The 57671-nt window shown below is 55.2% G+C and carries 41 protein-coding genes and 1 tRNA gene (1 of these 42 cut by a window edge); 21 read left to right on the forward strand and 21 right to left on the reverse strand.

Going from position 1 to position 57671, the window contains the following annotated elements; translation table 11 throughout:
• From LOC70_RS19730 to LOC70_RS19765, 8 genes are all read left to right on the forward strand, one after another.
• Positions 1 to 703, forward strand: the final stretch of a protein-coding gene (locus LOC70_RS19730; RefSeq protein ID WP_230255690.1) for a DUF1549 and DUF1553 domain-containing protein. 1793 nt of this gene lie to the left of the window's left edge; the window shows 703 of its 2496 coding nt (coding positions 1794-2496); its start codon lies off the left edge, out of view; the stop codon is at positions 701 to 703.
• Between the two features lie 61 nt (positions 704 to 764).
• On the forward strand, positions 765 to 2804 hold the full coding sequence (locus LOC70_RS19735; protein ID WP_230255691.1) for a c-type cytochrome domain-containing protein: 2040 nt from the start codon (positions 765 to 767) through the stop codon (positions 2802 to 2804).
• Positions 2801 to 3550 (forward strand): biotin--[acetyl-CoA-carboxylase] ligase, encoded by a 750-nt coding sequence (locus LOC70_RS19740; RefSeq protein WP_230255692.1) that lies wholly within the window; start codon positions 2801 to 2803, stop codon positions 3548 to 3550. The genes LOC70_RS19735 and LOC70_RS19740 overlap by 4 nt, the downstream gene beginning before the upstream one ends.
• A gap of 335 nt (positions 3551 to 3885) precedes the next feature.
• Positions 3886 to 4218 (forward strand): prepilin-type N-terminal cleavage/methylation domain-containing protein, encoded by a 333-nt coding sequence (locus LOC70_RS19745; RefSeq protein WP_230255693.1) that lies wholly within the window; start codon positions 3886 to 3888, stop codon positions 4216 to 4218.
• 308 nt (positions 4219 to 4526) lie between these two features.
• On the forward strand, positions 4527 to 5087 hold the full coding sequence (locus LOC70_RS19750; protein WP_230255694.1) for a pilus assembly FimT family protein: 561 nt from the start codon (positions 4527 to 4529) through the stop codon (positions 5085 to 5087).
• Positions 5088 to 5176: 89 nt separating this feature from the next.
• Positions 5177 to 5545, forward strand: coding sequence for a hypothetical protein (locus LOC70_RS19755; RefSeq protein ID WP_230255695.1), 369 nt, complete (start codon positions 5177 to 5179; stop codon positions 5543 to 5545).
• Positions 5542 to 6102, forward strand: a complete 561-nt coding sequence (locus LOC70_RS19760) for a hypothetical protein (RefSeq protein WP_230255696.1) — start codon at positions 5542 to 5544, stop codon at positions 6100 to 6102. The genes LOC70_RS19755 and LOC70_RS19760 overlap by 4 nt, the downstream gene beginning before the upstream one ends.
• 55 nt (positions 6103 to 6157) lie before the next feature.
• The gene (locus LOC70_RS19765) at positions 6158 to 6559 is read left to right on the forward strand and encodes a hypothetical protein (RefSeq protein WP_230255697.1); all 402 of its coding nucleotides are present in this window, start codon (positions 6158 to 6160) and stop codon (positions 6557 to 6559) included.
• Between the two features lie 71 nt (positions 6560 to 6630).
• Here the strand turns inward: LOC70_RS19765 and LOC70_RS19770 are convergent, their stop codons facing one another.
• On the reverse strand, positions 6631 to 7308 hold the full coding sequence (locus LOC70_RS19770; RefSeq protein WP_230255698.1) for a metallophosphoesterase family protein: 678 nt from the start codon (positions 7306 to 7308) through the stop codon (positions 6631 to 6633).
• A 203-nt stretch (positions 7309 to 7511) separates the two neighbouring features.
• On the opposite strand from LOC70_RS19770, the gene LOC70_RS19775 reads away from it, so the two are divergent.
• From LOC70_RS19775 to LOC70_RS19790, 4 genes are all read left to right on the forward strand, one after another.
• Entirely contained in the window at positions 7512 to 9617 is a 2106-nt protein-coding gene (locus tag LOC70_RS19775; protein ID WP_230255699.1) for a vWA domain-containing protein, read from the forward strand.
• Positions 9618 to 9946: 329 nt separating this feature from the next.
• Complete coding sequence (locus LOC70_RS19780; protein ID WP_230255700.1) at positions 9947 to 11014, forward strand: DUF255 domain-containing protein; 1068 nt, start codon at positions 9947 to 9949, stop codon at positions 11012 to 11014.
• 299 nt (positions 11015 to 11313) lie between these two features.
• Positions 11314 to 13443: a fused MFS/spermidine synthase gene (locus LOC70_RS19785; RefSeq protein ID WP_230255701.1), complete on the forward strand. Its 2130-nt coding sequence runs from the start codon at positions 11314 to 11316 to the stop codon at positions 13441 to 13443.
• A 135-nt stretch (positions 13444 to 13578) separates the two neighbouring features.
• Positions 13579 to 13651 (forward strand) — tRNA-Ala (locus LOC70_RS19790).
• 163 nt (positions 13652 to 13814) lie between these two features.
• Here LOC70_RS19790 and LOC70_RS19795 read toward each other — a convergent pair.
• Positions 13815 to 15293, reverse strand: coding sequence for a DUF1501 domain-containing protein (locus LOC70_RS19795; RefSeq protein WP_230255702.1), 1479 nt, complete (start codon positions 15291 to 15293; stop codon positions 13815 to 13817).
• Positions 15294 to 15359: 66 nt separating this feature from the next.
• Complete coding sequence (locus tag LOC70_RS19800; RefSeq protein ID WP_230255703.1) at positions 15360 to 18488, reverse strand: PSD1 and planctomycete cytochrome C domain-containing protein; 3129 nt, start codon at positions 18486 to 18488, stop codon at positions 15360 to 15362.
• Positions 18489 to 18745: 257 nt separating this feature from the next.
• Here LOC70_RS19800 and LOC70_RS19805 point away from each other — a divergent pair, with 257 nt between their 5' ends.
• A complete protein-coding gene (locus tag LOC70_RS19805; protein ID WP_230255704.1) occupies positions 18746 to 19276 on the forward strand; it encodes a sigma-70 family RNA polymerase sigma factor in 531 nt (176 codons plus the stop codon).
• Positions 19273 to 20805 carry a LamG-like jellyroll fold domain-containing protein gene (locus LOC70_RS19810; protein WP_230255705.1) on the forward strand — a complete coding sequence of 511 codons (1533 nt, stop codon included), beginning with the start codon at positions 19273 to 19275 and terminating at the stop codon, positions 20803 to 20805. Before LOC70_RS19805 ends, LOC70_RS19810 begins: the two co-directional genes overlap by 4 nt.
• 48 nt (positions 20806 to 20853) lie before the next feature.
• Here the strand turns inward: LOC70_RS19810 and LOC70_RS19815 are convergent, their stop codons facing one another.
• From LOC70_RS19815 to LOC70_RS19835, 5 genes are all read right to left on the reverse strand, one after another.
• Positions 20854 to 21774, reverse strand: coding sequence for a phosphate acyltransferase (locus LOC70_RS19815; protein ID WP_230255706.1), 921 nt, complete (start codon positions 21772 to 21774; stop codon positions 20854 to 20856).
• Between the two features lie 24 nt (positions 21775 to 21798).
• Positions 21799 to 22584, reverse strand: a complete 786-nt coding sequence (locus LOC70_RS19820) for an enoyl-CoA hydratase (RefSeq protein WP_230255707.1) — start codon at positions 22582 to 22584, stop codon at positions 21799 to 21801.
• 157 nt (positions 22585 to 22741) lie between these two features.
• Complete coding sequence (locus tag LOC70_RS19825; protein ID WP_315857286.1) at positions 22742 to 23410, reverse strand: phosphonatase-like hydrolase; 669 nt, start codon at positions 23408 to 23410, stop codon at positions 22742 to 22744.
• A gap of 16 nt (positions 23411 to 23426) precedes the next feature.
• On the reverse strand, positions 23427 to 24605 hold the full coding sequence (locus tag LOC70_RS19830) for a TIGR03364 family FAD-dependent oxidoreductase (protein ID WP_230255708.1): 1179 nt from the start codon (positions 24603 to 24605) through the stop codon (positions 23427 to 23429).
• Positions 24606 to 24664: 59 nt separating this feature from the next.
• Positions 24665 to 26023 carry a DUF5690 family protein gene (locus tag LOC70_RS19835; RefSeq protein WP_230255709.1) on the reverse strand — a complete coding sequence of 453 codons (1359 nt, stop codon included), beginning with the start codon at positions 26021 to 26023 and terminating at the stop codon, positions 24665 to 24667.
• Positions 26024 to 26377: 354 nt separating this feature from the next.
• Here LOC70_RS19835 and LOC70_RS19840 point away from each other — a divergent pair, with 354 nt between their 5' ends.
• Together LOC70_RS19840 and LOC70_RS19845 are read left to right on the forward strand one after the other, a co-directional pair.
• Positions 26378 to 26932 carry a helix-turn-helix domain-containing protein gene (locus tag LOC70_RS19840; protein ID WP_230255710.1) on the forward strand — a complete coding sequence of 185 codons (555 nt, stop codon included), beginning with the start codon at positions 26378 to 26380 and terminating at the stop codon, positions 26930 to 26932.
• A complete protein-coding gene (locus LOC70_RS19845; RefSeq protein WP_230255711.1) occupies positions 26905 to 28050 on the forward strand; it encodes a zinc-binding dehydrogenase in 1146 nt (381 codons plus the stop codon). Before LOC70_RS19840 ends, LOC70_RS19845 begins: the two co-directional genes overlap by 28 nt.
• 35 nt (positions 28051 to 28085) lie before the next feature.
• Here LOC70_RS19845 and LOC70_RS19850 read toward each other — a convergent pair whose 3' ends face one another.
• Entirely contained in the window at positions 28086 to 31856 is a 3771-nt protein-coding gene (locus LOC70_RS19850; protein ID WP_230255712.1) for an FHA domain-containing protein, read from the reverse strand.
• A 673-nt stretch (positions 31857 to 32529) separates the two neighbouring features.
• Here LOC70_RS19850 and LOC70_RS19855 point away from each other — a divergent pair.
• Entirely contained in the window at positions 32530 to 32952 is a 423-nt protein-coding gene (locus tag LOC70_RS19855) for a TraR/DksA family transcriptional regulator (RefSeq protein ID WP_230255713.1), read from the forward strand.
• Positions 32953 to 33168: 216 nt separating this feature from the next.
• Complete coding sequence (locus LOC70_RS19860) at positions 33169 to 33741, forward strand: adenine phosphoribosyltransferase (protein WP_230255714.1); 573 nt, start codon at positions 33169 to 33171, stop codon at positions 33739 to 33741.
• Between the two features lie 4 nt (positions 33742 to 33745).
• On the opposite strand, the gene LOC70_RS19865 is transcribed toward LOC70_RS19860, so the two are convergent.
• From LOC70_RS19865 to LOC70_RS19880, 4 genes are all read right to left on the reverse strand, one after another.
• On the reverse strand, positions 33746 to 34639 hold the full coding sequence (locus tag LOC70_RS19865) for a glycosyltransferase family 2 protein (RefSeq protein WP_230255715.1): 894 nt from the start codon (positions 34637 to 34639) through the stop codon (positions 33746 to 33748).
• 177 nt (positions 34640 to 34816) lie between these two features.
• A complete protein-coding gene (locus tag LOC70_RS19870) occupies positions 34817 to 36796 on the reverse strand; it encodes a LamG-like jellyroll fold domain-containing protein (RefSeq protein WP_230255716.1) in 1980 nt (659 codons plus the stop codon).
• 172 nt (positions 36797 to 36968) lie between these two features.
• Positions 36969 to 38528: a glycosyl hydrolase gene (locus LOC70_RS19875; protein WP_230255717.1), complete on the reverse strand. Its 1560-nt coding sequence runs from the start codon at positions 38526 to 38528 to the stop codon at positions 36969 to 36971.
• Positions 38529 to 38758: 230 nt separating this feature from the next.
• Entirely contained in the window at positions 38759 to 40156 is a 1398-nt protein-coding gene (locus LOC70_RS19880; protein WP_230255718.1) for a phospholipase D-like domain-containing protein, read from the reverse strand.
• Positions 40157 to 40360: 204 nt separating this feature from the next.
• Between LOC70_RS19880 and LOC70_RS19885 the strand changes: the two genes are divergently transcribed.
• Both LOC70_RS19885 and LOC70_RS19890 read left to right on the forward strand, forming a co-directional pair.
• Positions 40361 to 41557, forward strand: coding sequence for an LptF/LptG family permease (locus tag LOC70_RS19885; RefSeq protein ID WP_230255719.1), 1197 nt, complete (start codon positions 40361 to 40363; stop codon positions 41555 to 41557).
• 170 nt (positions 41558 to 41727) lie between these two features.
• Positions 41728 to 42591 carry a dienelactone hydrolase family protein gene (locus LOC70_RS19890; RefSeq protein ID WP_230255720.1) on the forward strand — a complete coding sequence of 288 codons (864 nt, stop codon included), beginning with the start codon at positions 41728 to 41730 and terminating at the stop codon, positions 42589 to 42591.
• Positions 42592 to 42696: 105 nt separating this feature from the next.
• Here LOC70_RS19890 and ylqF read toward each other — a convergent pair whose 3' ends face one another.
• From ylqF to LOC70_RS19915, 5 genes are all read right to left on the reverse strand, one after another.
• Entirely contained in the window at positions 42697 to 43677 is a 981-nt protein-coding gene (ylqF, locus tag LOC70_RS19895; RefSeq protein WP_255716269.1) for a ribosome biogenesis GTPase YlqF, read from the reverse strand.
• A gap of 183 nt (positions 43678 to 43860) precedes the next feature.
• Positions 43861 to 45186, reverse strand: coding sequence for an L-fucose:H+ symporter permease (fucP, locus tag LOC70_RS19900; RefSeq protein WP_230255722.1), 1326 nt, complete (start codon positions 45184 to 45186; stop codon positions 43861 to 43863).
• A gap of 103 nt (positions 45187 to 45289) precedes the next feature.
• Positions 45290 to 46354 carry an aldo/keto reductase gene (locus tag LOC70_RS19905; protein ID WP_230255723.1) on the reverse strand — a complete coding sequence of 355 codons (1065 nt, stop codon included), beginning with the start codon at positions 46352 to 46354 and terminating at the stop codon, positions 45290 to 45292.
• Positions 46354 to 47970: an alpha-L-fucosidase gene (locus LOC70_RS19910; RefSeq protein WP_230255724.1), complete on the reverse strand. Its 1617-nt coding sequence runs from the start codon at positions 47968 to 47970 to the stop codon at positions 46354 to 46356. Before LOC70_RS19910 ends, LOC70_RS19905 begins: the two co-directional genes overlap by 1 nt.
• A 328-nt stretch (positions 47971 to 48298) precedes the next feature.
• The gene (locus LOC70_RS19915; protein ID WP_230255725.1) at positions 48299 to 49156 is read right to left on the reverse strand and encodes a ThuA domain-containing protein; all 858 of its coding nucleotides are present in this window, start codon (positions 49154 to 49156) and stop codon (positions 48299 to 48301) included.
• A gap of 119 nt (positions 49157 to 49275) precedes the next feature.
• Between LOC70_RS19915 and LOC70_RS19920 the strand changes: the two genes are divergently transcribed.
• Positions 49276 to 52629, forward strand: coding sequence for a PVC-type heme-binding CxxCH protein (locus LOC70_RS19920; protein ID WP_230255726.1), 3354 nt, complete (start codon positions 49276 to 49278; stop codon positions 52627 to 52629).
• 102 nt (positions 52630 to 52731) lie between these two features.
• Here the strand turns inward: LOC70_RS19920 and pnp are convergent, their stop codons facing one another.
• The 3 genes from pnp to LOC70_RS19935 all read right to left on the reverse strand — a co-directional run bounded on the left by pnp (position 52732) and on the right by LOC70_RS19935 (position 57500).
• Positions 52732 to 54984, reverse strand: a complete 2253-nt coding sequence (gene pnp / locus LOC70_RS19925) for a polyribonucleotide nucleotidyltransferase (RefSeq protein WP_230255727.1) — start codon at positions 54982 to 54984, stop codon at positions 52732 to 52734.
• Positions 54985 to 55489: 505 nt separating this feature from the next.
• Positions 55490 to 55759: a 30S ribosomal protein S15 gene (gene rpsO, locus LOC70_RS19930; protein WP_230255728.1), complete on the reverse strand. Its 270-nt coding sequence runs from the start codon at positions 55757 to 55759 to the stop codon at positions 55490 to 55492.
• 118 nt (positions 55760 to 55877) lie between these two features.
• Positions 55878 to 57500, reverse strand: coding sequence for a hypothetical protein (locus LOC70_RS19935; RefSeq protein ID WP_315857320.1), 1623 nt, complete (start codon positions 57498 to 57500; stop codon positions 55878 to 55880).
• Positions 57501 to 57671 lie beyond the last annotated feature (171 nt).

A 57671-nucleotide genomic window follows, 5' to 3' on the forward strand; every position in this document is an offset into this window, starting at 1 on the left:
TGTTTGGGCTCACTTCATGGGATCGGGTTTGGTGGATCCGGTGGATGACATTCGTGTTAGCAATCCGCCCAGCAATCCAGAGTTGTTCGATCGTTTGGGTGAGAAGTTAGTGGAGTACAACTACGACTTCCGAAAACTGGTTCGCGACATCTGCACGAGTCGTGCTTATGGCCGCAGCACCAAGACAAACGATTCCAATGCTCATGACACACGAAACTACGCTCACGCGACGATTCGACGTGTTCCTGCGGAGAGTTTGTTGGACTGTATTTGTCAGGTCACCGAGAGTCCGGAGAAGTTCAGCGGTCTGCCGCTGGGTAGTCGTGCGGTCCAAATTTCAGATGGAGCCACGTCCAACTATTTCTTGACGACGTTTGGGCGTTCGCCTCGCGCCACCGTTTGTGAATGCGAAGCGACCACTGACCCATCGCTATCGCAGGCATTGCACCTGCTCAATGGAAGTTCGGTTCACAACAAAATTGTGCGTGGTGGGCTGATCAAACGTTGGATCAACGATGAAAAACTGGATCCGGACGCAATCTTGGATCGAATCTACCGTCGAGCATTGAGTCGCGATCCTTCCGCAGAAGAACGCGAAGCCGTGAAAGCGTTGCTCGCCGAAGAGGGGGCTCAGCCTCAAGCTGTCATGGAAGATGTGTTCTGGGCCGTGTTGAACGGTCGGGAATTCGTTTTCAACCACTGACCACCTGGTTTGCCAATTGATGTTGTCGCTTTCTACCCTGATTTCCCGCCGGTTTGATTTCATGTCACGTTCCATCTCTCGTTTGCGAATTCCATCGCTTTCGGTCAGCTTGCATTGCACGCTCGTGCTGTTGAGCGGAACCCTGGTGAGTGCTGCCGAAGATGGCAAGTCCACCGATTCGGTGAAGAAGGTGACGTACGAAGACGACGTCAAACCGATCTTCCGGCAACACTGTTTGAATTGTCATAGCCAAAGTGACAAACGCGGTGGTTTGGCAATGGATTCGTATGGCGCACTCATGGAAGGCGGCGGGAGTGGCGAGATTGTCTACGACGACGGCGATGCCGAATCCAGTCGCTTGTGGCAATTGGTGAATCATGACGATACGCCGGTGATGCCGCCTAGCCAGCCCAAGTTGCCCGACGCACAACTGAGTGTCATCCGTGCTTGGATCGAGGGTGGCATCCTGGAGAATTCAGGATCCAAGGCGAAAGCCAAGAAAAAGAATGCGCTCGCATTTGTTGCTTCGACAAGCGGACGTCCGGAGGGGCCGCCTCCTATGCCCGAGACGCTTCCGCAACGGGTCCCAGTGGTGACAAAGCGAGCCGCCGCAACCACGGCAATTGGTACCAGTCCGTGGGCTCCATTAGTTGCCATTGCAGGACAGAAGCAAATCTCTTTGTACAACACAGACACGGCCGAACTATTGGGTGTGCTGCCATTTGAGGAAGGCATACCTCAATCTTTGCGATTCAGTCGCGATGGTCAGTTTTTGATTGTGGGTGGTGGTGAACACAGCGTCAAAGGAATCGCTGCGGTCTACAGCATCAAAACGGGGGAACGCGTTGCTCAAGTTGGCGATGAGCTGGATACCGTTTTCGACGCCGATGCCAATGACAAAATGTCGAGAATCGCATTGGGGGGCCCCCAGCGAATGCTGCGGATCTTCGATGCGACCGATGGAACGCAGTTGTTCGACATCAAAAAACATACCGATTGGATTTATTCGGTTGCATACAGTCCCGACGGAGTCTTGATTGCGTCCGGTGATCGCAGCGGCGGCCTTTGTGTCTGGGAGGCCGACACCGGTCGCCTCTACTTGGACCTGACGGGGCACAAAGGAGCGATCCGTTCGATCGCTTGGCGAGATGATTCCAACGTGATGGCAAGTGCCAGCGAAGACGGCACCGTCAAGTTATGGGATATGAATTCGGGCAAAGCGATCAAGTCGATCAATGCTGGCAGTGGTGGCGTGACTGCGGTTCAGTTCGACCACAAAGGTCAATTGGTGACCGCTGCCAAAGATCGTAAGGTCCGGCTTTGGGATGCATCAGGAAAACAGATCAAAGAAACGCCGGCCGCCGCCGAGGCGGTGCTCGAAGCCGCGATCACTCACGACAGTTCCAAAATGGTTTATGGAGACTGGACGGGAGTGGTTCGCATGGCGTCGGTGGAAGACCCCAAGCAGATTCAAGAGATTGCAGCCAATCCCCCACCAGCCAAAGAACGCATCGGTGCGGTGGAACAAACCTTGGCGTCGATCAAGGTCAAACTGACACCGCTGCAACAAAAGCGAGATGCGACGCAAACTGCATTGAAGCAGGCAACCGATGCGGTCGCGGCACTGGATACCAAGATCGAAGGTTTCAAAAAGGCAAACGCAACGGACCAGCAAGCGATTGACAAACGTAAATCAGAGCGTGAGGCCGTGGGCAAGGAGCTTCCAGGATTGGTGGCTTCATCACGAGATGCACACGACGCGGTGATTGCGACGCGATTGGGGTTGGGGGATCAGCCTGACGATGCGGCGATTGCAAAAGCCGCCGAGGTGGAAACGACACTCGCTAACCAACTGCTGAAAATTGCAGAGAAACGGCAAGCGGTCATTCAAGCGAAGAAGATAGAAGCTGAACTGGCCAAGAGCATTCATGAACGTCAAACGCAGATTGATGCGATGGCGAAGCAACGTGACGACCTCACTCAAAAGGTCGCGGCGGCCAAGTTGGCTGCGGACCAGGCCCAACAGTCTTACGCTGCGGTCGCAGGCGAATTGAGCGAGGTCGAAAAGAAGCGGCAATTGCTGGCCGAAGCCATTCAGTGATCGCTTCGACGATTCGTCTGGAAACCGTTGGTTCCACCAACAGCTGGGCGTTGGATTGGTTACGCGTCGCATCGGAGTCTGAACTTCGTCAGGAAGTCCCGCGATTGATCGTGGCGGAAAAGCAAACGGCGGGACGCGGTCGGCAGGGGAAGTCCTGGTTTGCCGCAAGCGATGGCTTAGCTTGCACTTTGGTGGTTTCGGCCTCTCCTCAGCTCCTGTCGATTGCGGTTGGTGTGGCGGTTGCTGAAAGCCTTGAGATGGTCGCGGGCCCAGCTGCGGTGCAGTTGAAATGGCCCAACGATGTTTGGATTGCCGAGCGAAAAGTAGCAGGCATCCTGATTGAAAGTTTCGCGGACGCTCTGAATTCCGAACCCATGTTTGTCATCGGAATAGGTTGCAACCTACGCCAGTTTCCGACTCTACACGAGGAAGACACTCAGGCCACTCAACCGACGTCGATACTGGAGGCAACGGGACGGTTGGTATCGACCGAACAGGTGCTGGAAACCTTGGTTCCGCATTTGTTGGAAGTGATCCACGACGCGGCGAATGATCCAGGCGATGTGCTGGAGCGGTTTCAAAGTCGTCACGTTCTACAGGGGCGACCGGTGCGGTGCTTGATCCGGGGGCAGGAAACGACTGGTATTTGTGAAGGCATTGATGACGACGGTTCGCTGGTCTTGCAGACTCCGGCGGGGACGCAAGTTTGCCACAGCGGCGAAGTCCATCAACTGCGACGCGACTAAACCCAGCGGCTTCGAGTTGGTTGGGACCAGTCTCTCTTCTTCCTGGTTGCCACGCCATTCTCTCCACGCAGCTATCTCGTTGCTCGGCAACCTTTTTGCCCGATGAAGAGTCGCCGAATTCTGGCGAACCAGGCGTTGCGCCGTTGTTTTTGGGAGGCCCCGATTGCTGTTGCTCAAATTACGCAAACAGAATCTTAGTCGATTTCCGTCCACCATCGGATTTCTGACCTAGTGTTGTTTCAGAGGTGGTCGCGACTGTCGGATCATTTCTCGGGGGGGCCGTCTACGAAGACTTTTTACCCTGATTGTTTCCTGATCAACATAAAGAAAACGAAATGAAACGTGTCAAGAAGAATGGTTTCTCGCTTCTCGAAGTCATCGCCGCTGTTGTGATCTTGGCTGTTGTTGCCGCTGCAACCGTTGCAACTGTTGCACCAATGCGAGCCAAAAGCGAAGACAAGTTGGCCGAGCAAGACATTGCATCGCTGAACGCAATGGCTCAAACGTACTACCTTGAGAACGGTTCGTACCCTCGTAACATCGCCTACTTGGTTCGCGATGGTTACATCAAAGCTGACGATACCGCTTCGCGTACTCGCTACAACAAGTTGCGTCAGTATCCATACGACTCGGCAACCGGCACGTTCAGCAAGCCAGTCACGAACTGATTGGGATAGGCGAGATTCATCATTTGATCTTGCTTCTGCAATCTTTCGAAGACGTGTGACCACCAAAAAACTTGATCAATAAATCAAGTAGCAGGGGCATTCGTCCAACAAGTTCAGCGAGACATTGACTCGCCATTGCAACCTCCGGCTGGCGAACAGCGGGAGGTTTTTTTGTGGCCACAGTTTGACCTGTTAGAGAGTCTGCTGTTGGGGCATGCTCGATTTCGTTTTCGTTCCGCGGAGTAAATCTCGGATCGATTTTCAACGTGAATCTATCTTTGGTTAGGTTCGCATCAAGGCTGACAACAATGTCCATTCCATCTGATCTACCAACGACAACGAACGTAACCGCATGCTGCGGGCGACGCCGGCACGGCGTGACGTTGGTAGAAGCGTTGATGGTCATCATGGTGTTGACCGCATCCATGGTCGCCGCACCGCGGGTTGGTCAATTGTTCTCGCAACGCACCACAGTGGATCAAGATTCGGCGCTCGTGCTGCGAACACTGCGGTTGGCGCGAGAAACAGCGGTTCTAAGAAAGTGCTCCGTGACGGTTCGTTGGCGATGGCTACGAGACGATGAAGGAACCTACCGCACCGTGTTGGATTTGACGGCAACGCCCGGCGTGTACAGCGATGGTCGCGATGCTTTTGGCGCTCCGTCCAGTCCGGGGGCAAACACATGGATGTCCAAGCCCATCGAATTGCATCCCGAGGTTCGAGTGCGAGGAAATGCATCCAGCATTGTCTTCACCGCAACGGGATCGGCGAATCGTGATTTGGAACTTGTGGTTTCTCGAGACACCACGTCCGTGGACGTGAACGTGCAGTCGGCCTCAGGCAACATTTACAAGACAGCATCCCCATGAGTACCCAGCCGATGCATGCGCGATCGATTTTAGCTTGTTCGTTCAACAAACGAGTTCGCCTACGCAACCGTGGAGCAACTCTGATTGACGTGGCTGTTGGTGCGGGCCTGTTGTCGTTGGTCTTGATTCCGGCTCTGTCGTTGATGGGGCAATCCAGCAAGTTATTGCAGCGTTTGGAAATTCAAGATCAGTTGTTGTTTGAGGCGGAGAAGCTCATTGAGCAAACCAAGATTGATCTCTGCGATCCGGCCGTTTTCGCTTCGCGTCGTGGAACCTTTGAAGCACAGGTCGTCGGCAACGAAACCGATTCCTTGCGGTCGCGTTTGACCATTGAAAACTCAATCACGTCCAACCTTGTCACCATTGAAGTGACCGTTTGGGAAGACGCAAACAACAGTCGGTCGCTCAACGCCAATGAATTGAGCGAGACCCTTCGGACGCAGTGGAGCCAACCGTGACAAAGGCTGCTTCCTTAGATCGCCTGAACGTTTCACACCGTCATCGCGGTGTCAGTTTGATTGAAACCATCGCTTGTGTCGCGATCGTGGCCACGCTCGCGACCAGCATGGTCGGCATGATGCGAGGGTCCGCGAGAGTGTCAGCAATCTCGCAGGGTCACGAGGGTGCTCCGGCGGAGGCTCGTCAAGCATTGCGTTTCGTCGGACAGAAAATTCGTGATCTGACCAGCGGAGGTCAATCCGTCGTCTCCGTTCGCAATCGCGATTTTCAATTGGACGATGGTTTGAGTGTGCGTCGCGTACGATTTGAGATCCGGCGCTCATCGGACGGAGTCAATCGTTCGTTGGTGATGGTCGATCCGCTCTTCGGAGAGACCGTGTGTTTGGATGGAGCAATTCGCACTTTCAACATGAACGAATTGATCGTGGCTGGTCAGCGAGTTGGGATTGAGATGACTGTTCAGATGCAAGCCAGCGCGGATCGAGCTGCTGAGCTTCGACCCGATCAAAGGAATGCCGAGGTCACCACCGTTGTTTGTCTGTCACCGCAGTTGTAAGAGACCCATGATGTCAATTGACAAAGCAGCCCGGCATGCACACAACCGTCGGCATATGCTAGAGCAGACAAACCATTCGCGTGATGCCAGTCGAAATGGTTCTGCGGTGGTACTCAGCTTCCTCGCGATGGCAGTGGTCTCACTGGCCGCAGTCAGCATCGTGAGGTCGCACCGACGCGCGAACGTTCGGTCCGCCAGCGTTCGCGATCAAGTCGAGGGACGCTTGATCGCGGAGGGCTTGGTCCATCGCAATGTTGCATTGGCTCGCACCAATGGTTCGTTGCCCTTGGTGAGCTTGGATGCTGAGCTCAGCACCTCTGCCTTTCCGGATACTTGGATGGCACCGCCGGTGGTCGACGTCGCGAATCAAACTGTTTCGTTGCAGGTATACATGTATCCGGGTGCGACGGTTCCCGCGACGACGGTGACGACGTCAATCGCACCCGCAGCTCCTTGAATGCCGGCAAAGCTTGTGAACCCTTGAGCAAGTATCAGGTTTTGGCGGACGCGGGTTCTGGTCCGCACTGACTAGCGAAGCAGAACGCCGTCGGGCTTGGCTTGCCAAACTTGGCGAGTTCGCACATCCATCGCGGTCAGACATCCACCGCCATAGCAATGCGTGTCCAAGCAGACGAGGTGTCCCACATCTAGAATCTGGGCGTCATGGTTGGCTGTGTGTCCAACGAACGCCGTCTTGCCGCTGAAGTGCGGCTCGGGAACGCCTTGTCGAAGTGAGTGCCAACGCAGCATTTCAACCGTCTGTTCCTCCAGCGGAACGTTGGGATCGTAGGCTGCATGGGTGAAGAAATAGTCTTCGTAAACGAAGTAGTCACCGAGAGACTCGAAGAAGACACGGTGGTCTTCCGGCAAGAAGTCCAGTCCCCCGTCAAATCCATAGCTCTCCAGCGTCTCAACGCCTCCGTAACGAAGCCAGCTGTGATGGGACTCGGATCCGTGCAACACGTTCAACATCATTTCTTCGTGGTTGCCCTGCAAAGCAACCAACTGAGTTCGCCGGCCGCATTCCAACAGAGTGTCCACTGCCCCTTTGGAGTCGGGGCCTCGATCCACCACATCGCCCAGCGTGACCACGATGTCATTTGGCGTGGGATCAATCGCCGCCAGGATGGCCTGCAACGCTTGATTGCAACCGTGGATGTCTCCAATTGCAATCAGCCGTCCTTGAGTTTCGTGCGTTGATTCCATCTAGTCGGCCTGATCCTCGTTTCTTCAGGGGGCGTATTCTGTGGTGAAGACCGCGATTCGGACTTTCGACTACAATAAAGGGTTCAAATCGTCGCAAAAAACGTTTGAGACAGTAAGGGATTGGCAAATCTTCGACCAATTACGCTGGTTTGCAATCCCCGAGTCCGAGCTTTGTGAACGCATCCTTCTGAAAACTGGATTTCATGAGCGATCTGTCGTTGTTCCAGACCGTTAAACACAAGTTGTTCCGTCACTCCGGTTCACCAACCGCCGAGCACGAGGATGCTTCCGTGACGCGGCCCTATGAAACGACCGATGCTTCGGAAATTTGGGAAGACGAATCGTTCTGGGATGCCGACGAAACGGTCGCGATGGTCGGCAGCATGCTGGTGCACCTGATCGTCATCCTATCGCTGGCACTCGTGCAGCTTCAAAACCCGGTGGATGAAGAAGCGGTGGTGATGATCGCCCCGCCACCGGAATACGAAGAAACGGTCGACTTGATCGAAGAGATCGTGGTCAGCGATCAACCTCAGGTCGAGATCGGGGCGGATGCTCTCGCTGAATTCGACATGGCCGAAGCTTCCGCAGCGACCTTCGCTGAAATCGCGAATATGGTCAGCCCCGTTGACTTGGAGCCCACCGATCTGGGTGACATCATGGTCAACAAAATGTTCAGCCAACCGGTGGCACCGCAGGATCGGCTCACCGACCAAAAGGGCCGAGTTGGCAAAGGCACCGCTGGAGCATCGGGGGCCGTCGATCAAATCACTTTCGAAGTGATGCAGGCGGCGGAAGAACGTCCCACCCTGATCGTGTGGTTGTTCGACCAGAGCGGATCGTTGACTCGCCAGCGTCAGGACATCCGTGATCGTTTCGACCGGATCTACGAAGAGTTGGGAATGCTTCGCGAGCAGTTGGATTCAAAAACCGCTGGCGAAGACCCGCAGGACGGCGATCAAGCTCGCGTGTTGACGTCCATCATTGGGTTTGGCGAAAAGGTTCAGTTGTTCACGGAGGAACCCACGGCTGACCTCGAAACGATCAAGCAAACGGTGGCGGAGATTCCGGTTGATAACTCAGGAACGGAACGAGTTTTCACGGCGATTGAGTCGGCGGCAAAGCAATACAATTCGTTGCGACGAAACAATGGGCCGCGCGGTCCGAAACGCAATGTGATGTTCGTGGTGGTGACCGATGAACGCGGTGACGATGCCCATCTGTTGGAATCGTCGATCTCGTCGTGCCGGAAATGGGGCATTCCCGTTTATGTGATCGGTGTTCCTGCACCGTTTGGTCGCGAACACACTTTGGTGAAGTACGTGGACCCGGACCCCGAGTATGACCAAACGCCGCAGTGGGCTCAGGTGGACCAAGGTCCGGAAACCTTTTTGCCCGAACGTGTGCAACTCAGCTTCACCGGCAATTTCGAACAAGAACCCGTGATCGACAGTGGCTTCGGCCCCTACGGACTGACTCGGTTGTGTTACGAGACAGGTGGCATCTACTTCACCGTGCACCCGAACCGCAACGTTTCGCGAGAAGTTCGTCGTGGTGAGATCGATGCGTTCACGGCTGATCTGCGTGCCTTCTTTGATCCGTCTGCGATGGCCCGGTATCGGCCTGACTACTTGTCGCCACAAGACTACGTGAAAGCAGTCAAACGCAGTCCCTTGCGACAAGCTTTGATCTCGGCGGCTCAAATCAAGAACGTCAACGGAATCCAACGCCCACAAACGCGTTTCGTCAAACGAAGTGAAGCCGGTTTGGCTCAAGCTTTGACCACGGCCCAGCAAGACGCGGCGAAATTAGAACCTGTTTTGGTTCAACTGTCGGCAACATTGGAGCAGGGATTGAAGGATCGCGAAGAAGAGGAAAGCCTGCGTTGGTTGGCTGGATATGACTTGGCCTACGGTCGCGTGTTGGCCCAAAAAGTTCGCACGGAGACTTACAACGCGATTTTGGCGAAAGCCAAACGCGGGATGCCGTTCGAGAAAGAGAAGAACAACACGTGGGTACTTGTTCCTGCTGACGAAATCACCGTTGGAAGCAAGTGGCAGCGGGAAGCCGACACCGCTCGCGAATTTTTGCAGCGTGTCGCTAGCGAGCACGAAGGAACGCCCTGGGCCATGTTGGCAAAGAAAGAGTTGGAAGTGCCAATTGGTTGGAAGTGGACGGAGACGTTCACGGACTTGAGTCCGCCACGGCAAGGTGGAGGCAACAACGGAAACAACAACAACCGCCCTCCACGCGATGATGAAAAGCGAATGATCAAGCGTGCTCCCAAACGTCCCGTACCAAAGCTCTGAAGCCGCTTGATTGCCGGACGCACTGGTGCGATGCCAGCGTGGGCGTGAGTTTCGACCTGCCGCCCGAAGTTTGTTTCCCGCGTGAAACAGCTGGGAGGGCCTGGATTTCCCTCGTAAATACGGGTGGGTTGGTGTGGCGGCGGACGAAGAAAACTTCGTAGCTTCCGCTCAAGCGTCAAGGTCGACGCAACCGATACCACCGATGCCGGGCCACCCGAGCCTGTCTTTTGGCATTCCTTCGAGAACGACAAAAAGGATTTTGTCCGATGCGTTTGTGCACCCAACCGCCGCGAAGCAAGTCTGAAGCTTCACCAGCAGGACTTGGTCGAGTGTTGCCTTTGTTTGCAATTGCGTTTGGGCTTTGCACTCTGAATGCCAACCTCGCGCACGCTGAGATTGCTTGGCGGAAGGATCTGACCACGGCTCAGGCGGAAGCGGCTCAAAGTGGCAAAGCGTTGCTGTTGCATTTCACCAGCGACAATTGCGTCTGGTGCGATCGTTTGGAAGCCGGTGCTTTCCAAGATCCCACCGTTAATTCCGCGATCGAAAAGAGCTTCGTTCCTGTCAAGATTCACGCGGGAAAGTCACCGGAGCTGGCTCGCATGTTCAAGGTCACCAAGTTCCCAACGGACTTGATGTTGACGGCCACCGGTAAACCTCTCGGGGGTTCGGTCAGCCCTCAAAAACCACAGCAGTACATCGCAATGTTGGGGCAGGCAGCCAGCAAAATGCCAGCACCTGTGACCACGCCACCGTCCGCTCCTGCACAAACGATGCTTGCTTCTGGACGAACAGGAGCAGCGACAACCACGACTGCTCAAGCAACCACCGGGCAACCGCAGCAGAACCCGCATGTGGGGCCAACTGCCAATCTGCCCTCCGCGGAAAGTCAATTTCCTGGTGGAGCGACCGCACAATTGGCCGGTGCTCGCACCGACGGCATGACGCTCGGAATGCCTGCTCAGTCGCAACCTCCGATCCCAAACAAAACCCCTGCATTTGGGACCGATCAGCCAAAGCTCGCCATGGAAGGTTTCTGTTCCGTCACAGTGATCAACGAAGATCGTTGGGCCGAAGGCAACCCGAAGTTTGGCGTCGTTCACTTGGGCAAGTTGTACTTGTTTGAATCCGAAGACAAGATGCAAACATTCTTGGCGGATCCCTCGCCATACACGCCTGTGCTGAATGAAATCGATGTGGTCCGATTCTTCGAGGAACGTGTGATCGTTCCCGGGAAACGCCAATTTGGAATGAAGGATCCTGTTCATCAACGCATGTTCTTTTTCGCCGACGAAGCGGCGATGGATCACTTCTACAACGAGTACGAACGTTACACGGACGCCGCCATCGAAGTCATGGACCGTGCCGTGCGGGACGCCAATCCCAACTTGAACTGAAAGCAACGCAGTGAGCGAAGTAAAGCTTGTTCGCGAACCGTTCAAACACCGCCAATGCCTTCCTTTTCGCGAGGAAGGCACTTTTCTTTGGTCGGTGATTATCGCTAGATGCGTTGCCCATCCGCGGTAATCGAGATCGGTTGCAACGGATCGGACGGTTTTGCGGTTCAAGGAAACTTGGAAGGTGGAGTCGATCGGGTTCGAATTGACGCCTTACTCACCAACATGGGGTACGCTTCAACGCGGAACCACGTCACGGGGGCGAGGCCGCAATGATTGCACCTTGTTGAGAAGCACGCATGGGTTCGCCTAGCTCAGACGTCTCGGGATCCGTCTCCACCCAAACACTTGCCAACAAAAAAGCAACGTCCTGGTTTGTGTTTGCCGGTGCCACGTTGCTGGGCGCGTTCTTGGTGTTCCAAGTCCAGCCCGTGATCAGCAAGTGCGTGTTGCCATGGTTTGGTGGCACACCTGCGGTTTGGACAACCTGTTTGTTGTTCTTTCAAGTCTTGCTGTTTGGCGGCTATTTGTACGCTCATTGTCTGCGTCGATTCTTCTCGCCAACGTTGCAAGGAATCATTCATTTGTCGCTGCTGTGTGCGGCGGCGTGGTCGTTGCCGATTGCACCATCGGATGCTTGGAAGCCGATCGGTACCGAAGATCCCACGTTCACCCTGTTGTGGTTGCTGACAGCCCACGTCGCATTGCCGTATTTCGTGTTGTCCAGCACGGGACCGTTGGTGCAAGCGTGGCTGAGCTATGAAAATCAATCGGATTCCGTTTATCGACTTTATGCGTTGTCGAACGTGGGTTCGTTGGTCGCTTTGTTGAGCTATCCGTTTGTGGTCGAGCCGCTATTGTCCGTCGAACAACAGTCGATTGTTTGGTCATTGGCCTTTTATGGTTTTGTCATCATCGATGGATGGCTGGCCATCAGTCTGCTGGGGCGTCGTCGTCGAAAGCCGAATAGCAGCGACTTGGAGAGTGTGGAAGCGTCTGTTTCATCCGGACAAAGCGTGCCAATGACCGACTGGATGGTTTGGATTGGACTGCCTGCTCTTGCTTCGGTCATGTTGTTGGTCGTGACCAGCCATGTCTGCCAAGACATTGCGGTGATGCCATTTTTGTGGGTGTTGCCGCTGAGCTTGTATCTCCTCAGCTTCATCGTCAGCTTTGATTCACCCGCCTGGTATCGTCCCAAATTGATCGCCGCCGCAACGGGTTTGGCCTTTGTCGGTATTCAGGTCAAAGGCTGGTTCCCTGGTGGATGGCAAATGCCCGTAGAGGCGCTGGCTTATCTGGTTGTCTTGTTCGGTGTGTGCTTACTCTGCCATGGTGAAACGGCGGCTCGAAAGCCCAGCACCCACCGCTTGACGTTGTACTACGCGATGATCTCGGCCGGCGGAGCGATCGGCGGCATCGTTGTGGCATTGATCTGTCCGATGGTGTTCCAGGACTACCGTGAATTGCCTCTGGCGATGGCGTTGTCGATCGGCGTGGTGGCGGTCACATTCCTTGCCTCACGATCGTGGTTGACGACGCAGTGTGATTGGCGAATGTCCAAAGGGATCATGGGTTTGATCGTTGGAATTATTGGTTTGACCGCGGTGGTCACAACGTTGACCAGCCGAAAAGACACCATTGATCAACGTCGCAATTTTTTCGGTGTTCTTCGCGTTGAGAATGACGCTGACCGCATTCAGTTGGTGCACGGAAACACGATTCACGGTATTCAACTACACGGTGAATTGAGCCGGACACCGACGTCGTACTTTGGCTACAGCAGCGGTGTTGGTCGATTGATCAAAGCAATGCAATCAGAACAACCGCAAATGAGGATCGGTGTGATTGGGTTGGGCTGTGGTGTGTTGGCCGCTTATGGTCGTGAAGGCGACTCGATGGATATGTACGAAATCAATCCGGACGTCTTGGCGATCGCGGAAGAACACTTCACCTTTTTGAAAGACTGTCCAGCCGAAGTCCGACACCACATTGGCGACGGTCGTTTGTTGCTCGAACGGCAAACTGAAAAACGCTTTGACTTGCTGATCTTGGACGCGTTCAGCAGCGATGCGATTCCGGCTCACCTTTTGACGTTGGAAGCGATGCTGTTGTATCGCCAGCGATTGGCGAAGGACGGTGTGCTGGCGATTCATGTGTCGAACAATCACCTGGACCTGGTGCCGCTGACTCACCGGTTGTCGCATTCCATCGGGTTTGAAAGCCGATTGATCCAAAACGATCACCGCGATCAAGTGTATACCCGCCCGTCGCGGTGGGTGATCGCCTCGGACCGTGGGGATGGATTCTGGGAAGCCGACACATTGTCGGTTGCTCAGGTGCCCGATCAAGAGTCTCTGCGTGACGCTCCGCTGTGGACGGACCAACACCACAATCTAGCAAGCGTTTTGATTTGGCCGTCTCTCTGAGAGGTTGTGAGTCAGGGGCACGGTTGTGAGGCCAAGGTCGCTGATCGTCATCAGACGAAGACGGAAAATCTTGAAAGAGGCATGGGGCGGGCTTGACGCGAAGCGACCGAGCCCGATAATTTGCCTCTCTCACACGGGGGATTAGCTCAGTTGGGAGAGCGATTCGCTGGCAGCGAATAGGTCATCGGTTCAAGTCCGTTATCCTCCACTCACGAAAAAAGCCGTCTGCATTTCGCAGGCGGCTTTTTTCTTTGGCTGATTGACGTCGATGCTGTTTCGGGTGGCTTTTCCCGGAGTCGGTCGGCTTCATTGAAGACCGCACGGGAGTTCGCACGGCCTGGGCCCGTTCTACCTTGGAGGAGCTGAACGGCTCACGCCAGGATGTCTTGGACGACGTGCCCGTGCACATCGGTGAGCCGGAAGTAGCGGCCTTGAAAACGGTAGGTCAAACGCTCGTGATCGATGCCCAGTAGATGCAGCATCGTCGCGTGCAAGTCGTGGACGTGGACAGGGTTCTCGGTGATGTTGTAGCAAACCTCATCGGTGGCGCCGTACGACATCCCTGGTTTGATCCCAGCTCCCGCCATCCAAAGTGAGAAGCAGCGCGGATGGTGGTCTCGGCCATAGGTTTCGGCGTTCAACGTTCCCTGGCAATAAGACGTTCGGCCGAATTCGCCTCCCCAAACCACCAGCGTGTCGTCTAGCAGACCGCACTGTTTCAAGTCGTTCACGAGCGCCGTTGTCGCCTGGTCAACGTCTCGGCACTGCCCGGGCAACTGTTTCGGAAGCGTGACGTGTTGGTCCCATCCCATGTGAAAGAGTTGGATGAAACGCACGTCTCGTTGTGCCAGTCGTCGGGCAAGCAAACAGTTGTAAGCGTATGATCCTCGCTTCTGAACATCTGGGCCATAGGCGTCCAACACGTGCTGAGGTTCGTCGGAGAAGTCGATCAGATCCGGAACTGAGGTTTGCATCCGGTAAGCCAACTCATACTGCTGGATTCGAGTATGAATTTCTGGGTCACCAAATTCGTCGAGCTTCTCTTGGTTCAGTTTGGCCAGATCGTCAAGCATTCGACGCCGGGCCGTCGCATCCAGACCATCGGGATTGCTGAGATACAACACCGGGTCGCCAATGCTCATCAATTTGACGCCTGCATAGGTTGATGGCAGGAAACCACTGCCCCACAGCCGATCGTACAACGGCTGGCAGTTCGGACGACCCGTGCCTCGCGAAACCATCGAGATGAACGTTGGCAAGTCTTCGTTCATCGTGCCAAGGCCGTAGTGAAGCCATGACCCGACGCTGGGACGGCCCGGCAGTTGATGCCCACTTTGGAAGAACGTCATCGCGGGGTCGTGGTTGATCGCTTCGGTGTGCATCGAGCGAATCAAACACATGTCGTCGGCGAGTGTTGAGATCTTGGGAAGCAGTTCGCTGCCCAGTTCCAATCCCGACTCGCCATGCTTGGCGAACTTGTATCGAGATCCCGCAATCGGAAACGATTTTTGATTCGCCGTCATGCCGGTGACCCGCTGGTTCATTTCAACGTAGTCGGCCAGTTCCCTTCCCTCATGTTCTTGCAACGCAGGTTTGTAGTCAAACAATTCCTGCTGAGACGGCGCGCCGCTTTGAAACAAGTAGATCACTCGTTTGGCCTTGGGTGGAGTGTGATACTCCCGCATCGAACCGTTTGGCTTGGGGATTGCCGAATCATTGGATCCTGCAAACACAGAGTCGCCCATCATCGAAGCCAAAGCAGCCACGCCAACTCCGGACGCAGAACGACCAAAGAAGTGTCGCCGCGTCAGCATCATCTGATTTTCAAGAATGGTCTGTTTGATATTCATGGTGGTTGTTTCTTTCGTGTGCGTCTTAGTCGGGCGAGTTCCAGTCTGTGCGAGCAAATGAAACCTTCATTCGATGGTCACAAACTTGTCTGTGTTCATGATCAAATGCGCCACCATCGTGGTTGCAGCCAATTCGATCGCATTCAGCGATTCGTCACGTTTTGATTGCCCGATCGACAGAAGCTTCTCTGCCTCGTTTGCATTTTGCTGATAGTGTTGGCGAAAGTAAGAAAGGTTGTCCCGCATGACATCCAGGCTCGCTTCACTTGGTTGGCGGCTGACCGCGGCGGCATACATGGATCGAATCCGTTGCTCGTCATTTGCTTCGTGACTCTGAAGCGTCTTCTCAGCTAAGTTCCTCGCGGCTTCAATGAACGTTGGGTCGTTCATCAACACGAGTGCCTGCAATGGCGTGTTCGTCCGCCGGACTTGGACATTGCACACTTCGCGACCCGCGGCATCGAAGATGATTTGCCTTGGCGGATTCACCGCACGCTTCCAGTAGGTGTACATGCTTTTGCGATAAAGGTCGCCACCGTCGCTCGCTGCGTAGCGTGTGCCAGCGTTGGCCGCAACGGTCTCCCACAAACCATCGGGTTGGTACGGTTTGACGGGTGGACCACCGGCTTTTTCATTCAGCGTTCCTGATGCCTGGAGCGCGACATCGCGAATGGTGAAACCATCGGCTCGATATCGGGGACCGCGTGCCAGCAAGCGATTTCCCGGATCAATTGATGATAGCTCGGGACGATGCTTGGAAGATTGGCGGAAGGCGGCACTGGTCACAATCATTCGGTGCATCGCCTGGATGTCCCAGCCCGAATCCATCAGTTCCACGGCGAGGAAGTCCAACAATTCAGGATGGCTGGGCGTTTCACCCTGCAGCCCAAAGTCCTCCGACGTTTTTACCAGTCCGACACCAAAGTGGTTTTGCCAAAGGCGGTTGACGATCACGCGAGCCGTCAAAGGGTTGTCTCGCGAAACGAGCCAACGCGCCAGTTCCAAGCGATTGCTAGGTTGTCGATCATCAACCGAAACGCTGTCGCGGGACGACTGCTCAGACGCCCGCCCCAGCAAAGCCGCCGGAATACCGCGAGGAAGCGGTTCGTCTTTGTTGGGCTGGTCATACTGGCCACGGTTGAGCAGGTAAGCCGGCTTGGCTCCACCCTGCCGTTCCCGCATGACCATCACGTTGACACGCGGACCGGCTTGCAGAGTCAGTTTGTATTCCGCTGCGTTGTAACGCTGTTTTGCGGCTTTCAATTCTGGATCGATCGACTGGTAGTGTTCCCGCAGTTTCTTGATGTCTTGTTGGGATCGTTTGTCGGCCGGCTTACGTAGACGTTGAGCCAAGTCCGCGTCCAAACCCGCGAATTCGGCGACCGCGCTCTGTGACCATTGAACGCGGAGCTTTCCGATGGAATGATTCTTGAATTGGCTGTTGAAATGCAGTGACAGAGTAACCGTTGCATCCGAATCGACAGGGATCGGATCCTTCAGCGTCAAAATTGCATGGACGGGTGCTGCCTTCTTCACGCTGCCGAACACGGCCCACCCACTTCGTGGATCATCGTCAATCGCTTTGGCGACGTCGTATCCTGACTGTTCCGCGTTGGCTGAGATACTTTTTATGGCGACGGAATTTCCACCGAGGGAAACTTCTAGATTCGTCAGAACAAAGTTGCCGTTGACGCTCGGTGCTAGTTGAAGTGGTTTCGTGAAGCGTTCATCGGGCAAAGCCTCGATCTTGATTGCGGTGATTGGTTTGGATGATTCCAGGCCGTCTGGCAAAAACGACAGCTCATAGGTCACGCCATTGGCGTTTTCGGCTGAGTAGACAACTGTGTTGTCGTTTTTTAGCTCCAGAATTCCTTCGCCCGTCAGGTCAGCGTCGAGAATTTTAGCGTCATTCCAGGTGACTTGATGAGATTGCAATTCCGTGTGTTTGGCTTCGATCCAGGCATCGGCTCTCGCGTTCAGTTGTGATTGGGCCGCGTCCAGTGCTGCTTGCGCGTCCTTGACCGCAATGAGCAAATCGGGGTCGACTTCCGCCAAAGGCGAAAAGGCTTTGATCGTTGGGTCTGCATTGACTCCTTTGCCAACTCCGCGTTCACCAATGTTGTTGAAGTAGGCGAAGAATTGATAGAACTCACGCTGGCTGAGCGGATCGTATTTGTGGTCGTGGCAGCGCGCGCATCCCATGGTGAGCCCGAGCCACACCGTCGACGTCGTTTCCACTCGGTCGATAGTGTTCTCGACCGAGAACTCTTCGGGTAAAGCACCGGCTTCGTTGTTTTGCCGATGGTTGCGATTGAACGCGGTTGCCAGACGTTGGCTGTCCGTCGCGTTGGGAAGCATGTCCCCGGCGAGTTGCTCAATGGTGAACTCATCAAAAGGCATGTTGTTGTGAAACGCTTGGATGACCCAGTCTCGCCAAGGCCAATTGGTGCGTTCTTGATCGACTTGGTACCCGTCGGTGTCGGCGTACCGGGCTGCGTCAAGCCATAGCAATGCCTGTCGCTCGGCGTACCCCATGGAGCCAAGGAACTCGTTGATGATCTCGGCATAGGCTTCATCGCTGGGTTCGGCAACGAACCTATTGATCTGCTGTTCGGACGGTAGAAGTCCAGTGAGCGTCAACGAGACTCGGCGAAGCAGTGTCGCTGGATCCGCGGGATCGGAGGGTGTGATGCCTTCTTCCATCAACCGTCGCCCGATGAAGGCGTCGATGGGATTTTGGGACCAGCGTTCCTTTTGTTCTTCGGGCCAATCCGATTGCGACACGATTTCGCGAGGCACGTCCGCCTTCTTGGGACGATCGAATGCCCAGTGCCCTTCGTATTCGGCTCCCTGCTGAATCCACAATTGCAGGATCCGCTTTTCATCTTCGCTCAGCGAACGATTGCTGTCCGGTGGTGGCATCACGTCGTATTCATCGTCGCTGCGAATTCGCGTGATCAATTCGCTGGCGTCAGGATCACCCGGGACAACGCCAGCGTAACCACCCAAATCGGCGAACAGGTGCTCTTCGTCATCCAACCGAAATTCGGAATCCTGGTTTTGCGAATCGGGACCGTGGCAATGGAAGCAGCGATCCGAAAGAATGGGCAGCACCTGGCTGCTGAAATCGATCTTCTCGGCCACAGCGACCGTCGGAACGAACGCGAAAGCGAGGATAAGTGAGCTGTATTTCATCGAGACGATTGAAATGAGGCGGGAAGGCGGGGTGGCGGGCGAGCAAGAAATAGCGGGAAAATTCGGTTGACGCACCGCCGGAAATGGCGTTTCACCGATGGCCCTATAACAGTTCACTCCCGTTGCGATCGAAACCTGCCGCCATTTTCGCGTTTTTTTGCGGCAGGATTTCTGCCGGGTGGGAGTAAACCGATGAACGCACCCAATCTAAAAAGCTAATTCCACACACGAGTGGCCCCGCGAGAACTTATTGACGAATGGACGATCATCGATTCCTGCCGCTGTTTCTGAGGCACGAGCGTGAGCTCGCGGGAATCGCGCGAGCGTATTTGCCTGATTGGGATGCGGTCGACGAGGTGATTCAGGAATCGAGCCTGGTGATGTGGCGAAAGATTGACGAACTTCAATCGGACGACGATTTCGTCAAATGGGCCCAAGTCATCATTCGTTTCGAAGTCCTGAAGTACCGCCGCAACCATGCTCGACGACGTTGGTTGTTGGACGATGAGTTGGTTTCTCAACTCATGGATGAGTCGACCGATGACGAGATCTCAAATCACGGCCTCGCCGCGGAGAATCGTTCGAAGGCCGTTCGCGAATGCCTGGGAGCGTTCAGTGATGACCATCAACGACTGTTGTTGGCACCTTACACCGATGACGAAAGCGTTAAAGCGTTGGCGGATCGTGGAGGGCACAGCGTCAATGCTCTTTACAAACGTTTGGGTCGTTTGCGTTCCAAGCTTCACGATTGTGTCACCGAGAAACTCCGGCATCCGGGACTCGCATGATGAACGATACAACCATCTACGATCTGATCGAGCGGCACTTCATCGGCGAGTTGACGGAGAAGCAACAGCGGGAACTGCGAGATGCCTTGAAAGCGAACAAGAAGTATCGCGATCGCTTCCGAGAATCTGCATTGATCTCCGCTGAGTTGCGACATTTGGCGAGTGAATTAACAATTCAGCCTTCGGTGGAGACAAGGTCCAAGTCGAGTCCGGCTTTTCGAAGTGGGTGGTTGTCCATCGCGATCGCGGCAACGGTTTTGCTTGCCTTGGGCGGAGGCCTGTTGTTCTGGCGAGCTGATCTGCCGGCAACCTCGTCGTCGATTGCGACTTTGCTGGACGGCTATCAGTACGAGTTTGATGCGGCCAATGCACCAGCGAGCGATGAGTTTGGTGTCGGCGATTACACCCTGACTCAGGGAGCGGTCACGTTGCTGTTTGAGAATGGCGTGAAGGTGGTGGTCGAATCACCGGCTGACTTCTCATTGGTCAGTGCGATGCAAATGCAACTTGATCGGGGACGGGTGCGTGCGGTTGTGCCGGAGTCAGGCCACGGATTTGTGCTGGCGACGCCCCAAGGAAACATCGAAGACTTGGGAACTGAATTTGGTGTCTACGTCGGTGCGGATCGTGATGCAGAATTGCATGTGTTCGCCGGTGAAGTCAATTTGCTTCAGCAGACGCAGGCTTCCCAACGATTTTCCGAAGACACCGCGGTGCGATTGGTCAGCGGAAACCGTGAACGATTGACATCGACCAACGATGCTGCGTTCGCGACAAGTGCCATGATCGGTTATCAGCGTTGGCAGGAGAGCCAACGACAATGGAGGGAGGATCCATCGACCGTTTTGTATTTCGATTTCGAAGACCGATTCGAACACAAAGTTGATGCGAGACAAACAGATGGTCGGTCCAGCCGACTGGCGGATCGAAAGCTTGCCGGCAACCCAAACGATGGTGACGTCCGCGGATGCATTTGGGCCACTGGGCGATGGAGTGGCAAAGGGGCATTGTTGTTTGAGAACGCGGACGATCGAGTCGAGCTGGAAATTCCGGGTGAGTTTGATGCGGTCACCATCATGGCGTGGATCCAAGTGAATCGCTTGGACAACGCTCTGCAGGCGGTGTTCAACACGCGTGATTGGCAAGCCGGCGAACATCACTGGAACCTGCTTCGAGACGGAGCGTTTCGTGTTGGGGTGTCAGGTGCTTTTGCAAGAAGCTGCAGTCACCAACGTGTGCCTCTGGGACGTTGGACTCACATCGCCGCGGTGATTGATGCACACCGCGGTCAGGCGGCTTACTACATCGATGGCCAGCGAATTGATCTCGCGACTTGGCAACCCAACGGTCCCGTTCGGTTCGGTCCGACAACGCTCGGCTCGTTTGGTGAGACCAGCGATGATGATTCGAAATCGGTAACGTTCAGTCGTGACTTCCGAGGTCGGATCGACGAATTTGCCGTTCTTCGCAGGCTGCTTTCCGATGAAGAGATCCGTTTGGCTTACCTAGACGGAAATGGCTTCGATTGAAACGATCGATCGGTTTTACATATCGGATCGCTTCGCTCGTAAGACGTGTCAAGCCGAACAAGTCACCTGCGATAATGCGAAAGCAATGGAACGGATTCGCGTCGCCACGTCATCGGCACGCGACATGAACACAATCGGACACGCGGCTCCGAAGAGCGTCCCACCGAAAGAGCATTCGGCGGTGTACATGATCGCTTTGACGGTCAGGTTTGCTGACAGCAGATTGGGAAAGACCATCACGTCGGCAACATGAAACCGTTCGTCAGTCAGACGTTTGCGTTGGATCGCGGTCTTTGAATAAGCCAAGTCGAATGACGTTGGTCCGTGAAGCGTGAAGTCAACTTGGCCAGTCTGACTTGTATTGTGGGAGTACGTCGATTTCATCTCCTGAAGCATCGAAGCCAGAAGGGTTTCGGGCATCGCTTGATTTTCTTTCTCCGATGCCGCCATCATGGCGACATGCGGAGATCGGCATCCAATGGATTGACTGATGGTTGCTGCGCCGGAAATCATTTCAAACAACTGCTCCGTTGACGGCCGAAGATTGATGCCGGTGTCCGTCAATAAAAAGCAGCGATCGTCTTTTGGGATTTCCATCAGCACGATTTGCCCAATGGTGGCACCTGTACGAAGTCCTGATTGAGAGTCGAGCACGGCCCGCATCAGGTCAGGTGTTGCGATTTGACCTTTCATCAACATCGCCGCACGCGATTCTTTAATCAATGCGACCGCGGTACTCGCCGGGCGATCGGCTTCCACCCATTGGAATAGTGAATGGTCCACGCCACACTGGTCGGCTGTTCGTTGCATGGATGGGCAATCGCCGCACAGCAATGGTTGTGTCCAACCGCGTCGGGTGGTTTCGGCAAGCGCCTCGATGACCGTCGTGTCGTCGCCACCCGCGACCGCGACGGGGACTCGCGGTTGGAGGCGGTCGGCTTGCTCAAACAAGCTCGCAAAATTTTGCATGATGTCGTTCGTGTTTGCGATCGTTCAGGTTTGCCAGACGGGCGTTCGCTTTTCTAAGAAAGCTTGAATACCTTCCTTCGCGTCCGCGTGCAATGAATTTTCGGTCATCACGCCAACCGATTTAGTGTAGGCATCGGCTTCGGAGAGCGACAGTTGCTCGTAGAAAGCTCGCTTGCCAATCGCGATCGTGTGTTTGCTGGCAGCGGCGATCTTCTGCGCCATCTCACGTGTTGTACTGGCAAGGTCTTGCTGCGGAACGACTCGATTGATCAATCCAATTTGAAAGGCACGATCCGCGGACAATGGATCACCGGTTAGCAACATCTCCATCGCGATCTTTGGCGGGATGCTTCGAACCAAGGGAACCATCGGCGTGGTGCAGAACAGACCAATCTTCACGCCTGGCGTGGCGAAGAGCGCATCTTCGCTGGCAATGGCCAGATCGCAGGAAGCGACCAGTTGGCAGCCCGCCGCGGTCGCGATGCCTTGGATTTCAGCGATGACTGGTTGAGGAAGGGAACGAACACGCTGCATGGTTTGCGAACACTGGGCGAAGAGAGCTTCGTATTCCTCCGCGGACCGATCGACCATTTGCTTCAGGTCATGGCCGGAAGAGAATACTTTTCCCGCTGCGCGGAGAATGATGACGCGACAGTCACGATCCTTTTCGCAAGTCACCAACACAGTTTCCAGTTGCTGCAGCAGTTCGAGCGACAACGCGTTGCGTTTGTTTTCACGATTCAGCGTGATGGTGGTGATGCCGCCATCGTGATGAACCAAAACATTCGATTCCTGCGAACTCAATGCCATCTTATCTGCGCCATCTTATGTGCGATTGTTCAGTGTGAGACGTTGATCAACATCGGATGAGCATATCGCAAGCTCACCAACTCGGCGGAGCCGTTCAAGGAATCTACATCAATCGGGAATCACTGATGAACGCGTCTTGCAATATCGAAGGGCAAGATCAGGCGGTGGTTTGGTGGCATGGGTCGACAAGGTGCAGCAATTCTCGCAAACCATGAATGACAGAAGTGGGGTTTGCTTCCATCAATTCCGATTCGGATTGAGCGCCGGTGGTGATGCCCAGAGACATGCCGCAACCTGCGTTGTGGCCTTCCTCGATGTCGATTTGAGAATCGCCCACCTTGATGACATGCGAGCTTTCTTCTACGCCAGTCAGTGCCATCGCCAAGAAAATCATATCGGGGGCTGGGCGACCGCTTTCGACATCGGATGCCGTGACCAAAGCGTCGAAGTCTTCGCCCACTACCCAGCCAATCTTATGAATCAGTTTCTCCGCAGTTGAGCGATCATATCCCGTGTTCAGGACGACCTTGATGCCTTGCGTACGCAGTTCGCGGAAGGTGGCGGTGGCATCCGGTTGCTCGCTGACGCCCAGTGTCCGATAGGCTTCGCGAAGCATGCCTTTGAAATTTGAAAAGATGTCTTGTACTTCGGATTCGCGATGTTCCTTCCCATCCGAAGCCAACACATCGCGAATGGCCTGGCATTTTTCTTTGCCCGCACCGATCGTTTGGACTTGTTCTTGCGTGAACGAATAGCCCGCTTGGTTGATAGCTTGACGAACGGTTTTGTAGACGACGTTGTTCTCGTCGACGGTGGTTCCTGCCATGTCAAAAACAATCAATTCAATCATCATAAATCTCTGAAAGGTGTCGGCGAGTGAAACCGGCGCTGCTGGTCATCCCTTTGCCACCGATTCCGGTGGTGATGTGAATGTTGGGGGCGACGGAATGGCAAAAGATGCCCGCCGGATCCTTGGTTTGGCTGTAGATGCCGTACCAAGTGGACTCCATTTGCCAGTTTTGTAACTGCATGATTCGTTGTGCTTCTCGCAGGATCGCCGCGTTGATGTCGGAGCGGATCTCGAAGCTGAGTGCATTCGGTTGGTCGGCGGAAGTGTACTCGTGCGAGTCACCTACAATGATGCTGCCGTCGGACTCTTGTTTGAACAGAATGTGCAGCCCCCAGCGTTTGCGATCCGACGCCGCCTCGTCACGTGATTGGATCTCGTTCCAAGAGGGACATTGCGAAAAACTTTCGTAGCGGCGGATGGACCATCCCGTCAGGATGTTTCCTGGCAGAACGCATTGAGGCTGGGGGGCCAGTCGCAGCATTTGCAGTTTGCAAAGCTGCATTCCGCTGCGGGCAAACACTTCGGGGAACAATGTTTGGAAATCCGCACCACCGCAAAGGATCGCTCGCGAGGCAGTGAAGCGGTGTCCGTTGGAAGTGATGGCTTCCACGTGCCCCGAGTTGCTTTCGAGCCGCTGCACAAGCGTGTTGAAGCTCGCCTTAAATCCATCTCTTTTTGCCAAGTGACTCTGCAGACGATGGATCATCTGTCGAGGATCGACGGACAATTCTTCTGGGAAGTACAACGCCGCCTTGCAATACGACGGCTGAAGGCTCGGGAATTGCGACAGGCACTGTTTCGCGGTCCAAAGCTCCGACTGATATCCAGTGGATTGATTTCTCGCGTGAAGCTCTTCGAGCAATGTGCACTCTTCATCATCGGAAGCGATGTAGTAGCTTCCGTTTTGGCGAACGGTAAGATCCGTCTGTGATTGAAGTGATTGGTAGATCGCCAGGCTTTCGCGACCCATTGGTTGCCAAGTGTCGTCCAAGCCGGAAGGCACGATCTGACCGAAGTTGCGAACCGTTGCGTTCTCCGGCTGAGCGTTTCGTTCGAGCAAGATGACTCGTAGGCCACGTTGCAGCGCGTGGTAGGCATAGAACGTTCCCATGATCCCACCGCCAATGACGAGGAGGTCGCAATTCGATCCGGTACTGGGATGGATAGGCATTGGGATGGGTGGGCGATGTGTTCGGGCTCGATCGATTCCACACGGTAGCTTGATGCGGCTCAATCGGTTGCTGAGCTGGGCGTTGGTGATTGAAGTTGATTGGCAGGATCGGGAATGCGTTTTCGGTAGTGAATGAGCAAACAAACGGTCAGCATGCTCGCGATGGCGGCCACACCGATTGAAACTTGATTCAGCAGCGGAAGGAATTGACGGTCAGCGGTGACGCTGTTTCGAAACAACATCACGCCAACATATCCTAAGTATCCCAACGCATCCGCGAGATACATCAGGTAGCCGACGTTCCCGGTTTCTTTCAACGCGGCGATCATGCGTTCGAACACGGTCGTATGAAACAGCACGTAGGGGATGTACATGCCAAGACCGAGTAGGACCATGAAAGTCATGGGCGAAAGCCAATTCATTGATTGACAGAATACTGCCGCAAGCACAATCAAGAAGCCTCCGCTCAGCATGCCGATCGATGCCAGGAATGCGAAACGATTGTTGCGAAGAAGGCTGGTCAATCCGGCGATCGCGACAACACCGATCATGACCCAAAATTCGGAACGAGCGAAAACGGTTGGCTCATTCGCCACGCCTAGTTCGCTCCAGATCTCGATTGCGAAATCGTCACGAACGCTGCGAGTGATCGTGAGCAGTGTGTAGATGCTCAACAGACCGAGCAGTCCAATCGAATTGCGTCTCCAGAATGCTCGACGATCCGACTGTGTCATTGGTGAACGCTTGGAACGAAGGCGTTCGTCCTGCGGGGAAGGTGGTGGGATTTGAGCAAGCATCCAAACGAAGATGCACAAGGGAATGACAAACAGCATGCCCGTCAGGAAGGGCATCCAAAACACGTCCACCTGATGTTCCGCCAGCAGAGTTCGCCCGACGGATTTTACGAAACCGGATGACAGAATAAAGCTCGCACACAAACCCGCCGAAAGAGCCTCGGTGACCGCCCTGCCCTCCAGAAAACCAAGTACCAATCCAAACACCATGCCAAGTGGCAAACCGTTGACAAAAAGCCAAACGAAGTTCCAAGGTGCGGGAGTTGAAGCGAATCCCAACAAAGCGATTTCGGCGATTGCGATGAGCAACAAGATACAGACCGCTCGATCACGAGCACGCATCTCAGCAACAACTTTGATGCCAACAAATTTCGAAAGCGTGTACCCGGCAACTTGCGCCGTGATCAAGACGGTTTTGTAACCGAAACCGAACGCGACCATGCCCTCATAGGTCGCCGCCGTGAAAGGTTTCCGGAAAGCGTACATGCAGAAGTACGTTCCAAAAGCCGCCAGGATGCAGTAAACCGAGAACGCGGTTGCGTTGGTCGTCGCCAACCATCGGGTGACCGAAGAATCCCGGTGGTCGACGAGGTCAGAGGTGAGAGTCGCTTCCGTGGTCGCCATGGGAGGCATCAAAGCGTCGTGGAAAGAATTGTTGAGCAGAACATGTCGTTCATTGAGCAGATGAATTTGCCGGGAAGAAACCGTGAGGTTTTTGTGGTCGTTTGATGCCTGGCGGAACCGTTTCTTGAGTTCTGTTGAGATTGGAGCGCTGTTCCCCGTCTCACTGACACAATGTTTGCTACAACGTCGCGTCTTTCGCGTTATGCGACGACACTGTCCGCCATCTCTTGACTGGACGATGGTTGGGGATGGTGCAACAATGTTTCTTCTCAGTCAACGCGAACTCGTGGAACTTCATAGGAACCTCACAATGCTTTCGGTGCTCTTCCCTAGATTCCATTTTGGGGAAGAACGATGAACCTCATCGAATTGGCACAACGGCTTCGGCAACTACGTTTGGATCGTGGTTACACGTTGGAAGACGTGGCTCAGCGAAGTGGGCAAACGAAGAGTTGGTTATCACGAGTCGAAAATTTTCGAATCACGCCGTCCCTGTCGTCGCTCGCTGAACTTGCGAATGCGTTGGGGGTTTCCACCGCCAGTTTGCTGGAAGGGTTGGATCATCGGCCGCAAATTGTTTGCGTTCGTCACGACCAAAGACAGCGTATTCAGCGTGATCCGGATTCGATGATCGAGTACTACTCGCTCGCTCATGAACGGACACATCGGACGATGGATCCGTTTCTGTTAAACGTGCCGAGTGGTGAAATTCGCGAGCCTCGGACACACGAAGGCGAAGAGTTTCTCATCGTGTTGAAGGGAAGAGTTCAGTTCATTTATGGGGATGAGACATTCACTCTCACCAAAGGCGATAGCCTTTACTTCGATAGTGAAGTGGAACATGCCCTTCGAAATCCATATGCAAATGATGCGGAAGTGTTGTGTCTGTTTCGATTGGGACGGGAGTGAATGCGGGGCGATCCGAAGTTGAAATACAAAACATCGCGATGGAGTTTGATACCGAACGGCGGATGTTCGTTCCGGTCGAACGAGCGATTGATGCGTTGCAGGAAGGTCAGGTGCTCGTCCGTGTGACGTGTTGCACGATCTGCGGTAGCGATCTGCATACTTTCACTGGGAGACGCGCCGGACACCATCGCGGAGTTTTGGGCCATGAAATCATCGGCGAGATCGTTGGATGGTGTGGCGAGTTCAGCCCGATGGATTACCACGGTCAACCATTGCGAGTCGGGCAGCGAGTCACATGGGCGATGTCCGTTGGATGCGAGTGCTGTTTCTTCTGTGACAACGACCTGAACCAGAAGTGCGATTCACTGTTCAAGTACGGTCACGAAGTCAACGAGGGACATCCAACCGGTGGCCTGAGCCAACACTGTGTGTTGATCGCTGGGACGCCAGTGTTTCCGATTCCTGACTCACTCAGCGACGCCGTTGCGACGCCCGTGAACTGCGCCACCGCAACTGTTTCCGCGGCGATGCGGTTGGTGAGTCAAACACAGCGATTGCATGATTCGGCGGGTTTGATCGTCGGGGCTGGGATGCTGGGGCTGACCGCAGCGGCACAATTGCATGAGGCCGGGGCGAAGCAAATCGTCGTATTGGATCCGGACGAAGGACGAGCGTCACTTGCCGATGACTTTGGTGCAACCGAAGTGATTCATGACACCGATCCGGCCCACCTGGAACAACGGATCATGGATCTGACGGATGGCCGAGGAGTGGACTTCGCCATCGACTTTGCGGGAATGACATCCGCGGTAGAGAGTTGCCTGCACTCCGTACGGTTGGGCGGAGTCGCTTTGTTGGTGGGGTCGGTGTTCCCTTCGGATTCCATCGAAGTGTATCCAGAATCGATCGTCAGAAGGATGCTGACGATTCGTGGCCTGCACAACTATCTACCGAAAGACTTGGAGAACGCGCTGGCGTTTTTGGATCGAAACGCCAATCGCTTTCCGTTTGACAGTTTGGTTAGCCGAACGTTTCCGTTGAGTCAGACGCAGGACGCATTTCACTATGCGAGTGATCAGCGACCCGTGCGAGTCGCGGTTGTACCCGATTCGCTGTGAGTTGCAGATCAAGAGAGTTGCGTTGTCCAAAATACTCACTCGGTAGTTGCAGGCACCTCAGCGTCCACAACCGCCACGGCATCGGAGGCTTGCTTCTTGGCTTTGGCTTTATTGCGTGACGCCGATAGCAACGTCATGCCTTCTTTCACGCAAATGACTGCGATCAACAAGGCGGCAACGGCGGCCACGATCTTCAGCATGCCATGAACCCAGGCGACGGCGGCAATGCCGCAGATCACAGCCACACCGGCTTGCATGAACTTCACCATTGCCTGAACGCGAGAGCTGTGCGTTTGAGATTTTGCACTGCGTTCCACAGCACTGCGTGCGGACTCGTTGGCGAGTTCACGCATTGCGGAGAGGTTGCTGTTGCGCTCGGGAGCCTGCGAGCGAGGAATCAGCGGTGCGTTAGGGTCGACGACTTCCGCCACTTCCAACTCCGGTTCAGCCGACTCGATTTTCGGAGTTGCGGGTTTAGCAGGAGCTTGGGCTTTTGCTGGCTCAGGCTTCGCCACCGGGGCATCGCCGGGCTGTTGTGAGACTCGCTGCAGCAAGCGGTTCATGTAGGCTTCGATGGAATCGTCTTCGGGCTCGTCCGTTTCTGCTTGCGCCACAGGTTCGTCAGCAACCAGCTCTTCATCGGCGAGTTCTTCTTCGGCCAGTTCAGACGCGTATTCCTCTTGTGGCAATTCAGCGGCAGCTTGTTGAAGATCATCCGCTGAGAATGCCTGGGTGGACCCCAATTCGTCGGTGGATTGGGGTTCTTCAGATTTCCAGGTTGGCGATTCAAACGAATCGGATGCTTCCAATTCGCCGGTTCCGAAGTCTGCAGCGTCCGATTGATCTAGATGTTCGTCCTGCAACCCCGGAGCAAAGTCCGATTGGCCATCCCACATTTGAGTGCCGGAGTCTGCGAGTGATGCTTCCGAAGCGACCTCGTCATCCGATGACGCATCGCCACGCAAGTCACGGATCAATTGGTCCGCCAACGACCCTCGCGGAACGTCGTCGTCCGTTTCTTGCGACAGGCCAGTTTGGTCTGCACTCAAGTCATTGTCGAAAATGACGTCGCCGGGTGTGTCTGCGTCGAACGCGTCACGGTGCAATGCTTCTTGCTCCCAATCCTTTGAGACCGGTGCGAGAGGCTGTTCCATTCCCTCGTCAGACGCTTCATTTTCGGCGAAAGCGTCTTGGAATGGATTGGCTTCCGCTTCGATCGCTGGTCCCGCGTCGTTGTATGCTTCTGGCGTTGGAGACGCCGTTTCGTCTTCCGCAGATTCGACGGGTTCGCTTGTGTCGGTGTGGCTGTTCCACTCTTGCGAAAGACGTGCTTCGCGGAATTGATCGGCTTCTGCTTGAGCAGCTTCGGTGAAATCGGCTGCGAATTGTTGGACCTGAGCGTCCTCTTCGTTGTCGCTTCGTTCAGCGGGTTCCGTTGCGGCGGTGTTCCAGACATCTGCTTCTGCGGATGCTGTCGTTTCGACATGGTCGTCTTGCAGTGGCGATCGCTCTTCGGGAAGAAGATGCGACCGAGCGTCTTCTGGCCATTCAGGAGCAACGTCAGAATCTGGTTCAGGATCGCTTTCGGATTTGCGAAGCAAGTCAGCTTCGGCGTTCGACGAACTCTCGTAGGTTGGCCAGGCGTCGGAGTCGTCTTCGACGCTGGTGGGTTCCTCGTCCGTAGCGATGGGCGTGCTCCAACTAGCGGCCTTTTCTTCGGCTTCTTGAAGCAGTTGATCGGTTTCCGCGTCATGCACCACGTGCATCGCTTCGTCGATCAGTCCATCCGCATCGCTGTCGCTCTCATCAGAGAGCCAGGAAACACTGCCCGCAGCTTCGCTACTTGAGGGAGCATCAAACTCACTCGCGCTTTCATCGCGAAGGTTCAGGATGGAAGCGTCGGCATCTTCGTCAACCGCTTCGGACGAGTTAGCGAGGTTCTCTACGGCTGGACTCTCTTCCGCTGCCTCGTCGGTCGAAAGAATCCCGAGTTGAATGCTTGGACCATTCTTTGCCGGAGAAGCGGGCCGTTCTCCACGAATCAGTTGCCGCGTTTCTTCTTCCAGCTTTTCAATTTGATCGAGCGTGTCATCGTGGTCTCGGGTGGACCGATCAAACAATTGACGGGTTTCGGAGTTCTCGCGTTCGGCGCGAACGCGGGCCTTTTCTGAGGTCTTGAGTTTGGCTTTGTATTCGTCGCGTTGTTCCTCGGTGACCGAAAGCGTCTCGCGAAGTTTATCGTTGTCTTCACGAAGTTGCGCGAGTTGTTGCTCTGCCTGGGCCAGGCTGAGTGTCAATTCGTCGACGCCCTTGCGAAGAGCGTCCATCTCTTCATTCCAAGAGGTGCGATCGATGTCGTGGCGATCCTCGGACTCGCGAACTCGAGATTCCAATTCGCTGATTGTGTTGCGAGCGTGTTGGCAATCACGACGCAGCGATTGTGCTTCTTCACGAGCTTCTGAGATCTCGCTTTGCAACGCCTCAATCTCTGCCCGCAAAGACTCCTCTGTCTTCAGCAGTTCGTCGTATTGTTCCTGCGTTTCGTACAACTTGGCATCGCTGCTGGCCTTTTGATCGACCAATTTGTCGCGTTCAGTGTTCGCGAGATCACGCTGAGCGATTGCTTCATCGCGAGCTGTTGACAGTTCTTTGCACTGGCGAGCGTGTTCTTCGACTCGTTCCAATCCAATGGTTTGCAGCGATTCTTGTTGCTCGCCCAGTGCCAGCAACTGCTCATTCAGCGATGCGAATTTGGCTCGCATTTGCGTCACGGCTTCGGCAGCTTGGTCAGCTTGGCTCTGAGAAGCTTTCAACTGTTGGCGAGTTTCGACCAACCGCTGCTCGCTGGCGAGTTGACGCTCAAAGAACTGTTCTTTTTCCAGCAATAGCTCTTCGATTTGTGAGCGATACTCGTCGTCACGGCTCTGCAAACGTTTTTGTTGGCTTGCGAAGTCTTCTTTTTGCTCTTGCAGTTGTTCTTGCTGAACAGCCAACTCGTTCTGACGTTTGGTCAAGTCGCGATGGCGTTGTTGAAACTCAGCGTGAAGCTCAACCGCTGCTGATTCCTGCGAGCGGATCTCGTCTTCACGCTCTCGGAGTGCTTTGAACTGAGCTTCAATTTGGTCGGCTTGTCGTTGCAGTTCGTCTTGTCGCGAACGAACCCATTGGTCATGACGCTCGGCTTCTTCCTTGAGCTTCTTCCAACGTGCAGCTTCCTTCTGGAATTCGACACTGGAGTCGAACATGGATTGCGATGCCGGTGCCGGGACCGTCTGACTGAAGCGGTGAGCCGTCGGTGCAGCGGGTTGAGGTTCAGAGAGCTTCGCTTGAATCAGTTCGAATTCATAGTTCCCCAAACGAAGCACATCGCCTTGTTGCAAAGTGCCTTCCGTCACGCGAACGTTGTTGATCAGCAGAGGAATCGAATAGGCACGAACAAGGATTCGATGCGCGTCGCGAATGAGCACTGCGTGCAAAGGTCGCAGCGTCGGATCGTCCAATCGGATCGAACAGCCAACACCATTGCCCAAGGTGTAGCGTGCTCCCGCCAGGCGAAGACGGCGTGTGGGGTGATTCTGCGAGCGGACTCGAAATTCAATCGCGTCCTCTTGGTTCCACATCGTGCCCTGGTCTTCCATGGACGGACGACCCGAAGACGGCCGGGCAAACCGTGTGTTGGATCGGCTGGAGCTGCCGCTGAACGGTTGCCGGTCGTCTGCTGCTCGGCCGGATCGGAATGAATCCGCATAGACAGTCGCGGAGGCGGAGTCGTTGTGGTTCGGTGTGTTCGGGGAGTCAGTTGCCACCACGGAGTTCCTTCTCACGGGAATGGTTTATGAACGGATCAGCCCGGCGAAGAATTGAGTGTAGGAGCCGTCTTGGGAGGGGCTCGAAAGGTCGCCAGGATGATGGGCATTCGTTCAGGCGGTTCGGAGGAACCACTTGTTCCTGTTCATTCGGTTATTCCGATCAGGGGCATGAACGCAATTGTGCGGTTTTGGCAAACTTTGCGGGTTAGGTGCGACTTTTTCGATTACCCCCCAGGTTCGATTGTCTCCAGGTTCGATTGTCTCCGAGGTCGGATTCGGGGCTGCGTAGGCTGTGCCATCGCGTTTGGGCTTGGTTGCTGATAGCGAATTCCTTGCGTAGGCAGCAAACCGAATCGCTGCATGATGCGAAAGGACGGTTCGGTGCCACTCAAAACAAATCTGAATTCGAGATGGTCCAAAAGAGGGGGTTGGTGTTAGGATTTCCCTCGCAGGCCGAAATTTCGGGATTTCGAGCGCCTCAAATCGCCGCAAACGGTCCCTTTGTGAACGAGAAACGCTTTTCCGCGGTCTACCCTAATGAAACGCCGAGGTCATTCGGTAAGCAGCTAGGGATGCTCTTTTTGAGTGAACTTGAATGACCTGGCCTGCGTCACAGTGATTGCCGCAGTTGGGTCGGATTTGGTTACTTTGCCAGCCAGAGAGGTGAACGATGTCTCGCGATGAAACACTGAAAAAGCTTCGGGTAACGCTGCTCCGACGCCGAGACGCGCTTCGAAAGGCTTTGGAGGGTGACTTGAGCCTGTTGCAAGAGCTTCACAATCAGAAAACCGGCGACGCCTTGGATGCCGCCGCTGACACGGTTCAAGACGAGCTAAACAGTCAATTGGTCGAAGTCGAAAGTCGCGAATTGTTGGCGATCGAGGAAGCGATTGCTCGATTCGAGGATGGACGATTCGGTGATTGTGAAGATTGTGGCAAACCCATTCCACTGAATCGTTTGAAAGCAATTCCCTACGCGGTCGACTGCATCGATTGCCGTCGTGCGGCCGAACGAGAAACCTCGTCTGGCGTGGTTGCTCCGACGGAATGGAATCGCATCTTCGACACGCCCAAGGTCGATCCTGCGGTCTGATTCGCGGAAGACCTGCTTTTCTCGAAACTTGTAAACGCTGTTGGAAGAAACGGCGTTTAACCGGAGGTGATCTGCATCTCCAGTTTCTTTCAATTCACCGGTCACGGTTGTTCGACCGGTGTGAGATGACCCATCCGATTCGTTAGGATGCGTGCAACAGATTGATCGATAGTCGAATCAACTGATCTCGCTTCTCAACATGAATCGTATTTGCTCATGGATTTGCGTCATCACGTTCGTGACATTCCGGATTACCCCAAACCCGGCATCTTGTTTCGTGACATCACACCCTTGCTCGCCAATTGCGATGCGTTGACCGCGGCCGTCGACCAGATGGCCGAGCCATTCTTGGACCAGAAGATCGACGTGGTCGCCGCCGCGGAAGCTCGCGGGTTCATCTTTGGCACCCCGTTGGCAATGCGTTTGGGCGCGGGGTTCGTACCCATTCGCAAACCAGGCAAGCTGCCTTTTGATCTGCATTCCTTTGCGTATGAATTGGAATACGGAACGGACGAACTTCAGATTCACGTCGATGGAATTCAACCGGGGCAACGTGTGTTGATCGTTGACGACCTGTTGGCGACCGGCGGAACGGTCGAAGCGTGTTTGCGGTTGCTTGAGAAGTGCGAAGCCAAAGTGGTTGGCTGTTCGTTCTTAATTCATCTCACCGCGCTCGGCGGCGAAGCTCGTTTATCGCCGTACCATGTGCACAGTGTTCTGGAATACGGTGGGGATGACGCGGAAGAGGAGCTGAGCATTCAGAACCGTCCGCCGGGACCCAGCGTTTGATCGCTCAGTTTCCGTTGCGATGCGTGAAGAGGCTTCGCAGCGTCGTCATGGCGGTGCGAACGTTGCGGCTGTATTCCGGAGCACGCAGATCAGCGGTGTAGTGCGTGGGCACTTCCATGATAGTGGACGCCGCTTTCGCAACTTTGGCCGTGATTTCTGCATCGATTCCCGAGCCCGTTTCCGAGAGCGGAAGCGAACGGATCAGATCACCCAAGAAGACTTTGTGGCCCGTTTCCAGATCGGACAAATGCAGTCCGGTCGTGAGATTGCTGCACGTCGTCAGGCAGCGGTTGACCAGCCGCCCCATTTGGTTGCCCAAGCCACCACGCAGGTTGTTGCGATGGGAACCACCGCGACGCATGGAACGTGATCCGTAAACCACTTCGGCCTGCTCTTCCAAAATGGGCCAGATCGCACCTAGTAGGTCGGCTGGATCATAGGCCATGTCCGCGTCTTGGATTGCGACCACATGACCTTGGGTGTGACGCAAACCCATGCGAATGGCTGATCCGCGACCGTGGTGATGCCGCCGTCGAAGAATGATGCGGTTGTCGCGTTGCGGCAGGCCACGAAGGTAGTGCCAGCTTCCGTCCACGCTGCCATCATCGATTAGGATGGTTTCCGTCGCCGGAGGCATGACTTCGTCGATGCGATCGATGACCTCTGGAATCGTGTCGCGGCAATTGTGGATGGGAACAATCACCGACACGTCGATTTGTTTGACCGGTGTCCATCCGCTCGCGATTTGGTTGGCTTCGGCGATCAGGCCAAGCGTATCGTCAATCCGCTGCAAGAATTCTTCGGGATTGATCGACGTATCCGGCGTCGAATGTGCCTGGTCCAAATGCTCGGGAGCCGCCAGGGAAGGTTTGACGCTGGGTTGGATGGTGGTCGTCATAGATGTCGTCGCTCGGAAGTTGCCGTGGGATTCGCCAGGGAAAGCGATCGGGGCATATCGCCACGGAAACTATGGGCAACGATTCTCGGCCGAGCGGACTCGACCAAGAAATTTGCACAAGTGAACAGACGCATTCAATCGTGGCAATTCAGGTTGCAACGATTAAAGCGGCAGGTATCAACGAGCAGAAAACGTTGATGAAGTCCCAAGTGTTCCCTTTCCAGCCACCGGGCTGTGATCCAGAACATAGGGGCCCAGATTCCGATCCAGGTGCAGAAGCAATCGCGCGGCTTCGCTGGGTTCGAACCGCTTTGCGGGAGTGAAATCCACGGTGTAGGTCGCACCGGTCGTCAGCCTTACCTCGTCAATTTTTCCCAGGAAGGGACGTGTGGGTTGGCCCGCGTTGTCGGGATCCGCACCGATGAAGAGTGGCAGCCGGTTAGTGGTTCGTTTGCCTTTCGCGGCGATCGAGCCGACTTGTTTTCCATCCACGTACAAACGGACTTCTTTTCCGTCGAAGACGCCAGCCACGTGCGTCCACTGATCGACGGGCAGTTTGTTTTTTGCTTTGGCGGTGTAGTACTTGCCGTTCAAATTCACATCGAACTGCGGAACACCCTCATCGGAAAAGAACGCGAATTCGCTGCTTTGTGTTTTCGCGACTGCCGCTCGCATGCCCTCGGTTTGACTTGGATTCAGCCAAGCTTCCAACGTGAAGGGGCCGTCAGGAAGATCGAGCGTGTCACTGTCGATCCGAATGGCCGACTTCTCATTCTTCATCACCAGGCATTGATTCATCTCGCCACGGAAAAAGTCGGCGGGCACGGCGGCCAATCGAATGTCAACCGGAGTCGATACACTGGGCAATTCGATCCGTGCGGACTCGCCCAGGAAAGTTGGGTGCAACTCGATACGCGGGATGGTCCAAGTCGCATCCATGTCGGGCATCCGTTGAAGCTTGACGTCAAATTCCACGCGTTCTCCGGCGGCCAATGTCATGTGTTGGTGATCCAGAGTGCTTAACCAATCACGGGATGCCGAACCAATCGACGCCGTGACTTCCATCTCCCGAGGCGATGGGTTCGTGACACTGATCGTGACTTTCCCAGCAGCACTGCCGTTGGTGTTCAAAAGCAAATCGCTTGAATCGATGATCGGACGCAGTTTGCGAGCCAAGCCGACTTCTTCGATGAATTCCTCGGTGAACTCTTTCGGGTCCATCACCGCGCCCACCGGCAACGACGCAACGGAGATGTGATCCGGGCGAACCGTCACAACATTCAAATGATGCAGGAAGCCCGCGCCGGGAATTTCTGCGGATAAGTGACCACCGGTGGTTGCCAGCGTGAAGTACTCGATGCCGTCTTTGAGTCCGTCGTATCGCATGTGGTGGATGTGGCCGGCAAACACGGCCGAAACATTGCCCGCCTCTTTCATCATCTTGTGGACGGTGTCCCAGTTGGAACCCGTGTATCCGCCACCGATCCAACGTGGGTGATGCAAAAAGACAAACACATGGTCGAGTTCCTTGTGCTGCTGCAACGCTTTTTCGAGGAAGGCGAGTTGTTCGTCACTCATGCGTTGCAACTTGCCGATGTTAAACGCTTTTTGGTTCGTCACCGGATCACCTTCATCGCTGTACAGAACCACAAAGCCTGCGTTCTTGTGGCGGAACGTGTACCAGAGCGGACCAAAGTGCTGTTCGTAATTGGATTCGTGGTGGCCTTGCGGGGCCGGGCCCTTGCCTCGCCAGTAGACATCGTGGTTTCCAGCGACAGGGAACCAACGCACATCCAGGCGATTCATGATCTCTTTGTATTCAGACATTTGCCGCATCCATTCGGGTTTTTCGTTGTAACCCTGGATCAGGTCACCAACCGTCATCACCAAGTCGGGTGACAACAGATTGGTGTCCGCAACGGCTTGTTCGAGGACTTTTAATCCAGCCGGACTGCCACCCGTGCGGTCGCCATAGACGATGAATTGAAATGCGTCTTCTTCCGTAGCCAGTGGCAACACCTGAGGCTTTTCGCGAGTCGTGAAAAAGCTCTCATTGGTGTGTTCGTGGGAATGGCCCTCTGCTCCGTCGTGGGCGGAGGATGCCGTGAACGGGATGATGCTGAGGCACAGGAGCGTCGTTCGCGCGACGCGTTTCATCGAAGGCAGGGCTTGGGTAGGCATGCTGCTGGACTAGGCGGGAGGAAGGTTTCAGAAATCTGGGCGTAACCTAAACAATCCCGAGTCTACCCAAACTGGCTGGCCTGTGAATTTTGAGCAAAGAAAATGACGGCTCGGTGGGAGAAGGGTTCCCTCTCGAGGGCGACGCGATTTATCCGTTCGCCAAGTGCTCGTCCGATTGAAGTGGAGGCAAAAACCGTTCGACACGCAGGTCGCAGACTCGAAGCCGCCCGCTTTCTAGGTTGAAACCGACCGCACCGACGTGGAAGGTTTGATCAGCCAAGGACAGCAGAACGCGATTGCCAACTGAGACTTCGATGTAGCTGCCGTACGCGATCAATTGAATCTCCGCTTCCCCGCGTTTTTCGCGTTCCCAGTAACCAGCCTGAAGCGTTCGAAATTGCATCGTTTCTTCGCCGGCACCATCGGGGCCGCTTCCCCACGCTCTCAGTTGGCCCACTCCTTTGAACAAGTCCAATGAGAGGTAGTAGCCATCGTGGTTTTCGCGATTCAACCGAAAGGCGATGCCGCACTTTCCATCGTTGAGCATTTGCATTTTGGCTCTCAGACGAAAACAGCTCAGGTCCTCTTCCATCACGAAGCACTGAAAACCCGACTCGCAGTTCATCTCGAACGACCCATCGTGTTTGGTTCGATCGGATTGGCAGTCGACCGATTTGATGGGGGTGAGTTTGTCGACTTCCAACTCCTCGTCCACCAAGGAATCGAAACCCTCAAAGGTGCGTACCTCGAGCTGACCATTGGGAAGGCGAGCGATTCGTTTGGGAGGCGGCATCAGGTTTTCGGTTTGACGGTCGGCTCCACCGGGAGTGAAGAACGACCACAGCAACACACCCCGCTCATCGTTGGTGATTCGACCGGCGTAGTTACCGCTGGCAAGCAGAACGTTGTCGGCATAGCTTCGCCAAGGCTTGCCAATTTTCTCGGTGTGCCAATAACGAATTTTCGCGTCTTCTCGCATACTGCCGACGAGGTAGTAGTCTCCGTTGATCTTGAACAAATTGGGGACTTCGATGTCGTCGTACAGTCCAGGATGATGTAGCGGGGGCCGCTGCTCGAATTGATTCGGCTTGGTTTCTTCCATCACCGCCACGCAACCACGGCGGACAATTGGTCCGTGGTTCACGCGACCCGCGGCGAGCAACCATCCACGAGCACCCTCGCGATAATAGAACGGGTCACGCCATGACACCCAGTTCCTGCCTTCGTCAATTTCGGACTCATAGTGTTCACGGTCCGGGCTGAGCGGAAAACAGCTCTGCATGTCTTGTTCGAAAGGAGGTTGCGGTGGACGAAGTGGCAGCTCGTAAGGCAATTCTGAACGTCGGTCCTCCCAAGCAACGGGGACCTTCTTCCAACAATACAAGTCATCGCTCTCTGCCATGCCCAAACGTTGCTTGGCTCCGTGATCTCGGCGTGAAAGTCCGGTGTAGAACATCCGCCATGATCCTTTGCGATGCGGATTGGGCGTCACGTGCATGGTCCAAAGCATGGAGTCGTCCCAGCTACCCGGATCACCGATGAACAATGCGTTCTCAACTCGCCGCCACGAGAAACAATTGTCGCTCACAGCGTGAGCGATGAAGTCGTGGTTGGGCAGGACGAGGTGAAAGAGATGGTAGATGCCATCGTGATAGATGACGTCAACGTCGCCCAGTGTCTTTCGCGTGCCAGCTGTTTCGGAATACATGAAGAAGAACGTTTGGTTGAAAGGAAACAGAGGTTGAAATGTGATGGGGCCGCCGCTGCGGTTGGCGAATCAACTCGGGCGGTTTGGCAATGCCGAGTGGACCTTTGGTGCGTTGATTTTATGAGATCGTGCTGTGTGGCACGTGCGAGCTACCATCAATTCAGGACGTGTTCGATTCTTGCTTGGAAGACGCCTGGTTGCTGAAAGACACCTGGTTGCGACGACCGACGTCACAACTCCGATGCGAACAAGCGTGCACAGAGTCCCAACGTCGCTCGCCAAGTCGTGGTTTCTGGCACGCCTTCATCGCAGTTGGGTAGCAACGATTCGTACCAGTCACTGAACCGCTTGATCGTCGGTTGGTCGTGCACCACAACGGATAGCTCGTAGTTCAAAAAGAACGATCTCACATCGAAGTTGGCTGAACCGACGAGGGCCGCCGACTGATCGATGATTCCTACCTTGGCGTGGACCATGGCGTCCTGATAGCGATAAATCTTTCCGCCCAAGTATTCGAGGTCGTTCATGTAATCGATACGGGCGTAATCCACGGGACGCAGATCACTGTTCTCAGGAACCAGGATTCTCACATCGATGCCTCGACGACACGCCGCCTCCAAAGAACTGATCGCTTGCGACGTCGGAACAAAGTAGGGCGTGCAAATCCAAATGCGTTCCTCCGCTCGATGGATCATGAAATCCCAGAAGTCCTCCAGGATCTCCTCTGGACCATCCGGCCCGATCGGCATGGTGGTCATCCGCGTCCGTTGATCATTCGCTGTGTTCTCAACGGATCGTTCATCAATTTGAAAATCCGTCGGTGGCAATTGCTCTTCCGTGACGAAGTTCCAATCGCTGCAGAACACCGCTTGCAATTGTGCCGCGGCAGGGCCTTCGATCTGGACGCTCATGTCCACCCAGCGATTGTCGTTGCCGGACACGTCAAGTTCTTCTTCGACCAAGTTGGCTCCACCAAGGATCGCTTTCCTCGCGTCAACGACCGCCAGCTTCCGGTGATTTCGGAAATTCAGATATGCCAACCGGCTGAGTTGAGACATTGGTTTGAAGCGTTCTGCTCGACCACCCGCCGCGCGGATTTGCTCCAGTTGTGTGTCCGACATTTGAAAGGAGCCGAATCCATCGCACAGCAAACGTACCTGGACGCCGTCGCGAGCTCGTCGGCAGAGCTGATCGACGATTCGCTGCGCGCCTTTTCGCTCATCCATGATGAAGGTCATGATGTAGATCGTGTCTTTCGCTTCCTCGATCAACCGCAAGTAGGCTTCCAAGACATCTCGCGTGTCATCGAGCAATTGGATTTCATTGCCCACCGTGGGGCGTCGCAACCCGCGAGTTTCGAGTAGCTTTTCCAAGCTCGTTTCCGCAGGGACGCTCGCGGCTTCGGCTGGAGGGAGATCGACCAGCTTGCGCTGTGAATGCTCAGCGGAGATTTTGCGACCGCCGAGCCATAGAAACAGAATCAAACCGATCGGCGGCGACAATAGAACCAGCCCCAACCATCCCAAACGTCCCACATTGTGACGTTCCTCGTGCCGAATCATCGTGATCGCCACGATGCTCAGGAATGCACCCGCAACGCTGCTGATGTATGCGACGAACCAAATCATTGACGGTGTGGGGCAGGATCCAAGGTGACAAGCTGTTTCGGAGTGCTACTCAGGCAGGAAACGTGCCAACTTGATAGCAATTCGCTCATTGAGCCCAACACACTCGTGTTTCACAGTCCGGCGTGAGTGGTCTGTCGTCCGCGCGAGACAATTTGCTATGCCACGTCTGACGAAGTGTTTCTCCCCGTTTTTGCTTGACAATCCGTGATCCCCACCCGTTTAACACGCACGATCCTGTTCGAGATCCTTCGGATCTTCGTGATCGCGTTGGTGGTGCTCACAACGTTGATTTTGCTCATCGCGGTGGGACGGGAGTTGATTCGAAAAGGGCTCGGCCCGATGGCAGTGCTGCAGCTCTTGCCATTCGCGATCCCGATTTCTTTGCAGCATGCCGTTCCGGCGACCGCGTTGTTTTCCGTTTGCTGTGTTTATGGACGGATGGCGGCGGATGGCGAAATCTCGACGGTCAAAGCATCGGGCATTTCGCCGTTGAAGTTGCTGCAGCCGGCGATTGTTTTCGCGGCGTTGCTCAGCCCCGTCGCGGTGTATTGCAGCGACATGGCGGTTTCCTGGGGCAAGCCCGGTGTGAAGCGAGTGGTGTTGCTGTCGATCGAAGACATCGCCTACCGCTTGCTGCAGTCCGACCATTCCTACACCTCCGATCATGGGTTTTCGATCCACGTTCGCGAAATTGTTGGCCGGCGAATGATTTCCCCAAGAGTCACCGTTCGCGGCAATGGCGACGACGCTTTCACGGTCACTGCCAACGAAGGGCAATTGGTCATGGACGAGGAAAGCCAATCGTTGAAACTCAAATTGATCGACAGTGAAATGATTCGCGGGAAAGCTCTTCAGGGCTACATCCCGGGCGAATACGACTTCGAGATTCCGCTGGGCAACGCGTTGGACGAAGACGACATTTCAACACGCAGTCCCAGTGAGTTGCCGTTGCGTCTGATTCGTGACGAGAAGTTGCGACAGCGAGAACGGACTCACGCAAAGATCGGTGAGCTGGCCGCCTTCACCGGATTCTCGTTGATGACCTCGCGCCCGACCGAGATCGGTGGCGAGAAATCACAATCGATCCAATCCAGCCTCAACGGCAGTCGTCATCGCTTGACGCGTTTACGAACGGAGCCTTGGCGACGTTGGGCAGAAGGCTTCACTTGCTTCTTCTTTGTCCTCGTCGGTGCTCCGCTGGCAATTGTGGCTAAAACCAGCGATTACTGGACCACCTTCGGAATGTGCTTCCTGCCGACGATCCTGGTCTACTACCCGCTGTACTTGTTGGGGCTGGATCAAGCGAAATCAGGCGACATGCCACCCTACGGTGTTTGGATTGGCAATGTGGTGTTGTCGGGCGTCGGGTTGTTGTTGATCGCCCGTGTGCGACGCTACTGATCCTGAGTCATCGGCGTATCATGCCAAGTTGCTTCGCACCAGAGTGATCTTTCGTACCCAGCGATAGCCAGAAAGAGATCGCTTCCTCGCCGACTCTTTTCGATGGGGCGGTTCAGACTCTACAATCGCGCAACGAATTTCCATCACGTCGCACTTCACGAGGTTCAGCCATGCTGCGTTCGACCAACGCATTTTTCGTTCGCTCCACAAGCCGGTTCACCGGGGCCGTTGCAGGAGGTTTGATCGCACTTTGCTTGCTCAGCAGTATTGCTCAAGCTGAGATTCAAACTCAGACCATTGTTTATCAAGACGGCGATGTGACGTTGGAAGGGTTTTTGGCGTTCGATACCAAAGTCCGTCCCGCGGGGACTCAGGGCATGGAAGGAAAGCCTGGCGTCTTGGTCGTTCATCAATGGATGGGACTGACGGACTACGAACGTCGTCGTTGCAAACAACTCGCTGAGCTCGGCTACGTCGCGTTTGCTTTGGATATCTACGGTCGAGGCGTTCGGCCTGCTGATACGACCGAAGCGGCGTCGATGTCAGGCAAATACAAAGGTGATCGCGAATTGTATCGACGCCGGCTGAATCTTGGCCTGGAACAACTTCGCAAAGCGGAAAACGTCGCGGAGGGGCATCTTGCCGCCATCGGTTATTGCTTCGGCGGAACGGGCGTGCTTGAGTTGGTTCGAAGTGGAGCGGAGGTCAACGGTGTGGTCAGCTTCCATGGCGGATTGGATTCACCAACGCCTGAAGACGGAGCCAACATCCAGGCCAAAATTCTTCTCTGCCATGGTGCGGACGATCCCTTCGTTCCCGAAGAAGACATCAAAGCCATGATTGCTGAGTTCGATGAGCATGAAGTTGATTGGCAAATGAATGTTTACGCCAACGCGGTGCATTCATTCACTCAGCCGATGGCGGGCAATGACAACAGCAAAGGAGCTGCCTACAACGAGAAAGCCGACATGCGATCTTGGGATGCCATGCGGGTCTTCTTTCACGAACTGTTCGCGACCAAAAGCACGAACTAGTTCAGTTGAATTGGTGCCTGAAACGGCAGACTGTCTGAACCGATTGGCAAAATGTGACGACGATTGTTGTCGAAAATTCGTCACACTTTGCGTTGAGCATCACGCTCACCGACGACGTTCGCGACGTGAAGCGTCCATTTCGCGAGACTTTCGTTGGGCTCGCTGTTTGGCTTTGAAACGCTTCTTGCGTTTCTCGTCCTTCAAGCGAGCCGCTTCCGCCGCTTCCGCCACGGCTTTTTCCGTTTGCAAGCGTTCTCGCTGCATCGTGGCCGGCGTTTCGAGTGTCAGACGTCCCAGACCGCCCGAGCGATATTCCTGAATCAAAATTCGCGACGCTCGTTCCAAATCGACTCGGTTGTTTCGACCTAAGCAACCGCGTCGACGACCGATGTCTTCAATGATGCCGAGTTCGTTTTCGGCAATTTCTTCCAGGTCGAAACGTTCGGCCAATCGGTCCGGGTAGTGCTGGCTGAGGTGCCGTGCCGCGAAAAAGCCGACGTCGCTGTAGTCCATCGCCGTGTCCTTGATGGACCCAATCAATGCCAAACGGTAGCCGCTATTTGGGTTGTGGACTTTCGGCCAGAGCATGCCGGGCGTATCCCACAAAATGACGCCGTCACCAATGTCGACTTTTTGCTGATGCTGGGTCACGGCGGGCGTGTTCCCCGTTTTCGCGACTTTGCGTCCTGCCAAAAAATTGATGATGGTGGATTTGCCCACGTTGGGGATCCCCATCACCATGGCATTGATCAGTCGGCCCTGGCGTTGCGGGCACATGCCGATCACAGCGGACTTCAAACGACGGATGGTGGGCACATCTTCCGTCGTGACCGCACGGGCACGAGTCGACTCGGATCGTTCGAAGAACTCCAGCCATTCCTCCGTCATCCGCGGGTCGGCCAAGTCTGACTTGGCCAACACCTTCAAACAGGCTTTGTCTCCTCGCAAATCCGACAGCAACGGGTTGGCGCTGGAATATGGAATGCGAGCGTCGATGATCTCAATCACCACGTCCACTTTGGGAAGTGCGGATTGCATCTCCAGCCGAGCTTTGTGCATGTGGCCAGGAAACCATTGAATCGACATTGCAGCGACGGTGATGAGCGGGGGAGCGGGTTGCCGACGGTTGATTTCAAGGCAATCGAGATCAACCGTTCCGCTCCAGTGTCACACAGAAGCCGCCGTTTGGCTAACCCTGAAACATGATCGACTCATGGCAAGGTGTGGGCGAACAATTTCATTTGGCCGCCCGCACCCGTCACCTCGGCATCAAGCCACCGCGGGAGTCGGTTCAGGCTGTGGTTTTGCCGTGGAGAGTCCGTAGATCGCGATCACGATGAAACAGATGACCGGCAAAACAAACGAGAGGTTCAGTGACCACGAATCGATCAAATAGCCCTGCAGCGGAGGCATGATCGAGCCACCGGCAATGGCCATCACCAAACCGGCGGCACCCAGTTTTGCATCGTCCCCGACACGATCCAGGGCGATTCCGTAGATCGTTGGGAACATCAATGACATGCAACCCGATACGCCGACCAATGCCCAAAGACCAATTTGTCCGCCCACAAACATGACGGGAAGCAGCAGTCCGATCGCACCCAAGGCCAGGACCATCAACAAGGCTCCCGGGCGAACGTACTTGAGCAGGAACGTGCAAACGAATCGGGCGACTGCGAAAAGCACCATCGAGTACAGGGTGAAGGACGATGCCGCAGCGGCTGCCTCCCCGGCGGACATGCCTTCGTCCATGAAGACCGCTTTGCCGTATTGGGCGGTGAACGTCCAGCACATGATCTGAGCACCGACGTAGAAGGCTTGTGCGATAACGCCTCCCACATATCGCGAATTGGCAAACAGTCGCGAAAGCGTGCCACCGATATCGAGTGATCCATCAGCGTCATGATTGCGAGGCATTTTCTTGACCAGAATCAAGATGAACATCGTGACGATGACCAGTCCGATTGCCACGTAGGGGCCGCGAACAATCGCGAGGTCCGAAAACTTCATCGCATCGAATTGTTCCGCCGGCAACTCGGCTCGCTCCGGTCCATCGAGCGGATTGATGTTCGAAAGAATTGCGTACTTCGCGGTCAGGATGCCGACGATCGAACCGAGTGGGTTGAAGGATTGTGCCAAGTTCAGACGCTGGGTCGCCGTGGATTCCGGTCCCATCGAAAGAATGTAAGGATTGGCACTCGTCTCAAGAAAACTTAGTCCGCAAGTCATCACGAAAAACGCGATGAGAAACGGCATGAATTCACCAACGCTGGCCGCGGGAATGAATGCCAGTCCACCCAAGGCGTACAGCGCCAATCCAACCAGCAAGCCTGTCTTGTACGAGAACTTCTTAATGAACAGAGCGGCCGGCAATGCCATGAAGCAGTAGCCACCATAAAAAGCAAACTGCACGAACGAACTGACGAAGTTACTTTGGTTGAAGATGCGGCCAAAGGCTTCCACCAGAGGGTTGGTGATGTCGTTCGCGAATCCCCAGAGGGCAAAACAAAACGTCGTGAGAATGAATGCAACCAAGTAACTCTTGGGGACCACTTCCGTTTGGTTTTGTGTGTCCGCGACGCTGGATTCGGCCATGAGTTTCCGGAGGAGAGTAGAGGTGGGGAGGACGGGAGAAGAGAACTCATTGGTGAGTTCATGCGGGCTCGATCAGTATGCCGGCCCAATGATAGCGGTTGCTTCAAACAAAGGGGTAAGCCGGATCGACCAAGCCTTCTTGTTTCATCGAATCCCAGAAGGCCTTTGGCGGATTCGCTGATACCAAGCCAACGTTCTGCGCAATGCGTTTTGGATTGCTGCTGTTCAGCGCCGTGGCAATAACCCCCGGAGGCGACATTCCAAATGCCACGCAAGCTTCGGCGGGCAAGACGCCATGTTGCTCGCAGTGATGATGGAAGCGATCTCGCCAACAAATCAGGACTTGGTCTTCTGCTGATTCTCCGGTGACCTTGCGGTAATCGTAGTATTGACCGCCCGTCAAAAAGCCGGCGTGGAACACCGCCGAGTTGATGATGCTGACATTGCTTTGCCGCATTCGCTCGATGAAGTCCAACAATGCCGGCGGGTGTTCGCGGATGGTCAAACTGGTTGCCAGCATCACCCAGTCCAATGGGAACGCTCGTGTCAACTCTTCGGAAACTCGCCAGTCTTTCGATCCCACGCCAATGCCGAGCACGTCGCCTCGGTCTCGCAGTTCACTCAATGCCTGATAGGCGCCGAGGATGTCATCCCAGCGTCGTTTTCGATCATCCTCGCTGGTTGACGCAGTGAGGTACTCGTCCGGGTCATGAACCGATACTAACTGCGGTTGGTAGGGGGCCATCAACTCGCAGCCCTGTTCCCAGCAACGCAGGATGCCGTCGTAACTGATGTCCTGGACAGCGTCGTGCTCGAGTCCCACCCAAGCACCGGGTTCGAACGTCGGCTCGGGCGTCTTCAACGGAACCCGTCGCCAACCAAGCTTGTTGCTGATCAACACTTGATTGGGAGAAATTTCCAGGGAACGCAACGCGTCGGCCATGCATTCAAGTGCGAGGCCAGCGCCGTACTTTCCCGCGGAGTCCGCTGCAACGACACCGTTGCAGTGTTCGAACCATTCGGAAACGATCGACCGTTTGGTGTTTTGATCGACCGCTTGATAGAGATTGCCCAACGCACTCGTGCCAAAAACGATTGGCGGTAGAACGTTGCCAATCGATACATCGGCAGCTTTCTCTCGAGGTCGAGAGGCGATGGACTCTGGCATCACTGAGTTACCTTCAGGACATAAGCAAACTTCGACGCGTTCTCTTCAGGAAGCGTCACCACGACTCCGTCTTCACTGCGTTCCCATTTGATTTCCTTGTCGGACCCCAGCAACGTGATGGCGCCGATCTCTTCGGTATAAAGTTCGCTGCCACTGGCCAACGTTTTGACCGTCACTTGATTGTTCTCTGGCCATTTCAAACCATGCACGTACAGTGTGTCGTCCTTGGTCGTGAATCGCAGGTCTTCCGATGTAAACGGCTTGTCTTTCGATTCGGAAACGTGACCCGTTGAGACGGATGTGGGACCTTCACCGAAGGTCTTCCAATAAGTCGTGCCATAGATCGCTTCCCCATTGACCTTTAACCAATCGCCGATTGCTTTCAGGATCGCTTGGTCTTCATCGGGAATGGTGCCGTCTGCACGGGGACCGACGTTCAGGAGAAGGCAACCGTTCTTGCTGACGATGTCCACCAAATCGTTGACCAAACGCTCGGGCGTCTTGTAGCGTTGGTTTTTGGTGTAACCCCAAGAGCTGGAGCTGACCGCGGTGTCCGTTTGCCAGAAAGGTTTGCGGATCTCGGCCATCTTCGAACGCTCTTTGTCCAGAACCGCGGCCGATTCAGGGAACGCGTTGAACTTGTAGTTGATGATGCCCAAGTCCTCGTTGGAGGACGTCTTGTTGTAGTAGTAGGCAGCAAATTTTTGCAGGTGTTCAGCGAACGAATTGTTCAGGTGGTCGGTGTCTTGGTGCTTTGGGGTGATGCCGAAGTCGAACCAAAACACGTCGGGCTGATACTTGTCGATCAGCTCGCACGAACGAGCCAACCAGTCATCTTTGAATTGTTGGTCTTGTGGGACGAAACTTTTGCGGTAATCCCACGCATCATCTTCGAACAAGAACGGCATCGGACGGCCGTAGAGATCAGCGTACTGAGGGTCCGCGTTGTCGAATGATGGATCGCGGACGTAGAACATCCAATTGAATGCACGGTGGCTGCTGACGCCGAATTTCATTCCTTCAGCCCGGATGGCCTCGGACAATTCTTGGATGATGTCGCGTTTGGGCCCCATCTCCGAGGCGTCCCAGCGTGTGAACGCACAGTCGTACATGGGGAACCCGTCGTGGTGCTCCGCAACAGGAATGACGTAGCGAGCGCCGGTGTCCTTGAAGAGCTTGGCCCACGCTTTCGCGTCGAACTTCTCGGCTTTGAATTGTGGGATGAAGTCTTTGTAGCCGAATTCCTTTTGCGGACCGTAGGTCTTCACATGGTGTTCGAAGAAGTTGTCTCCTCGACGACCGCGGTTGATATACATCTGCCGCGGATACCACTCGCTGCCAAACGCGGGAACGCTGTAGGCGCCCCAGTGAATGAAGATGCCGAATTTGGCGTCCTTGTACCACTGCGGAATCTCGTAGGCTTCCAACGAATTCCATTCCGCTTGGAAGGGGCCGCTTTCGATCGTCTCGTGAATGGATTCCAGCGCGGGCTCAACCTGCGGATGCGGGAGCGTGGCTGGGTGTGGCTGGGATTGGTCTTGGGCAAGGGCGAGCGGGGAAGTGACGCACGCCAAAATGGCTGTCAAAACAGTCCGGAATTTCATGCTGCTGCTCATCAGGAAGGCGGGGCAACGATGGGGTTAGGGAGGATCATTTGTCTTCAGGGGTTCATTCTGACGGATTAGTTTCCACTGGAGAGCGGGGAATCCCATAGCCGAGTTTGAAATTTGCATGTCGATTTTTAAACCGTTGAGGCGTGGTGTTGTGTCGATTGCCGGAACGTAATTGATTCTGTGCGAACAAAAAAAACGGCGGACCATTCGGGTCCGCCGTTCACGTTGATTGATCAGTTGGTTGGTTTGCGAGTCAGCTCGGGCTGGTGATCTGCCGTGACTGACAGCCCGTTTGCCAAATTCACTTGTTTGCCAAAATCAGTGGCTACTGCTATTTCGATTCTTCTTGCAAACGACCGGCGGCCCACAGAACCCCGCGGGAGACCAAGTCCATGTAGCGAGCATCGGCGACGGTCTCATTTTGGTGTCCCAGCGATGTGCTGAAAATTCGCGTTTTGTTGGGGCCGTACTCGTTGGTCCATGCAACGACGGCGGTGGCTGTGTTGGGCTGCGCGTTGGGGTCTTGTTTGAGTTGGCGTTTGTTGGGTGGAGTCTCCTGGACTCCGCTAATCAGAGCCGATGCGCCATCGAAGATGCGAACGTTGTTGTAAAGTTCTTCGTTGATGGTGGTCCAGTCTTTCATGCCCTTGGTGATTGGGTGTTCGTTCTGGTGCTGAATGTCGATTGGAAACTTGGGGCCGTGACCGCTGGATTGCAGACCCAGCATCTCAAACCATCCGGCGTTCTCGGCACCCGGTTGCACGGGGTTTTTGTAGTCGCCCCATCGATAGCTGTGCATGGCGCAGTGCAAGTTCACAGCGGGGACGCCGTCAAGGTGCGTGTCTAGGATTCGGTTGACGTACGGCTTTTCAGTGACGTTGGCGGAACACTCATCGTGGATCACGACATCGTAGCCGTCGGCCCACTCATCCGATTCGTAGATCTCGAAACGGGCCTGAGTGGACTTGTCATCGCTCAACACCACCGTGACCTCTGCGTCGATTCTTTCTTCGAGTCCTTCCTTCAACAACTTGGACTGCGTTGCGTAATCGTGGCAGCAGCCCCCCGCGACCAGCAGGACCTGAAGTTTGTCGGAGGAAGGTGATTGTGCTTCATCGCCGTAGGCAGTGAGATTCAGGAACGCCGGGGCGAGGGCTGCGGCAAGTGCTAGCGGAAGGTGTTTGAGCATCGGTGAGATCTTCGGGAGGGTGAGTCGAGGAAGGAAACACATTGTAAACCACCAATGCTGAAATGGGTTGGGGTATGGTGTTTTCCAGCCAAAACCAACTGCCGAATTGAAGGAAAGCAATGTCGTCCACCCTTTCGTTGTTGAGTCGAATACGGAAACGCTTGCCGCAATCCGCGAAACGATGGTCGTTGATGGCCATTTTTGTCGTTGGCTGGGTTGTCGGTAGCCGAAGCGTCGTTTTGGACGCGGAGCAACCCGTTCATTCGCCCGAGGCACCCATCGGGGCGGAGGAACCACTCACCGAACCGGCGGTGTATGGCGAGGGAGTGCGGTCGACGGGGCATCGATCACCTCAGGAGGAGATGCAGGGTTTTCACCTGCCCCCGGATTTTGAGATCCGTTTGTTCGCTGCTGAGCCGCAAATCGCGAAACCTTTGAACATGGCGTTGGACGATCGCGGAAGATTGTGGGTGACCAACACGGTGGCCTACCCGTACCCAGTCGCGAACGACGAAGTTGGGCCTGACTCGATCAAGATTCTTGAAGACAAAGACGGAGACGGTTTCGCGGAGTCCGTCGTCACCTTTGCAGATGGTTTGAACATTCCCATGGGCGTGTTGCCATTTGGCGATGGATGTTTGTGCTTCAGCATTCCGAACATTTGGTATTTGAAAGACACCGATGGCGATGGGCGATCTGATGAGCGAGAAATCATTCTCGGGCCGTTTGATACGACACGCGACACGCATGGGATGATCAACGCAATGCGGGATGGCGGTGATGGTTGGATCTACGCTTGCCACGGTTTCAGCAACCGCAGTCAAGTAGCAGGTAGAGATGGACACGAGGTTTCCCTGGTGTCTGGAAACACGTTCCGATTTCGTCCGGATGGGAGCCGAATTGAACGAGTCACGAAGGGGCAGGTGAATCCTTTTGGGATGACGAGTGACGAATGGGGATATTGGTATTCGGCGGATTGCCACAGCAAACCGATCACACAATTGATTGCGGGGGCATGCTATCCAAGCTTTGGCCTGCCGCACGATGGCTTGGGGTTTCTCCCGCCGATGATGGAGACTTTGCACGGTAGCACCGCGATTTCAGGGATTCAGTACTTTCCTCCGGACTCGCCAAACGTTCCGCTTCGCGGGAGTTTTTTGAGCGGCAATGTGATGACATCTCGCTTGAATTGGACTTCGCGTGTGTTTGACGGGGCGACCGCGAAGGGAGAGGCGAATCCTGATTTCTTGACCAGTGATGATCCGTGGTTTCGCCCGGTTGATCTGCAAGTGGATGGTTCGGGGAACATCTACGTTGCTGACTTCTACAATAAAATCATTGGTCACTATGAGGTGCCTTTGGAGCATCCCGGTCGTGACCGAACGAGTGGACGGATTTGGCAGATTCGTTACATGGGGCCACGAGTGGATGCCCAGCATTCGTCTAGCGAAAAACAGCGGTTGGTTTCGCGAATTCGTCGGAGTACCGACGTTAATTCAGGTGAGTTCACTCTGTCCGATCTTCGCGAATTGCTGGCGCATGAAAATTCGCATGTGGTGAGATCGGCTGCCGAGTGTCTTGGGCAACGGGGGGACGTCTCCGATGTAAATCGTCTGTTGTCTTCTTTGGCAGAAGTTGACGACGAAGATGTGGTGCTGCGGCAGACGATTCGTATCGCCATACGCGATCTGCTGATTCGGACGCCATCTAGTGACCCATTTTGGAATGCGGAGTCGGATCGCGAGGTCGCTTCGATCATGCTTGGGATCAACGATGAAAAAGTCGTAACACCAATCTTGAAACATCTGAAGTCGTTGGCGACGTCAAATGTCGACCAAGCAACCAGCGAGGCATTGCTAGGTCACGCTGTGTCGCTAGCCAGGCCGAAGCAGTTGGAAGCTTGTGTGGATTTGGCCAGGCGATTGTCCGATGACGATGCCGAACGTGCGTTTCAGTGGTTGGGGCTTCTTTACGAAGCTGGCGGAACTCGCGCGGCAAATGTTCCAACTCCGATTCGAAATTGGGCTCTGGAATTGATCAAGGCCGAGTGGGCTGATTTGACATCGGCTGACCAAATTCCTGTCGCATGGTTTGCCTCGGGTGATCAGGAGTGGCGGTCAGAGTCGCGTCTGATTTCAGCAGCCATTCCCAATGTGGAGCACGAAGAGTTTGCAAAGTTGCGTAGCAGCTTCCCACTCGGTGAAACGTATGTCGGCACCCTCGCCAGCGATTGGTTGCTCGCTCCCAAGCGAATCTCTTTCTGGATCGCGGGGCACAATCTGCCTCCCGGTGAGTCGAACGATGATGCGAATGTGGTCCAGCTACGATCGGCGAGTGGCGGTCAAGTTGTCCATCGCGTGTCGGTGCCCCGATCCGACGTTGCTCAACATGTGGTTTGGAATACCGGCGAACTGAAGGGCGAGCTGGTTCGCATCGAGGCTGTCGATGGCGACGCGGGGAATGCGTACGCATGGGTGGCATTGGGGCAGTTTGATCCCGCTTGGTTGGAGCCGAATGAATCGACCTCGCGTTGGAAGCGGTTGCTGGATTGGGCCGAGAAAATTCGTCCCGAAGGTTTCGACTCTGTTCTTCGAAAGCGTTTGGCCAACGAACAACTTGGTTTACTTGCCAGGCTGCGTTTGGCGAAAACCCTGGCGAACTTGGGCGGTGAAGCTGAATACGCTGCGCTAGCGGCATTTACGCTGCGACATGACCTGTCGCCGCAAAACATCGATGCTGTGTTGCAAGCGATTCTCGATGCAGGATCGAACCCAGCCGGTGTGTTGGCCGAGGTGGCAAAACTTTTGAGCGCACGACAGCAAGTTCAGTTGGCTGGTCATTGGCTGCGTGGTGGGGCGAATGTCGAGACACTGCTTGAATCGATTGAGAATGGCCATTTGGCGAAAGAGTTGCTAGCCGATGCTGATGTCGAACAACTGTTGTCGGCGGGGGCCGATGATTCGCTACAAGCCCGCGTGGAAAAATTGGTCTCAGAAATCAACGATGACGATGCCAAGCTGGTGGCTTTCTCGCAGAAGCTGGAATCCGTTCGTTCGCAACTCGGCGACCCTAGTCTTGGCAAAGCTGTTTTTGCGAAGCACTGTCAGGCTTGTCACCAACTTCATAGCGAAGGCATGCTCGTTGGGCCGCAATTGGATGGAGCGGTGACACGCAGCTTTGAAAGGCTGATGGAAGATGTCTTGCTGCCGGATCGGAACATCGACCAGGCCTTTCGGACTCAGAGCCTGCTGCTGGATGACGGCCGAGTAGTGGTCGGCTTAGTTGCAGAAGAGAGTGCGACGATCCTACGCGTCACAACTTCGGATGGGAAAACGCAACGCGTGACGGCCGATTCCGTTGAATTGCAAAAGGAGTCGTCGCGATCGCTGATGCCGAATAATTTTGATGAGCTGATGTCAGTAGATGACATGGCCAACTTGATGGCTTACCTCAAGCAACCGGTCGCGCCTTGAGTCGACAAAAAAATCCCCGGTGTTGAACCCAACACCGGGGACTCGATGCTTCATTTGCAAGTCGCGAAACCTAAGTCGCGAAGCGCGAGTTACGGTGAGCGATCAGTCGCGGTCGCGTCCGCCACCACCGCCGCGACGTGGGCCGCGGCCTCGACCGCCACCACCGCCGCCACGACGACGACGTGGACGGTCTTCGCCGTCACCTCCGCCTTCACCGTCGCTGGATCCTTCGCCTTCAACGGCCAATGGATCGTCTTCGCCGAGCTCTTCCAGAGCTTTGCGACGGCTCAGCTTCACGCGGTCATGTTCGTCGACATCGATCACGAGAACCTTCATTGCATCGCCGACGGCGATCACCTGATCCAGGCTGCTGATGTAGCCGCCACTCATCTCGCTGATGTGAACCAATCCGTCGCGTCCAGGTAGGATTTCAACAAAGGCACCAAACTCTTTGATGCTGCTGACGGTTCCGTCGTAGATTTTGCCGATCTGGACGGTCGCGGTGCAGGCTTCCACCTGACGCATGGCTTCTTGCGCCGATTCTTTGTTGCTGCTGGCGACCAAGACGGTTCCTTCATCATCAACTTCGATGACGGCACCGGTGGTTTCTTGGATACCGCGGATGTTTTTGCCGCCGGGGCCGATCAAAGCACCGATCTTGTCGGGCGAGATCTTGGTGCGGAGCAAACGAGGAGCGGTTGGCGAGATTTCGCGACGAGGACGTGGGATCGTCGTCAGCATCTTCTTGAGGATCTCGATCCGAGCTTCGCGAGATTGCTTCAGCGTGGCGCGGATGATGTCGTTGGCGATTCCGGTGACCTTCAGGTCCAACTGGATCCCGGTGATGCCGTTTTGCGTACCAGCAATCTTGAAGTCCATGTCACCGAAGTGGTCTTCGGTTCCGAGGATGTCGGTGATCAAGCACCAGTTGTCGTCGGTTTCGCGAACCAGACCGACCGAGATCCCGGCGACGGGATTGCTGATCGGCACACCCGAGGCCATCAGGCCAAGAGTTGCACCGCAGACGGAAGCCATCGAGGAGCTACCGTTGGATTCGGTGATGTCGCTGATCACGCGAATCGTGTAAGGGAAGTCGTCCGCCGATGGCAAGACGGGAGCCACACTGCGTTCCGCCAAGCATCCGTGTCCGATTTCACGACGGCCTGGGCCACGGATCGGACGGCATTCGCCAACCGAGTAGGACGGGAAGTTGTAGTCCAGCATGAACTTCTTGCTGTACTCGTCTTGCAGGCCGTCGACGCGTTGTTCGTCACGGCTGGTTCCCAGAGCGATGGTAATGAGTGCTTGCGTCTCACCACGTTGGAACATGGCCGAACCATGAACGCGGGGCAGCAAGTCCGTTTCGCAGTGGATCGCACGCAGCGATTTGTGATCGCGACCGTCGGGACGTGTGCCAGCCAAGATCAGGTCACGAACGACTTTTTCTTCCAGGTCGTGCCACACGGTCTTGAAGCGATTGATGCAGACAGCGCCATCGGCGTCTGGATCAGGAATGACGTCGGCCATGGCACGGTCGCGAATTTCGCGAACGGCGTCTTGGCGAGCCAATTTGCCCGAGGTTTGCTGAGCCGCTTTGAAGTCGTTGTAGTAGGCGTCGGTCAGACGCTGCAACAATCCGTCGTCCTCAGGAGCTTCGAAAGGAACCTTTTCAGGGCTGACCTTGTTGTAGAACTCTTCTTGCAGATCGATGACTTCGCGAATCGCATCGTGTGCGAACGTGATGGCTTCCATCATCTCGTCTTCTGGCATTTCGTTGGCGAAGCCCTCGATCATGGCAACCATTTCGCGGCTACCGCTGACGATCATGTCCAACTCGCTTTCTTCGAGTTGGTCCGCGGTCGGGAAGGCGATCAATTTGCCATCGATCTTGCCGACTCGCACGCTGCCCAAAGGACCTTGGAAAGGCAGTGAGCTGATATGGCAAGCGGTGGCTCCACCGATCATTGCCAAGACGTCACCATCGTTTTGCAAATCGCTGGCGATGACGGTCGCTTGGATTTGAACTTCATCTTTGAAACCGTTGGGCCACAGCGGACGGATCGGGCGGTCCATCAATCGCGAGCTAAGGATTTCTTTGGTGCTTGGGCGGCCTTCGCGTTTCAGGAATCCACCGGGGAATTTGCCAGCCGCAGCCAAACGCTCGCGGTAATCACACATCAATGGGAAGAAATCGATTCCCGGGCGAGGAGCACCGGAGGCGACGGCCACCAGCACGACCGTTTCGCCGTATTGCACCAGCACACTGCCGGCGGCTTGTTTCGCGATTTGGCCTGTTTCAAACGACAGCACCGAATCGCCAATCTTTCGCTCCACGCGAATTTTTTGAACACTCACAACAACCTCTTTTCCTGCATCTACACAACAAACAACAATTTGGAACGGTTTCTCCGAAACCGGCCCGTTTTGCATCCCCGGCCGACAAGGCCACGTCAGCCTCAACAGCCGATGGGAACAGACGGCGACACGGTCGCCGCACAACAAAATGAAGAACCGTGGTTTCGCAAAACGAAGGTCACGATTCGAGACAACCAAACGTGGGCGTGATTTGGTTGGATCGCGTTGGACACCCTTCGGGCATCACGTTTGAGCTGCTTTGACGAGACGGCTCGATGCAACCGGATCGGTCGCCAACGGAGGCACGTCAAAGGGAAGCCAGTGAATCGGCGATCGCGTTCACTGATTTGGAAGGGGAAGGATTGAAATCCAGAGAGGGATTTTCCCAAAGCGTTGACGGGTCGCTGGCAAGCATGCCGCGACCCCATCCCGCCCCGGGACCAAAGAGCCCGGGGGGACGCACGCCATGTGGCCGCGGCCACGCCGACGACCACCCGGCCACAACTTATTTGCGGATACCGAGTTTACCGATGATATCGAGGTATCGCTGTGGGTCTTGCCCACGAACGTAGTCCAACAGACGGCGACGACGACTCACCAGACCCAACAAACCACGACGCGAGGCGTAATCCTTGCGATGGGTTCGCATGTGTTCGGTCAATCCGTTGATTCGTTCTGTCAAAATCGCGATTTGCACTTCAGGAGACCCTGTGTCTCCGGCCGCGGCGCCGTGCTCGCGAACCACTTCTTCTTTCCGTTCTTTCGAAATCGTCATACCGACAAATGCTTTCCTGATCGTATGTGATCGCGGTGGCCAATGTTTCTGAATCGCAGGAGTTTAGCGTGCCCCTCTGCGAACGCAACGTCAAATTCGCCGCCGCGGGAAATTCGGCTCAGTAGCCGATTCCTGCTCTAAGAATAAACGCTTCGTCGAGGTTCGTGTTGCCCTCAATCGACTGTTCGTACAGCAATTCTCGGTCGAACGAGACACCTGCTTCGATAAATCCGGAGCGTTGGCCGGAACGCAAAAGCTGTGTCTGGCCCCACTCGAATCCGAACATCACGTTGATCTGGTTGATATCGACTCGTTCGCCATCGGCAGCCAGCAAAGAATCGCTGAGTGTCCAAGAATCGCCGCCGTACTCGCCCGCCAGATACCACCAAACGTCTCGGGTGCCGATCGTTCGCCAGTATTTTGCCAGTTTGGGCTCAGGGAAATAGATATCGAATCGGGTGTAGGGATCAGGTTGCCACAACCATCCCCCCGCCGGGAGCAACTTCACGTCGAGTCGATCGAGGTAATACACCCCGGCTTTGAACGTCGAGGTCGGGGTCAAGCGGAAAGATGCCAAGCCTTTCCCCAACACCCGAATGCTGTCGCTGTTGAAGGTGTCAAAATCGGTATACGCCCCCACGCGGACTCCCAATTCGGCCCCGATCATCTGATTGGGATCTGTTTGCCATCCAAAATCCAACGAGGCCGCATATGCGTTGCTCGGCAGCATCCGTGTTGGAACGGTGGGCGGTGTGGCAGGCCCATCGAACAGATAGAGCGAAAACGACGGGACAACGAATAGCGGTCGCGTGCTGAACAAAAAGTTTGGGAAGGCGAAGCCAATGGATGCATCGGTTTGGTTGTATCCCAGGTCGGTCGCGCCGTCGCCGCCGCTGATGAAGGTGTGTCGGAGACGAGGGCCGTGCAGCAATTTGTAGGCGCTGATCGCTTCCGCGGAACTGAATCCGCTGGGGAACAAACTGTTGGGCGTTCCTGAAATTCCACCCGGGAACAGGGTCGAGGGTGATCCCGATGGATAAGCGGCGCTTGGATAGGGATCCAAACCCGCGGGAGGAACCGTGGCACCCGCGTAGGGTGACGCACCGGAATAGGACATTCCCGTTCCCGGGTAAGCCGGCGGTGCGCCTGCGTAAATCGAACCGGCGCTGTACGGGACCGCGGTTCCGCCGCCGTAGCCTGTGTTGAACCCACTGCCTTGGATCGTGCCACCTTGGTAGGGGACGGTGGTGGAACTGCTGCGGAAAAGATCGCCGGAGAAAATGCCATTGAGCAGCCCGCCATTGGGATAGGCCGCGTTGCCGGTTGCGGGCGGATAGGCTCCTGTGGTGCCGGCCGAAGCCGTCGGGTAGCCAAGTGGCGCGGTGGTTCCGGGCGGTGTGCTCGGTGTGTATTGAGGAACCGCGAATGAGTTGGGTGCCGAAGAGGCGGAGGCGTAAGGGTCAAACAGCGACCCCGAAACCGGTGCTGTGCCGGGTGGGGGAGGCGTTGCGAAATTTGGGCTGGAATAGATCGAGCTTCCATAGCCACCATTTGGCGCGGGATTCGCGGTTCCACCCACTGCGGGCGGCGGGGCAACACCGCCGGATCCGTACGGCGAACCACCCATTCCCGGCGATTGGATGGGGGCCATGTTGGTTTGCGGTGTTTCTGCGTAGCCTGTTTGAGCGAGAACTCGCTGCGGCCGGCTTATCGAAATGACGCACACCCACGCGGCCAGCATCGTGCAGGGGGCAAGCATCGTAGGAAAGACGATTCGCGAGAATCCTCCTATGATGACGCCCGTCTGCGGTGCGACGAAGGGATGAGATGAAGTCGCCAAAAGGATGCACTTGGGAGACGGCGGGCACGGTCAGTTCACAAACTTGAGTCGATTTAGCGATTTTCGCGAACT

The sequence above is a fragment of the Rhodopirellula halodulae genome, assembly GCF_020966775.1.
In the GTDB taxonomy this organism is placed as follows: Bacteria; Planctomycetota; Planctomycetia; order Pirellulales; family Pirellulaceae; genus Rhodopirellula; species Rhodopirellula halodulae.

Excerpts from the sequence above, each read along its gene's own strand:
- LOC70_RS19735 (WP_230255691.1), top strand. The coding sequence starts at position 765 with ATGTCACGTTCCATCTCTCGTTTGCGAATTCCATCGCTTTCGGTCAGC.
- LOC70_RS19745 (WP_230255693.1), top strand. The coding sequence starts at position 3,886 with ATGAAACGTGTCAAGAAGAATGGTTTCTCGCTTCTCGAAGTCATCGCC.
- LOC70_RS19750 (WP_230255694.1), top strand. The coding sequence starts at position 4,527 with ATGTCCATTCCATCTGATCTACCAACGACAACGAACGTAACCGCATGC.
- LOC70_RS19765 (WP_230255697.1), top strand. The coding sequence starts at position 6,158 with ATGCTAGAGCAGACAAACCATTCGCGTGATGCCAGTCGAAATGGTTCT.
- LOC70_RS19770 (WP_230255698.1), bottom strand. The coding sequence starts at position 7,308 with ATGGAATCAACGCACGAAACTCAAGGACGGCTGATTGCAATTGGAGAC.
- LOC70_RS19775 (WP_230255699.1), top strand. The coding sequence starts at position 7,512 with ATGAGCGATCTGTCGTTGTTCCAGACCGTTAAACACAAGTTGTTCCGT.
- LOC70_RS19785 (WP_230255701.1), top strand. The coding sequence starts at position 11,314 with ATGGGTTCGCCTAGCTCAGACGTCTCGGGATCCGTCTCCACCCAAACA.
- LOC70_RS19795 (WP_230255702.1), bottom strand. The coding sequence starts at position 15,293 with ATGAATATCAAACAGACCATTCTTGAAAATCAGATGATGCTGACGCGG.
- LOC70_RS19800 (WP_230255703.1), bottom strand. The coding sequence starts at position 18,488 with ATGAAATACAGCTCACTTATCCTCGCTTTCGCGTTCGTTCCGACGGTC.
- LOC70_RS19805 (WP_230255704.1), top strand. The coding sequence starts at position 18,746 with ATGGACGATCATCGATTCCTGCCGCTGTTTCTGAGGCACGAGCGTGAG.
- LOC70_RS19810 (WP_230255705.1), top strand. The coding sequence starts at position 19,273 with ATGATGAACGATACAACCATCTACGATCTGATCGAGCGGCACTTCATC.
- LOC70_RS19815 (WP_230255706.1), bottom strand. The coding sequence starts at position 21,774 with ATGCAAAATTTTGCGAGCTTGTTTGAGCAAGCCGACCGCCTCCAACCG.
- LOC70_RS19820 (WP_230255707.1), bottom strand. The coding sequence starts at position 22,584 with ATGGCATTGAGTTCGCAGGAATCGAATGTTTTGGTTCATCACGATGGC.
- LOC70_RS19825 (WP_315857286.1), bottom strand. The coding sequence starts at position 23,410 with ATGGCAGGAACCACCGTCGACGAGAACAACGTCGTCTACAAAACCGTT.
- LOC70_RS19830 (WP_230255708.1), bottom strand. The coding sequence starts at position 24,605 with ATGCCTATCCATCCCAGTACCGGATCGAATTGCGACCTCCTCGTCATT.
- LOC70_RS19835 (WP_230255709.1), bottom strand. The coding sequence starts at position 26,023 with ATGGCGACCACGGAAGCGACTCTCACCTCTGACCTCGTCGACCACCGG.
- LOC70_RS19840 (WP_230255710.1), top strand. The coding sequence starts at position 26,378 with ATGAACCTCATCGAATTGGCACAACGGCTTCGGCAACTACGTTTGGAT.
- LOC70_RS19855 (WP_230255713.1), top strand. The coding sequence starts at position 32,530 with ATGTCTCGCGATGAAACACTGAAAAAGCTTCGGGTAACGCTGCTCCGA.
- LOC70_RS19860 (WP_230255714.1), top strand. The coding sequence starts at position 33,169 with ATGGATTTGCGTCATCACGTTCGTGACATTCCGGATTACCCCAAACCC.
- LOC70_RS19865 (WP_230255715.1), bottom strand. The coding sequence starts at position 34,639 with ATGACGACCACCATCCAACCCAGCGTCAAACCTTCCCTGGCGGCTCCC.
- LOC70_RS19870 (WP_230255716.1), bottom strand. The coding sequence starts at position 36,796 with ATGAAACGCGTCGCGCGAACGACGCTCCTGTGCCTCAGCATCATCCCG.
- LOC70_RS19875 (WP_230255717.1), bottom strand. The coding sequence starts at position 38,528 with ATGTATTCCGAAACAGCTGGCACGCGAAAGACACTGGGCGACGTTGAC.
- LOC70_RS19880 (WP_230255718.1), bottom strand. The coding sequence starts at position 40,156 with ATGATTTGGTTCGTCGCATACATCAGCAGCGTTGCGGGTGCATTCCTG.
- LOC70_RS19890 (WP_230255720.1), top strand. The coding sequence starts at position 41,728 with ATGCTGCGTTCGACCAACGCATTTTTCGTTCGCTCCACAAGCCGGTTC.
- ylqF (WP_255716269.1), bottom strand. The coding sequence starts at position 43,677 with ATGTCGATTCAATGGTTTCCTGGCCACATGCACAAAGCTCGGCTGGAG.
- fucP (WP_230255722.1), bottom strand. The coding sequence starts at position 45,186 with ATGGCCGAATCCAGCGTCGCGGACACACAAAACCAAACGGAAGTGGTC.
- LOC70_RS19905 (WP_230255723.1), bottom strand. The coding sequence starts at position 46,354 with ATGCCAGAGTCCATCGCCTCTCGACCTCGAGAGAAAGCTGCCGATGTA.
- LOC70_RS19910 (WP_230255724.1), bottom strand. The coding sequence starts at position 47,970 with ATGAGCAGCAGCATGAAATTCCGGACTGTTTTGACAGCCATTTTGGCG.
- LOC70_RS19915 (WP_230255725.1), bottom strand. The coding sequence starts at position 49,156 with ATGCTCAAACACCTTCCGCTAGCACTTGCCGCAGCCCTCGCCCCGGCG.
- LOC70_RS19920 (WP_230255726.1), top strand. The coding sequence starts at position 49,276 with ATGTCGTCCACCCTTTCGTTGTTGAGTCGAATACGGAAACGCTTGCCG.
- rpsO (WP_230255728.1), bottom strand. The coding sequence starts at position 55,759 with ATGACGATTTCGAAAGAACGGAAAGAAGAAGTGGTTCGCGAGCACGGC.
- LOC70_RS19935 (WP_315857320.1), bottom strand. The coding sequence starts at position 57,500 with ATGCTGGCCGCGTGGGTGTGCGTCATTTCGATAAGCCGGCCGCAGCGA.